The following is a 57,671-nucleotide window of genomic DNA, read 5'->3' on the forward strand; positions in this document are numbered from 1 at the left end:
GCCACTTACCTTTATTATCATAGATGGATAAATATTTTGATCCGTTGAAATGGTTGTAGTAGCCTGTTGCTCGATACGTCCGTTGATACAGACTCTTTATCGAATTTCCATTTTTAAAACCAAAATCATTCCAAATCGTTCCACTACTTTTTGTGATTGTTACGTATTGGTTTGTACCGTGCCACTCACCTCCCGGCGTACCCGACACACTTGCATCCCTTTCGTTTAAGTACCCTTGCCATTTACCATTACCATCATAAATGGACAAATATTTTGATCCGTTGAAATGGTTGTAGTAGCCTGTTGCTCGATATGTCCGTTGATACAGACTCTTTATCGAATTCCCACTTTTAAAGGCAAAATCATTCCAAATCGTTCCACTACTTTTTGTGATTGTTACGTATTGATTCGTTGAATGCCAAATTCCGCCTTGATTACTCGCCTTTTGAATAGTACTTTCCTTAACAATTCCTTTGAATCCTTCGTTTATATCATAAAGAGCAAAATACTTACTGCCATCAAAATGATAGTACCATTCCTTAACATTAAATGTTTTTTCATTAATAGTTGTTGTGGTTCCCATTTCCTCGAGATTAATATTTTTCCAGACTTTTTGATCTTTCTTTATAACAGAATAATAATCATTAACCAAATGTTTTTTCCCTGCAGGATGTTGTCCTTTTTCGACAGCTGCTGCAGTAACTATTCCAACTGTCTGATCATTCGAATCTTTCAGTAAATAATAGGTTTTTCCATCATAATGGTGGTACGATCCTTCAATTCGAAAAGTTTGATTGAGTAACTGACTAGTCATTCCTTTTTCTTGAAAATCAGAAGTAAATAGAATGGCATTAGGAGAGACAATACTACCATACGTATTTGTTGCTTCTGGGAATAACTTTCCTTCTTCACCCGCTACTTTTTCCACACTAGAGGCAGCGATGTAACCCAGTTTCGTAGTTGATGTACTAAGTAGAAAATAAGTTATCTCAGAATTACCGTTTATTTTTTGGGCAGAAAAAGTTTTTTGATAATTCTTGTTATTATCATTTACTCTCTCTCCATCAGGTTCTTTAAGTAACACATAATCCTTATCAGTAATTGAAACGAAAAATTTTTCACCTACTGATTCTGTTGCAATCGTTGACCGTTGCGGTTCCTGCTCCTCTTCGGTAAGCGAAGTCTCGTCAATTGATTCAGAATTTTCAGTCGTTGTTTCCATACTTTCTGAATTCGTAGAACTAGTTGCACTGCTTGAACTTTCAGTCATTTCTTCAACAGTAGTACTAGTTGTACTGCTTAATGAATCGGTCATTTTCGTTTTTAGTTCACTTGTAGAGATCGTTTCTGTTGATACTGTTTCATCAGAATAACGGAATCCTAACAAAGGCAGACACAAAATAATCGATAAAAATATGTTCCCCAACACTTTTTTCTTTTTCATAAGCTAAAGTTAAATAATCTAATGCGACTATTTAACAACCCTCCTATCCCTTTATAATATTATTATAAACATTTTATCATATTTATCGTGTTATTAAACAAAAAAAGGTAATCGATTTAATCGATTACCTTTCTATTCTCACTGAAAAATCGCCACCAGTCCTCGTTAAATTGGGATTATAGTAAGGGTCATTTTCAATATATTTAGTCCAGCGGGCTTCCATTTGCTTTGTTTCTTTTTCAAAACGGGCTTGCTTTTCAGGTGTATTTTCATAGCCTCGTGATTGGGATTCGAAATGATATAGCTCGACTCCGTGAAGCCAAACATTATTATGACCAGCTTCATACTCCTTCAAACAAAGATCGACATCGTTAAAGGCGACGGTCAATTCTTCATCAAAACCGCCAATCTCAACAAAATCTTCTGCTCGAATCATCAAACAAGCGGCAGTGACTGCTAAATAATCGACGTTGATCTCTAATTTACCAAAATAGCCGAAATCGCCCCTTGGGAAAGTATGATGACCATGCCCCGCTGCTCCCCCCATACCTAAGATTACACCGGCATGCTGGATCGTATTATTAGGATAGTATAATTTGGCCCCAACACAGCCGATTCGCTCAAGCTGTGCAAAAGAGACCATCTTGGTCATCCACTCTGGCGTGATAACCTCTGTATCATTATTTAAAAACAATAAATATTTTCCTTTTGCAACTTTAGCGGCTAAATTATTGATGCGAGAATAATTGAAGGGGATATCAATTGATTCTACAACGAAACGTTCTCCCAATTGATTTTGATACTGAGCATAAAGTTCTTGCATCTCAGGTTGATCACTACCATTATCAGCCATGATAATTTCGTAATTTGGATACGTCGTTTTTTCGATAATCGAATCCAAACAGCGTTTCACATCGTCATAACCATTTCGGGTGGGAATAATCACACTCACTAAATCCTCTGAAAGTACTTTATAATCTACATCATACAAGCCATTCCCCGCTGCATGGTTAACAGTCGCTTGCAGGCCGCGGCGTTTGATCGCATCTTTCACAGCTTTCAAGCCGGCATCAAAAGCATAGCTCTTCGTTGACTGATCCGCAGCGGTGGAACTCGGTAAAATACGCCAGTAGTATAAAATTTGTGGAATATGAGCGATTCGATCAGCTGTTGTTTGCTCGGTAAAACGTAAGACCAAATCATAATCTTGTGAGCCCTCATATCCGACCCGAAAACCACCGATTTCTTCCATGATCGAGCGACGATAGACTCCTAAGTGCGAAATGTAATTTGTTCCTAATAATAAATCTGGCGACCAATCCGGTTTGAACGCTGGATCGAAACGCTTCCCAGCCATATCGATCTTATCTTCATCGCTATAGATTAAATCAAGCTCGTGATTTTTATTTAACAGCTTGGCTACTTCATACAAAGCAATCGGAGCTAATTCATCGTCATTATCCAATAATGCAACAAAATCCCCTGTTGCAATTTCTAAGGCCGAATTGGTTGCCTTAGAGATATGTCCATTCTCCGTACGAAATACTACTTTGATGCGTGAATCTTGTGCAGCATATTTTTCCAATAAGGGTCTGACTGAAACATCGGTCGAATGGTCGTCCGCCATACAAAGTTCCCAGTTAGGATAAAACTGATTTTGCACGGATTCAATACATTTTTCTAACCATTTCTCTTCGACATTGTAGACAGGCATCAAAATTGAAATGAGCGGCTGATAATCAAAATTCGCGATTTCTGCTTCAATAGCCTTTACATCCCAATTTTCATTATCAGTAATCCATTGCTGATAACGCTCATCGGATTGTTTAGTTTGATCTAATTTGATACGTCGCAGTGTATTTTTTAAGCCATTGCGTTTTAAATAGCCGAATCCTTTACGAGCCTTGCCGTAAAAATTATGCAATTGCGAAGGTTGTCTTACTTCCTTCACAATATTTTCTTTTGGAATAAAGACTTGCGTCTGCTGCTCATCGTTAAAGTTAAACGCGACAATAATTGGTCCGGCGGGATCATTGACTTCGACTGTCATGCTAAAGCCCATTTGCAAACTGGCACTTGTTTTATGCGCCGCGGCCACATCCGAACGGGGATAGAATTCCGTTTTATCATTAATCACATTATCTGAAGCAAGTTCAATTTCTGGAACTTGCTTTGAAATCAAATCAAGCGCCCATCCTTTTATTTCTAGCAGCTTTGTTTTGGGCTGATAACTGCATTGATCAATGCAAACTTGTTGCTTTTTTGTCATCAAAATTAACCCCCTATGCTGAATTGATTTGGATTGATTAATGGATCATTCAATTCTTGCGAATATTTATTAGTTAAGGTAGCGTAAGCTTCTTGTTTTACAGCAAAATGATTTTCTCCTGGATAGCGCATTTCAAAATAAGGATCGAAAACCATTTTTTTGTTTTCTTTGGCTAAGCGAATCGAGAAATCAATTCCTTTGATCTGAGTTGGCAATGACAGATCAAACCCGGCTAGTGCAAGAAAGTCCTCTTTACGCAAAATGAGCATATCCTCAGTCGCCGTATAGATTTCACGCGGCAGTGCGGGACGGAAATAAGTTCCGATCGTCTTATTTGAAAGACCTTGTTGCTCGTAAACAACTCGTTCATTGGCAGGATCTAAAACGACCCCACAATTTAAAATAGCCTCATCTTTACTGATAATTTTTCCCGTAACTGCTCCGACTTCAGGCAAGCGAACAAAATTCAAGGCTTCTTTTAGCCAAGTAGGCTTCGTTGGGGTTAAATTTTCACCTAAAAAGACTAAAAATTCGCCCGTAGCTTCACGAGCTAATTCATTCTCATTCTGACCAGTAAACGTCCGAATCCGCGAATCTGCCAGATTTGAACGGTTCGTCAAAATTTCGAAATCATTCCATTCCGTCGTCAACAATTCTTGGAGCTGTTTTTCACTAGTTTGCCCACTTAAAATAATTGAAACTTTAGGTTCAGTTTCATACTTGAAATCAATTTTATAGGCGCCATAATTTTTCGTCATCGTGACGGCACCATCAAGCTTCCGCCGTTCAAGGGCCGCTTGTAAAGCATTTTGACCAGCGATATAAGCATATTCCTTACTTTGAGGATCCATCGCCACTGAGGTTTCAATTGTTCGCCAATGATAAAGAATGTTAGGGATATGATAGATTTCTTTAGCAGCTTCGGTTGCTCGTAACACAAAATCATAATCTTGGCTGCCGTTAAACTCTGTTCGTAAACCGCCAATGGTGTCTATGATCGAGCGTTTGACGACGACAAAATGAGTAATGTAGTTATGACCTAGTAGTAAGGTTTCATTCCAATTTGGTTTGAAGAAAGGATCAAAGCGTTTACCGCTCATGGATAATTTGTCCTCGTCGGTATAAATAAATTCACGATTTTGATCTTCATTCAAGGCATTCACGACTGCCAGTAATGCCGTATCGGCTAAAATGTCATCATTATCTAAAAAGCCGATGTACTCGCCCGTCGCAATTTCAATCGCTGAATTGGTTGCTTCTGAAATGTGACCATTTTTTTCTCGCAAAACAATTTTGATTCGTTCATCAGTTGCTGCTAGTTCTTGCAATAGCGGCTTGATATGCGCTTTAGGTGACGCATCGTCTGCTAAGCAAAGTTCCCAATTAGGATAGATTTGATCCGTCAGAGACTTCACACAAGCCCGCAACCATTTTTCATCAACATTATAGACTGGCACGACTAAAGAAATTTTAGGCTGGAAGGCCAGACTGTCCAACGTCGCGATCAATTGCGTCCTCGTCGGTTCTTCAACTTTGAGCATCCACTCTTCGTAGTTAGCACTTTGCTGTTTTGAGCGTTGATAATTTTTAAGCGCTCCAGAAAAGCCATTGCGTTTGATTGAGCCTAATAAATGGCGAACTTTTCTCGTGACCGGTGTGTTTTTAGTTTTCGTTATTTTAGCTAAAACAGGATAGATTTGATCTTGATCATCTACCGCAAATAACTTCAACTCATCCATCACTTGCAGATTTTTCGCAGTCAAAATAAAACCAAATTTTTCTGTTGAATCAATGCCGAAAACTTCATTGACATCTGGGCGATAGATTGGATTGACTTGCAACGGATTAACCGATTCAGCTAGCAAATAGCTCAACGGTAGCTGGTTAGCTTCTGAGAATCCCCAGCCTTTAATGATTACTTCGTTTTCTGACTCATTATTTTCGATTGATTCAACGGTCAATTTGATGCCTGCGATTTCACTTCCCGCTTCAGTATAAGGAATCTTACTTAATTGATACTCATGTTGATCCAAGTAGCTAAGTTTCAAGGATAGCAACCGATTTTTTATCTGCTCCTTCGCTACATCCTTCATGACCTTCACTTCTGATGGAAAAAATTCCTCTTCATTTAAGACATTTACGTTCACCGTAAATTCTTTACCGGCTACCAATGCACCGTCAATGATCACATACGGTTCTTCAGTAATTTCTGGAAACATCAGCAGATCTTCTTGGTACCACGAAGCGTTCGTTTCTTCAATCTCCAGTAATTTATTATCAACGACTACCGATAATTGGATTGTTGCTGGAACTTTCCCGATGACGATTCGTAATTTCTCCGCATTCTCAGGGGCCTGATGAACGGTCGTTTTATTTTCACCGCTTTGATTATTAAAGATGTAGGGTTCTATCGTGAATTTTCCGTCCAGCAAATAGGCCAACTGCATCTGTTTATTATAATTCGAATTAATTGGTTCCACTCGTTCAGGAGTTTTAACTGATTCTTTACGCAAAGCATAGAAATACTGATACACTTCTCCAAAAGGACGCTTTTTAAAATCATACCGCACCATTTGCGGTAATTCTTCATAACTAGCAGGTAATTCATTTTGACCAACTTGCGAATAAGTAAAGTCTTCTCTGCGAATCGATAGACCCAGCCGTTCAAATAATTCTTCAAAACCCTTTTGTGTGTAAAAACTGTTGTGGGTTCGGTCTAAGAGACCATATTCTTTCCAGTCCAGTTTATTATTAAACAAATCAATCAAGACCGAGTTATGAGCCAAATTAGGGAAGGTCAGTAAAATTTCACCGTTTGGTGCTAAAAACTTACTGGCTTCCTGCAAGGCTTTTTCCGAATCTGTTAAGTGCTCTAGAACATCTGCGAAAATAATAAAATCAAACTGCTTATCAGCAAAATAAGTACTCCATTTGTACTCTTCGATATTTCCTAAAAAGCCGTCCTGGGCAAAGCCCATGACGTGCTCATATAAGACCGAATCAAATTCCACGATCGAAACTTCACATTTTTTTTTATTAATCAAGTATTGGGTCATGCGGCCATTCCCTGGACCAAACTCTAAAACAGTGGAACCTTCCGTAATTTGACTAATGATCTTTCCAACACTTGTATGCTCTTCCAGTGACAAATCAAAATCATACTTCATAATTAAATCGTATCCTTCCACTTGTGATCCAAAACAACGATGCCTTCGCCGACGTATTTGCCAGAAATGAACATAGTCAAATAGCGGGTCTTATAAACCAACGGCACCGTGGCATTTTCTTCAAAAAGGGCTACGTCAAAGTAATACTCCCCGCCTAAAAGGGCCATTTTTTCATATTCTAGATAAAAGACATTCTCACCCTTTTTCCAAGGAATCGACTCTTCATCCAATAAAGTGTTTAGTCCGCAAACATAATTATTATCAACGGTTCGAATCGCCACTCCCAGAACCGGTTGTTTGATCGAATCATCCTTCACGTTATACGTTACTTTCACCACGACTTTACTGTCCTGTTCGACTATTTCCAAAGGCTGTAGGTCCCCATCTAATAACTCAGCAGATTTGACTTCTACAATATCGTAAGCAGAAAATTCCTCTGAAGTAGAATTATCCCGATCCACAGTTTTTAATGATTTTTTCTTTAAGAAGTTTTCGTAAGTCTCGGTGATTTCCATCGTTTCACCTTCTGCTTCAACGACTCCATTTTTCAACCAATAGACCCGGTCGCAAAAACGGCGAACCGCATTAACATCATGAGAAACGAATAGAATCGTTTTACCAGCGTTACGCAGCTCGGTAAATTTTTCCATACATTTTAACTGGAATTCTAAATCCCCGACTGCCAAGGCTTCATCAACGATCAAAATATCAGGATCAACATTAATAGCTACAGCAAAGGCTAAACGCACAAACATCCCGCTGGAATAAGTTTTAACTGGCTGATACAAGTGATCGCCAATATCGGCGAAATTAATGATATCATCAACCTTTTCCTGCATTTCTTCGCGGGAAAAGCCTAAAACCATCCCATTAAGGAAAATATTTTCGTAGCCGCTGTATTCAGGATTGAATCCTGAACCCAATTCTAACAACGCAGCAATGTTACCGATGATTTTGACCTCGCCGGCTGAGGGAGTTAAAACTCCTGTGATGATCTTCAAAATGGTCGATTTACCTGAACCATTTTCCCCGATAAACCCGATCATTTCACCCTTTTTTACTTCGATATTTACATCGTTCAACGCATAGAAAACTTCATGATAGGTTTTTCTAGTCAGGCTAAGCGCTTCTTTTAAACGATCCGAAGGCTTTTTATACATATCATATTTCTTTGTTAAGTGGTTAATTTCAATTACTGTTTCAGTCATTTAATTTTATCTCCTTACAGAACATCAGAAAAATGTGGTTTCAAGCGTTTAAAGACGACACTGCCGACCACTAATAGAATCAAGGTCACAACCCAAAAGTAGATTGTTAATAATGGTTTTTCCCAAAACCATTGTTCCCCAAAGAACGCATCACGATAACCTTGGACAACATAAAACATTGGATTGAATTTTAAAATAAATTGGATCGTAGGATGTGCCGCAAATTGGTTGATACTCCATAGTACCGGTGTTCCCCACATCAATGCTTGCATGATCACGCCGATAAATTGGTTGATATCTGGGAAAAACGGCTGAATTGAAGAAGTGATCCACGTCAAACCGGTCAAGAACATCATCATAGCGAATAGGTAATAAAGCAGCTGCAGCAAATGCAGGCTAGGAATTGCATGATTAAAAATTGCTACAATCAAAGCAATTACAATGAAAAAGACATGCATGAACAAAGCTGAGAATAATTTGACCGATGGCAAGATTCGGATATTGAACACGACTTTTTTGACTAAATAGCTGTATTCACGAAAAACATTGGTAGCTGAACCTAAGACTTCAGAAAAATACATCCATGGAACCAACCCGGTTAATAAGAAGACGATAAAGGGATATTTTCCATCTGTCATCGCCGCTTTAAAACCGACTCCAAACACAAACCAATAGGTCACAACCATTACCAAAGGATTAGCAAAAGCCCAAAAAATCCCTAAGGCGGAGCCAGCATAGCGTGCTTTGAAATCATTGACTGAAAATTGTTTCAATAAGGTACGATTTTGATAAATTTCTTTAAAAAAACTCAGTAAGTCTTTGAACATTTTTTTACCTCTCATCTAAAGCTTTAATTTATTATTTCTACAGTTGATTAACGTTATTATTCTACAGAAAGATATATGTAAAAGCAAGGTCACACAAAAAAAGCTTAGATGCTTATAAACATCTAAACTTATTTTTAACAATTAACGATAACGACTGCTACGGGTAGGTCGTACTTCAAACTCCTCTTCATCCACCTCTGGATCAAAAATATTCAGCGAATAATCATAAAACTCTTCTGGAACCTGATTTTGTTGCCAAGCAAGTCCTAATAAACAAAAAGTAATTGGGATCCAGTAAGGTGCCATCAAAGTATCTTCCATCGTTGACTGAAGTAAGACCGCAAAAAAAGCGATCAAAAAACTCAGTTGAAATGCAGCGGTCTCTTTTTTTATAATTAACCGCCAAACATTATATAAAATAAATGAACTCATTAAAACTAGCCCAACTAAACCGAACTGTCCTAACGTTGCATTGTAACTATTGTGATTGCCTAAAATTTGCGCCCCACGTTTAAACGTAAAAGGTGGCATGCCGACCCAAAATTGGCCCTTTACCTTAAACAACGTTTCATAGAAATGCTTCCAAATATCTTCTCGCCCGGTAAATAAATCAAAATGACTAGAATTTGCTAGAAACAGAGACAAAGGAAAAATGCCGATTAGGAAAATGCTATAACTAATCCCATAGGCCCACTTGACTTTTTCCTTTAAAAAAGCTGGCCACAAATCAAAGAAAACAAAGAAAGCGACTGCGATAAAGGCGGCCTGCGATTGCACAACCCAAGTACAGGCTAAGGCGATCAGATAGATGGGATATTTGATAATTTTTGCCCATGTCCATTCTAATGATTGAAATAATGTCGCACTTAAAAAGCTCGCGCACATGACACTGCTGCCAATCGTGTTCGTATTAATCCAAATTTCCTGCAACTTATTGCTTTTATCCCAAATACTCATTCCAGCCGCTGGAGCAGGAATTTCCGTAAAAATCCGATAGGCCGTGATCAATAAAACCACAACCATTAACCCAGCAAAAAGCCCTCGTAAGCCTTTAGTAAATTCAACTAGCTTAAAATCCAATACAATAAAAATAATCAATGCCAGCGTAATATCTGACCAAATCCCCGCTTGCCGCATAACATCAAACCGCTGAAAGAAAAATACTGACAAAATTGCGATACCAATCCATACTAAGTCTTCTACTTTCAAACGATAGCAATTCAGCAATAAAACAATCGTCGCTCCGATCGGCATATAGCGCCCCATATTGGCATAAATATTAAACATCCCTTGTGTCCCGATTCCTTTAGTCCACAGGAAAAAACACAACAATGTCATCCCAATTAAAATGACGGCACTGATCGTATTCAACGTCGCTGACGTTCCTTTTTTCACTCGTTCCATTTTCTTCCTCCGAAACTCAATCAATTAATATTGTCCATAATAATCCGGTACTTGTTGGGGGATTTCTTGGTAGTTTTCGGTTCCACCGACCGGATCTATTGTCGCCTCTGTTTGATCAGTATCAGAGGCAAAACTTAGCTGATAAATGGACCAACTGTCTTTGTCGGGACCATAGATTTGTTCAAACTGTGCATAGTTCAACGCATTGTAATCTTCTAATGGTCGTTTACTGATTACATATTTAAAGCCCAGTTTCTCACAATCAGTGAAATTGATATTTACCGTAAAATTATCTGGACGATCTAAATGAAATTTAGTTTGATCTGCCGTAACAAAAGCTCGCGTATGGGCATATCGATTGTAAATCTTTTCATTTTTATGTTTAGGATCAATTTGCTGCCATAATTTCATATCAGGATAGAAGCGAACCGAATTGATCGTTTTCACGCCCAATGCTGGAGTAAAGTTGTAAAGATCTCCTTCGGATAACCAAAATGCTTCAGGATCTTCTTTTTTGATTTTAACAATTTCTTGGGCTAATGTTTTCTTATCAATCGCACCCGTCCCCTGGACGACCGGATTAACAAACGCTCCCGAAGCCAAAACGATCAAGCTCATCGCAATCAAAAATAGTTTTTTCAACTTGAACAGCAAACTAAACAGGATCAAAGCAAATACCACTAGCGTTATAAAGATCTCAAAATTATTAAAGTACAGCCCCATCACCGATGAAACCATCGAATGTGTAGCTAAACCAATGATTAAGGCTAGAAAAATCAGTTTGATCCAACCAGGAATTTTAGTATACTCCCAAATAAAATTGATCATCCAAAGTGATAGCAAGACGGCGGCAAATCCAAGTGTCACAAGTCCCCGAGTACTAGTCACATAAGTCAGCAGAAAAATTTTTGCAATTCCGTGACTATAACCAAAGAAGGTCCACCCAAAAATAAAGCAGCAGAATAAACCTAAAATTGCCCCGATGTATTTCTCCTCTTTCCCCCGCTTAGAAAAGAAAATAAATGGAGACAACAGAATTGTTAATGGAAAGAAATTGAAATATGAGGCTACTTCGCCATTGTTTGTGCCATGAAAATTGAAATTTTTAAATGGAATCTTCCAATTCGTTAAAAAGAGGAAATAATCTGAAGGTGGTCGCCCGCCACCGCTAGCTTCCCGGTGACCAGGATAAATTGTATTCATTGTCGCTTCAATCGCTTCTTTTGAGCTATTATAAAAATGCAACAGTACAAACACAATAATTCCTAACCCGCCAACAATCACTGGCAAATCCCAAATATCTAGTACCAGCTCTTTGCGGAAATGAATCAAATTTCCAAACAACCAGAACAATATCAAATAGGCCAGCGGCACTTGGTGAGCTGGATACAAGACTAAGACAAAGCCGATCCCACTGATAACAATCAAGCCCATCATCAATAAGCGTAATAATTTATTTTCATGCTTCGCAAGATAGTAATAACTGGCAACCATGATTGCCAGAGTAAAAAACATCAAATCACCGACGTGCTGCATAAACCACCATTGAATCGATGGTGAGTAGGTAATCCATAGAGCCCCCAATAGTGATAAATATTTATTGCGTTTTGTCAAAATCATGACCAGTTCAAAACTCAGTAACAGCATCCCAATAATTTTAAAGCCCCAGTAAAAAGAAAGTCCCCGTTCTTTTCCTAAAAATAAAAAGCCCCAATTAAAAGGTTTACCAATAAGCGTTAAATCTTTTACCGGCGCGTTATAGGCAACAATCATGTTTTGCCCTTCTTTGCCATACTGCTGATTGACTACTGGATAATCACTTTCCGCCTGTGAAAAATAAAAGGGGGTTTGAACCATCCACTCATCTGAACGGACTTGACGATTCTCACCAAAAATCACATCAGAACTCTTACCATCACTGCGTTCCGAAACAATTTTATCCCAAGAACCAATCGAACTCCCATTCAAGTTTAGCGCAACAATCATAACCAAAAAAAATACGCCAATCAGATAGCGAAAACGAATGATTTGATCAATGATCCAGACAAACGGATTCACTCGTTTAAACGCTCCCTCACTCGTTCGTTTTTGTGCTCTTGTCTCCATTGTTTCCTCCTAAAAATAAAAATTTGAATGTCATTTTCCCATAGTTAAATTTGCCGGTAACCAATTGCTTGACCCCACGCAGGAACAAATGTTTCCGATAATCTGTCAGCCGTGTTTGTTGATAAAAAATATAATAGCTTTTTTCGGCTTGTAAAATTGCCTGATAGCGAGCGACCGTCATTTGTTCGGCATAGTTCAAGACAGATAACTGATGCTGCAATGTTGCTTTCAAAATTTTGACTTGTTTTTTTTCAGTAAAGACTCGCCAACTCAACCAATGGTCCAAATAATCTAGCGGAAATTCTAAATTATAACCGCCAATTTTACGCAAGAAATTCGTTCGAAGAGCTGTTGCGGAATTGATAACCATAATATCCTTTGAGTACAGTTTGTCTCCGGCGGGTAATACATTATGTAATGGCCGCAAAGTATCGCTGCGAACAGGGGATACTTGCTGCTGATGATCCATAATTAGTGGAGCAATCGCTACCACTGACTCTGGCAGTGATCTAGACTCCCTAATTAATTCAGTTAAATATTCCAGTGTAATCACGGTATCTTGATCCAAAGTCACCAGCCACTCCGTTTCTGCAGCACTTTGCTTCAACGCGGTATTATAGGCTTGCGCCAAGCCTACATTTGAAGGACTGTGCTGATAGTCAAAACGTGGCGCCAAATTCTTCGGCACAGCCGCTTGGAAACTATTGTCGAAGATCAAGATTCGTTTGATTTCTGGAAAAGCAGTTGAGGTCAGCAGTTGATTCAAGCTTGTGATTGTTGATGACTCTGAAGCAGCCAGATTGTATAAGACTATCACAAATTCAAACATACTACTCACCTCTTTTTTTATTATTTTGCTTCTAACTCAAGAAAGCTGGTCAAAGCTTCTTGCCAAGTTGGGATTTCAAAGCCTAGTGCTTTGGCTTTGCTTAGATCCATAATTGAATATTGCGGACGTATCGCTTTTTGTGGGTATTCTGCCGAAGTGACCGGCGCTACCTCCACGTCCGTATCTTTTAAGATTTCTTTTGCAAATTCATACCATGAACAGCTGTTTTCATTTGATAAATGATAGACACCAAAGGGCGCATTCTTTTCAATCACAAAAGTCATAAATTCAGCCAATGTTCTAGTCCAAGTTGGGCGGCCGAATTGATCATTGACGACGGTTAAGCGATCGTGGGTCTTAGCTAAATTTTGCATCGTGTAAACAAAATTATGTCCATAGATTCCAAAAACCCAAGAAGTTCGGATGATATAGTAATCCTCCATAATTTCTTGTACCGCTTTTTCTCCTAAAAGTTTAGTCCGACCATATTCACTTAGCGGATTGGTCATATCATCAACTTGATACATTCCATCCTTTTTTTTGCCGTCGAAAACATAATCCGTACTGATATAGACAAGTGTTGACCCTGCTGCTTTGGCGGCTTCCGACACATTGCGTGTTCCTACAACATTAATTGTTTCGTCCAATTCTTTGCCTTCATCTTCGGCCTTATCCACTGCAGTATACGCTGCACAATGATAAATGATGTCCGGTTTCATTTCAGTAATGAATTTATAAGTACTTTCTTTATCTGTAATATCTAGTTGATCAGCGTCTGTTGACACATATTCACTGTTCTTTTCGTCTAACAAATGACGCAATTCTGTTCCTAGTTGACCATGTCCACCTGTGATTAAGATCATTCGTATCTACTCCCCGTATCCTTATAGTAATGCGATTTCAATATAAAAATTCTTGTACCCATCTCAGCTCGCTAAGCAGATTCGCTCAGTAAAACAAATACATTCTGGTGCTGTGAAAAGAGTAACTGACAAAAAGGCAGGTTGCACCTGCCTCATTTATTTTGTATTATTGGCCGTTTTTCGCGTAATTGCTTTCAACTGCATCTTTTTCCGCCCGCCACCAAGCTTCATGATCGCTGTACCATTGGATGGTATCCTTGATTCCAGCCCGGAAATTGGTGAATTCTGGTGTCCAACCTAATTCTTCTCGCAACTTGGTTGAATCAATTGCATAACGTAAATCATGACCAGCGCGGTCTTTGACGTGATCATAGGCATCTTTGGGTTGACCCATTTCTTCTAAAATGATTTCCATCACAGTTTTGTTGTCTTCTTCGCCATCGGCACCAATCAAATAGGTTTCGCCGATTTTTCCTTTTGTCAAAATCAACCAAACGGCAGAAGAGTGATCGTTGGTATGAATCCAGTCACGAACATTTTTTCCGTCGCCGTAAAGTTTTGGTCGAATACCGCTCAAAACATTTGTAATTTGACGCGGAATAAATTTCTCGATGTGTTGGTAAGGACCATAATTATTTGAACAATTGGAAATCGTCGCTTGCAGTCCAAAAGAACGGATCCAAGCCTTCACTAGTAAATCAGAACCTGCCTTCGTTGATGAATACGGACTTGATGGATTATACGGTGTTTCGGCAGTGAATTTTTCCCCTACGCCTTCTCCGTGACCCGGTAAATCTTCTCTTAGCGGAAGATCACCATAAACTTCATCGGTTGAAACATGGTGATAACGAACATTGTGTTTGCGACAAGCTTCAATCAATGTATAGGTGCCAATAATATTGGTTTGGACAAAAGGAAAAGGATCCTTTAATGAGTTATCATTATGAGATTCTGCCGCATAATGGACCACCGCATCTGCTTCTTGGACCAAACGATCCACCAATTCTGCATCAGCGATATCACCCACTACCAACTCTACTCGGTCTTCTGGTAGACCAGCTAAGTTCTCTTTATTTCCAGCATAAGTCAATTTATCTAAAACTGTCACATGGACCTCTGGATGATTATTCACCACATAATGAACGAAGTTAGAGCCAATAAAGCCCGCTCCGCCGGTTACAATAATATTTTTCATCGCTACTTTGCTCCTCGTATTAAAATACTCATCTGTTTAAAAATTATTTCAAAAGAAAGATTGTTTAAATTTCACCATAGACAAATGGATTTTCCGCTTCAAATTCCTTCAAAGTTGGTTGTTTTGCATCTTTTTCGGAAGTGATAGCTTTATCGATGTCGATTGGCCAATCAATCGCTAGGTCAGGATCGGCAAATGAAATCCCGCCGTCTGCTTCTGCATCGTAGTAGTTATCGCATTTGTACAAAAAGTTGACGTTAGGTGTCAATGTCACAAAGCCATGGGCAAATCCCCGAGGAACTAGTAGCTGACGGTGATTGTGCTCAGAAAGAATATAACCTTCCCATTTACCATAAGTCGGACTGCCTTTGCGAATATCGACAATTACATCAAGTACCGCCCCTGTTACTACGCGAATTAATTTGGTTTGTGCGGATTGCCCTTTTTGGAAATGCAGTCCTCGTAAAACACCAGGTTGCGTTGAAAGTGAATGGTTGTCTTGAATAAAATCAAAATCGATACCGGCTACTTTGAAATCTTCTACTGAATAACTTTCAGTGAAAAAGCCCCGATGGTCGCCAAAGACAGCAGGCTCAATGATTTTGACATCTGTTAAATTGGTTTCTGTTACTTTGATTTTCCCCATGATTATTCCTCTTCTGCTAAACGTAATAAGTATTGTCCATATTGATTTTTCTTCAGCGGTTGCGCTAATTCAACCAATTGCTCTTTCGTGATGTAACCCATCCGATAAGAAATTTCTTCTAAACAAGCAACTTTTAAATTTTGACGTTTTTCAATCGTTGAAATAAATGTTGATGCCTCTAATAGCGATTCATGCGTGCCGGTATCTAACCAAGCAAACCCACGACTCATAACTTCAACTGATAATTTATTACGTTTCAAATATTCTTTGTTCACATCCGTAATTTCTAATTCGCCACGCTCTGATGGTTGAATATTTTTGGCAATTTCGACTACATCATTGTCGTAGAAATACAAACCAGTGACTGCATAATGTGATTTAGGCTTTGTTGGTTTTTCTTCGATCGAAACAGCCTGCATCTCGTCATCAAATTCCACCACACCGAAACGTTCAGGATCGTTTACATGATAACCAAAGACAGTGGCGCCTTCTGTTCTTTGCGCCGCTCGTTGCAACATCCGAGATAGACCGTCACCATAATAAATATTGTCACCTAACACTAAGCAGACGCTGTCATCGCCGATAAATTCTTCCCCGATAATAAATGCTTGAGCCAAACCGTCAGGACTTTCTTGAACGGCATATTCAATATGAATCCCTAATTCATGACCATCGCCAAACAAATTCTCAAAGCGCGGTGTATCTTGCGGGGTTGAGATAATCAAGATTTCATCAATTCCTGCCAACATCAATGTCGACATTGGATAGTAGATCATTGGTTTGTCATAAACTGGCATTAATTGTTTTGATGTTGCTTTGGTTAGAGGGTATAAACGGGTGCCGCTTCCCCCTGCTAAAATAATTCCTTTCATCATTACGCTCCTTATTATTGATAGATGGAGAATCTTTCTTAAAAATAGGCCATCATTTAGAAAATACACACGAACACATTATACCTGATGTTAGGTATCAGCAGAATCGTTTTATTGCTTTTTTTTATTTTCTTTTATTCTTTTCCTCACCAATTGCCAGGCATTCCAACGCCATTTAAATTGCTGAAGCTTAGATGCAGTCGTTTTAATCTCTGAAGCATTCAAGCCGTGACGCCGATAATAGACCAACTGTTCCGGAATAAAAACTACTCCTTGATAATAATCTGCTAACAAACCAATCCACATGTCGTGCATCGGAACATCAGAAGGAATCGGTAAAATCAGTGCTTTTAACTCTGCACGAAAGGCCATCCCTGCTCCGATATAGCTACTCCTCAGCAAGTTATGCCAAAACCCTTGGTGCGTCTTACGCATCGCTTGGTAAGAAGGAGCTAAGATTTCAAAATCATTGTCCACGATAATCAAATCAGAAACGACGACTTTCACCTTCGGATCCTTTTCAAAATATGGCAAAGTCCGCTCCACTTTATCCGGTACCCAAACATCGTCTTGGTCACTCAAAAAAATAAGCGGGTGCTGGCTTTGTTGGATCGCGTTAGCAAAATTAGCGATCAGCCCTTGCCCTTCATTACGAAATAACTTGATTCGTGGCTCTTGTTTTTGCAAGTCTAATAAAAATTCCCACGTACCATCGGTTGAATGGTCGTCGGAAATAACCAACTCGTCATCAGTGGAAAGTTGCGGGAATATGCTATTTATTTGTTCTTCAATAAAGTGACGTCCGTTGTACGTTGCCATACAAACCGAGATTTGCCCCTTGGACTGTTGGTCCATTCCCTTACCTCCAAAATTAGAAAAATTGCCAGCCCCACTTTTGAAAATATTTACTCATGGACTGTAAAAAAATAATAAAAAGTTTGCCGCTTTTGACGGCTCCACGCTCGTATAAGTGAACAACCGAAAACCTTGGTGCGTACAGTGCCTGATAACCTGCTTTTTCCATCTTGCGACAAAGATCATTGTCTTCAAAATACATAAAGTACCGTTCATCAAACCCTTGAATTTCATTAAATTTAACTAGATCAACAACCATAAAACTACCGGAGATCATTCGAACATAACTATCTTGATCCTCTGGCAACGCGCGACATTCAAATCGAGCAAGTCGCTTTGCAAACAGTCTTTTGACAAACTTGAAGGGAATAAAGCGTAGCATATAATCAAACACATTCAAGTGATCGCGAATCAAATATTGCATGGTCCCATCTTCATTAAGAACTTTGGGTGCCAGCAACCCACACTCGGGATGTTTTGCTAAATGAGCTGCCATCGCCTCTAACTCGTTCTCATCCAAAATGATGTCTGGATTAAAAATGATTCCATAACCAGTCTGCCCCAGCAAATTGGCGTTGTGTCCATAGCCAAAGCCTTTATTTTCATCATGGAAGGTAATATCCACAAATGGGTACTCAAGATACTTTTTTAATCGCTCTTGATAGCTGGGATCAGACGCATTATCAAAAATTTTGATTTGGATCATTGGTTGATCACCTAGTATTTTGATCAATGCCTCCAAACTTAAAAAAAGTTTCGTACTGTTATAGCTTACGATGCTGACCGTCACTTTTTTATCTTTCATCTTCATAACGACGGATAACACTCATTTCTTGAAATATTTTTTCAATACTTGCGAACGGTATTCCTTGTTTCCGAAAAAACGGAAAGTCTTGGTGATAAAACTATATTTTTCACTGATCAAACCGATTAATTCTAATAAAAAGGTCAGAGCAAACACCATGGCCACAATCAACACAATTGTTCCGACCTGACTCGTGTAATTTAGTAGCAGCGCCGAAAACGAAAATAGAACCGCAATAGCATAGATTGTCAAAACTGCTCCCCGATGAGTGAACCCTAGATTCAACAGTCGATGATGCAAGTGTTGCTTATCGGCTACTGAAATTGGTTGATTCTTAGCTTTGCGTCGAACCATCGCAAAGAACGTGTCGGTCACTGGGACCCCTAAAATAATCAACGGTGTGATCAAAGAAATAAACGTCACATTTTTTAAACCTTGTAAGGTCAAGACAGACATCATGAACCCTAAAAATAATGCACCTGTATCTCCTAAATAGATTTTGGCAGGATGAAAATTATAGGGAAAAAAGCCCATGATACTTGCGACTAAACAAAAAATCGCCAATGAGATATAGACCGTGGATGAATGCAGGAAAAAATAGCCGATTACTCCAATTGTTGTTAAACTGATAATCGAAACCCCTGCAGCTAAACCATCTAAGCCATCAATTAAATTGAGCGCATTTGTAATCCCAAAAATCCAAAAAACCGTTGCCGGCAGGCTCAGCCACTCAAGATTGATCCGACCTAGCAGTGGTGCAGTAAAGAAATTAAAGCGAATTCCCGCTACATAATAGATTACTAAGGCAGCTAGTAAGATCCCGATACTTTTTTGTCTAGGCGACAATTCAAACTTGTCGTCTAACAATCCGGTAATGACGATGATCAATCCCCCTAATAAAATCCTACTAATATAATCGAAAGGAATTGCATCACGGAATAAAATCAACGAAGAAATCGCAAAAGTAATAAAAATCGGTAAGCCGCCGGCACTAGGCATCGGTACTTGATTCATACGACGCGCATTCGGATTGTCTACCAAGCCCGTCTGGACTGAAATTATTTTAAAAATCGGTGTCAAAATCAACGCGATTAAAAATGTTAAAAAGTATTTAATGATCAACCCGAAGGAAACTAACATACTGACACCTGCCTTTTTTTCTAATACATTATTATAGCGGAATTCCCTCTCTTTACAAGATTCTTCAGAAATCTTACAAAAAACATTGAGGTTATTTTCGCTTTTGGATCAAGCGGTCTTTCAATTTATTGAACCAGCGATTGACTCGATTCGAACCGACCTTAACTTCTTGACCCGTGTGGTATTCTTCGATTGCAACATTTAGCACGCCGCCTAAAATGATAATTGTTGCAGCAAAATTTAGCCAAAACATCAACACAATAAAACTTCCGATGATTTGGTATCCGGAAACACGTTGCGCAAAGGTTCTTGCGTAAAGACTAAATCCCTGCGCTAAAGCGATCCAACCAACAGTTGCAAAGATAGTACCAGGCAACGCATATTTAAAGCGAACTCGAGCATTAGGAATAACAATATATAATCCTCCTAAAATGACGAGTAGGCCAATCAGAGTTACTGGCCAGCGCAAAGCTAGGAACGTTTCGATAATATCTGGTGAAAAATGTAATAATTGCTGTAATGCATCCAAAATTACCTGACCCGCACTGAAAAATAAAGCGACTGCAATGATAGCCATCATTAAAATCCCGACAATCCCCACTGAGACAATCCGGCTGATGACAAAATTCCCACGATCTTCCACACCATACGCTCGATTTAACGCCGTTTGCAAGGCATTAATTCCACGGCTGGAAGACCACAATGCGGCTAAAACCGAGAGTGATAACATCCCACCCGAGGTATCCTCCAATAAACCCGTGATCGCCGGTTTTAAAAAACTAAACACATTCGGCGGAATCACCTCGCTTAAATAAGGCAGGACCGTTTCAGGCGTGATATTGAAATAGGGCAACAGATTACCGACAATGATCAATATCGGAAAAAAGGACAGCAACAAATAATAGGCGACTACCACAGAGCGGTCGCCTATTTCTGTTTCTGCTAGATGTTTTTGGATCGATTGGATAAAATCCATTAGTTTTTTATTCTCTTTAATTTTATCTATTGGTCCCATAAAAACCTCGTCATTCTAGTAAGTCCCTTCTTCACCTTGTGAAGTCAAAATTTGCGGCCCTTCTTTAGTAATTGCTAATGTATGCTCATATTGAGCACTCCAGCCGCCATCGCGAGTATAAGCCGTCCAGCCATTTGGATCCATCTTCATTTGCCAAACGCCTGTATTGATCATTGGTTCAATTGTGATGACCATCCCCTCTTTTAAACGCAACCCTTTTCCGGCTACACCATAGTGAGGGATTGCTGGTTCTTCATGAATCGTAGGCCCAATGCCGTGTCCCACAAAGTCACGAACAACTGAAAAGCCTTCACCTTCCGCATACGTTTGAATCGCATGACCAATGTCGCCAATCCGATTGCCAACTTGGGCTTGCTCAATACCTAAATAAAGAGCTTTTTTTGTTACTTCCATTAAACGTTCAATCTCAGGCGATACTTCACCGACTGCATAAGACCAACAAGAGTCAGACATTGCGCCCTTGTATTCGACACACATATCGACTTTGATCAAATCGCCATTCTTCAAAGGTTTCTTTCTAGGGAACCCATGACAAATTTCATCATTGATACTGCAACAAGTTGCATATTCATATCCTTCAAAGCCAATTTGAGCGGCGATTCCGCCATGGCTTTCAATAAAGTTTCTAACAAACTTTTCAATCTCCATACTTGTAATTCCCGGTTTGATAAAATCACGTAAATGACGATGAACATCAGCCAATAATTCTCCTGATTCATTCATCATTTCAATTTCACGGGGTGATTTTAATGTAATCATGCACTCGTCTCCTTATTTTTCTGTCAAGTTATCTTTCTGGTGAAAATATCTTCGTTAATCGTCTAGCAGAATCATTTATCAATCCATCCAAGTCAAGTGAGCTAGTCGAATCACCTTTTTCATCCTGTTTATTTTAACATAACCCTATTAAGCGAACAAATGGTAGGAAGCGGTGATTTCCTTTTGATTTTTATTTTGATATAATGACCATAAATTTAGCTTAAAGCTAAGGATGTCTGTTGCGAGTTTCACTTCGTATTTCTAATACGTTAGTGGAACCGTATGCCAACGACGAGAAGAAAATTTGGCTCAAATTTTAACATCTTCGTTAGAGTTGGCTCAACTTTCTATAGCACACTTAAGAAGAAAAACTTGTTTCAAAGAGTGGGAAAATTATCTGAGTGTACGCTTTAGTTGAACAATATACGGCATTCGAATTGAACTAACTTTTTCTTGAAAGATTAGTTCATTCAAACGAATAAGGAGGAATTTTTTTGACATTAGCAAAAATCGTTTATGCCAGCATGACAGGAAATACCGAGGAAATCGCCGATATTGTGGCCGAAGCCTTTGAAAATTTAAATCTTGATGTAGAAATCGACGAGTGTACCCAAGTAGAGGCGGAAGAGTTTGAAGCTGCGGATATATGCGTCGTTGCAACTTATACTTATGGCGAAGGCGATCTGCCAGATGAGATCGTTGACTTTTATGAAGACTTGCAAGAATTGGATCTTAGCGGAAAAGTCTTTGGCGTCTGCGGATCTGGGGATACTTTTTATGACCTTTATTGTAAATCAGTGGATGATTTTGATGCCGCTTTTGCAAAAACGGGCGCTACTCGCGGTGCAGATAGCGTAAAAGTTGAAATGGCGGCAGAAGAAGAAGATATCGAAAATTTGGAAGCTTTTGCCAAAAAATTAGCAGAAGCAGTCGCTTAAGTTAGAGGTACCGATGAAGTTCGGTACCTCTTTTTTTATAACCTAGATTGAGGATGTTTTCTTTTTAGAAAAGCTGAGAAATGCTAAGATAGGATTAGTGAATTGGAGGGATAAAAATGGTTTTACCAAATTTTGAGATACTTTTAGAAAAATATGCTCATTTGATTGCGAAAGTTGGCGTAAATGTGCAAAAAGAAGATACAGTGGTAGTTTATGCTAGTGTTGAACAAGCGCAATTGGCCCGTTTAGTCACCAAAGAAGCCTATCGATTGGGAGCTGCCGAAGTGATCGTTCAGTGGAATGATGATGAAATTCAGCGGGACTTTTTAACTCATGCTGCTGATGATCGAATCAATCAAGTTCCCACCTACAAAGTTGATGAAGCGAACGCTTTTGCGGAAAAACGTGTAACTCGGATCAGTATTGTTTCCCAAGATCCAGATGCCTTATTAGGTGTAAATACACAGCGCGTCGCTACCTATCAAGCCGCTCGCGGCAAAGCTTTGCAAGCTGTGATGGAAGCAACACAATCAAACAAATTACGCTGGACTGTTGTGGCCGCTTCAAGCCCGGCTTGGGCCAAAAAAGTTTTTCCTGAGCTAACCTCCAGTGACGAACAAGTCGATCGGTTGTGGGATGAGATTTTCAAAACAACTCGGATCTATACTGAAGATCCGATCAAAGCCTGGCAAGAACATGATGCAGCGATGCGTCAACAAGCGGAACGTCTGAATCAAGAACAATTTTCAGCGCTGCATTATACTGCGCCAGGTACCGATCTAGTGATTGGCTTGCCAGAAAATCATGTATGGGAAGGTGCAGGTAGTTTTGCCGCTGATGGCAATGAATTTATGGCCAATATGCCGACAGAAGAAGTTTTTACAGCTCCAGATCGTAATCGCGTTGATGGTTATATCACCAGCACGAAACCATTGAGTTACGCGGGCACGACCTTAAATGATATGAAATTTACTTTTAAAGATGGCAAAGTTGTCGAATTTTCAGCTAAAGATGGTACTGATGTTTTAGCTTCTCTTTTAGCTATCGATGAAGGGGCAAAACACCTAGGCGAAGTCGCCTTAGTTCCTGACCCTTCACCGATTTCTCAATCAGGGATCACCTTCTTCAATACCTTATTCGATGAAAATGCTTCGAACCACTTAGCGCTTGGGGCCGCTTATCCTTTCAGTGTCGAGGGTGGAACCGAAATGACGAAAGATGAATTAGCAGCTGCCGGTCTGAATAGCAGCCAAACCCATGTCGATTTCATGGTGGGATCAGCTCAAATGACGATTGATGGAATCCGAAAAGATGGCTCAAAAGTGCCGATTTTCAGAAATGGTGATTGGGCTTAAATTAAACCTAAAAAAGGAGGGATGACAAGATTTTTGTCATCCCTCCTTCTTCTGAATAAACGGTGTTCCAAAAGTAGCTTCTTCGGAAATAAGCCACAATTTCACAAAAATTTAAGAAGCCAGTTTCGTCAATTCCTTCTTATTTCTTGAAGTTGATCCCTTTTGTCACAACCTTATGATGTTCCCGACTGGAGTCGAACCAGCGGCCTATCGCTTAGGAGGCAATCGCTCTATCCTGCTGAGCTACGGGAACAGATCTATATTATTGTAGCGATTTTAACTTATTTTAGCAAGTCGCCTCGCTTAAATATAAGTCATTTATCTAATCAAACAGCAAAAAAGGAAGTCGTTTTCTTTATTTGAAAACGACTTCCTTTTTATTACTTCAATAAAACTAGCACATCAGTAAAAAGTTATTTACGCTTTTTCCCTTTATTTTTGTTTTTCACTTTTTTCTTTTTAGGTTCACTTTTTCTCACAGGCTCTTCGGTTAATAATTCACCGCCAAATAAATAAATTGGGGCTAACGGAATTTCAAGTTTCTTCCCAATTTTTACTAAATCGGCTTTTTCCTGTGGTGTAACTAGCGAAATAACCATTCCAGCTTCCCCCATCCGACCTACGCGGCCAGAACGATGAAGATAACTTTCCTCACTTAATGGGATATTAGCGTTAATTACAAATGGCATAGCTTCAATATCCAAGCCCCGACTGGCTAAATCAGTCGTCAGCAGGCCTAACACCTGATGCTTTTTAAACTGTTCAATCGCGTTCTTACGAGAAATTTTTGATTGGTCTGAAGCAAGGCTTGCGACAGGCAACTGATGGAAGAGCAATTTTTCTTCGGCACTTCCCATATCACTTAACTGATTAAAGAAGATCATGCCCCAAAATTCCGGTAAATTCAGCAGCCGGCGCAGCTGATCAACTTTCTTTCGATCACTTGTCTCTATATAAAAATGCTGAACCTCACCTTGACTGTCATCCTCTTTAGAAACATCCACAACCAACAGCTCGGTCTCAAACTGATTCAACTCGGCTAACACAGTCTCGGCCGTTGCTGAAAAGTATAAGCGTTGTGCCTCGTTGTCACTTGCTTTCAGAATTTTTTGAACAAGCTGTAAACTCTGACCCTGGATCAGCTGATCGACTTCATCAAAAACCAAGGTTTTAATATTCGCTGCCTTAATTTTTTTAGCGGTAATCAATTCTAAGACTCGTCCTGGCGTTCCCACCAGCACTTCCGGCTTTTTCTTCAAAGCTTCTTGTTGGCGTTTCACATTGGCGCCGCCAATTAGCGACTGAACCTTCATGCCTGAACCGGCTAACCACTTACGCGCCACCTCAACCACTTGCATCGCTAGTTCTTGCGAAGAAGTTAACACCAGGAGTTGACTGGCTACTCCCTCTTCTAATTGATTGATCAGCGGCAATAAATAAGCTAGGGTTTTGCCACTGCCGGTGGGGGCGATCCCTACTAAATTTTGACCCTCACTGATTGGCGTAAATACTTTTGCCTGGATCAGTGCCGGTTTTTGAAACCCTGCATCCTGCCAGTTTTTTTGTAAAAATGGGACAAATTTTTGACTGTTCATAGTTTCCTCTATTTCTCGTCGGCATCAAAGACGATGCCCGCACTTTTTCGCATATCATAAATTACTTGGTTTACATTGCGGGATAATTCCACCCACGCTTCATACTCTATTCCATATTCTGGTTTTGTCGGATTTAAAATAACTTTAGCAAATTCTGCTGCTTCTTCCACCATCGGATTATCCAGTTGCTGAACGTTTAATTTTTCACGGCGATGATGGTTCCGATCATGAAACACTGCTTCGTCAATCGAGTTGATGGCATTCAATACTAGCGTACCATTTGCCAAATATATTTCCGACTCTTGAAAGCTATCACCAATTTTGCCTGTACGAATCGTTACATCAAAACCGTCATAACGTAAGATTCCCGTTCCCATGCCATCAACTCCGGTGGCAATCTTTTGGTCAAAATAAACACTCTCTTTCGGCATACCAAACCAAGCAAGTGCTGCGTAAATCGGATAGACTCCTAAATCAGCTAAGGCACCACCAGAAAAATGTGGTGAGAAGATATTAGGCTCTTCCCCATCCAACACTAGATCATAACGAGATGAATATTTCATAAAACTAAAATCAGCGCCAATGATCTGATCTTTTAATGGTAGAAAATCCGCCACGACTTTAAACGCTTTCTCATGGATATTGCGAGCGGCTTCAAAGAAAAAGACGCCCTTTTGATTGGCTGATTCAATGATCTCAGCCATTTCTGTGGGAGTTGAAAAGGCTGGCTTTTCGACAATCACATTTTTCCCAGCTAAAATGGCCTGTTTCGCTTGTTCAAAATGTAAACTATTCGGTGAAGCAATATAGATCGTATTTACATGCTCAAGCTTAAAAAAAGTCGCTAAATCAGTAGCATATTCGACATCACCATATTTTTCGCCAAATTTTTGGGCCGTTTCTAACTGCCGCGAATAGACTGCGGCTAATTGATACTTGCCTGTTTCATGAGCTGCTTGAACAAATTGATCGGTGATCCAATTCGTTCCAATAATACCTAAATTAATCATACTTCTTCCACCTTTCACTGATTGGGATCAATAAATGTTTGGGCTAAATCAAAAGGTACTTCCCCTTTGATTACGATGCTCTCCTGATCTACTTCACAATTATACGCTAAAATCTGAACGCCGTCTGCTTCAGCCTGTTCCACCGCCTCATACAGTGCCGGCTGCATTCCGCGGTGAATAGTTGCCGTTTTGATCAACGGAAACTGAACAATAAACAGCACATAACAATGATAAGCCATTTTTTGAGCCAGCTGCAACTCTTTTACGTGTTTCAAGCCCCGTAACGTCGGGGCATCGGGAAAGGCTCCAATTCCGTGATTTTCCAAAGTCAGGCCTTTAACTTCCACAAATCCCTTTTCCACTTGATCGGTTTCAAAATAAATATCAAATTTTGACCGATCAAAGGTATACTCACGTTTCAAAAAATTGATCTGACCTTTCAGTCCAGGCAATGTAATTTGACCTGTTAAAATTCCTTCTGCCGCTAGAGCATTTGGGATCTGTGAATCAAGATTGATCCACATTGCTCCTTTTTTAACCGCAATCAAATCGTACGCCGTCTTACGTTTAACCGATGGCTGATAATTAACTGCAACTAGCGCTTCGGGTAATAATAATTCTTTGCTGCGACCAGTATTTTTTACATGGGTGACGATTTCTTCTCCCGTATCTAATAAACGACAACGCGCAATAAAACGATTGCTTCTTTCAATAAAAGTTGCTAAGTAAATAGCCGAATATTTCATTTTCTATCAAAATCCTTCTAAAAAAGTTAAATAGTCCTTAAGCCGGATGGCAAGACTCCCAACTTTATTATATAGTATAACAAAGCAAATCTAAAAAGATCACTATTTTTAATAAATTGGTCGATTATCAAACGTCATTTTTTGATTATTATCTGCCAGATTGTGAAAGGAGTTTTTTGATGAGATTGAAATGGCCTGTCTTCCTCAGTGCGATGTCCCTCAGCGCTGCTGCAGTAAGTTCAAAGCTAGCTCGCAAGCGTAACACACAAGATTTAAATAGCATTTATGTTGGTTCTTGGGAGTTCACTCATCCAAGGGAACAGAAACTTCATACAATCACTATCTATCCGGATCTTTCGATCATTTTAGATGGAACGGCAATTATTTATCAGCTGATCGAACTAAGTGAAGAAAAATTAGCGATTCAAGATCAGTTCGGCTATCATTTATTAATCAAAACCCAAGAAGGCATCCCAAACACCTTGTATGATGAATTAGATGATGTCTCTTTTCCGATTATTCCAGTAAATAACTACTAAAAAATGAACGAGTTAGAAGAAAGGGCCGCTTCTTCTAACTCGTTCTTTAGCGAAAAAAGGGGAGTGACCAACGTCACCCTCCTTTTTTGAATTTCTTTTATTGATGAATCAACGAACGGAGCATCTGATCAACATTCTCAGCAGCTTTGCGCCCTTCACGGATTCCCCAAATAACGAGACTCGGTCCGCGTCGAGCATCCCCAGCGACATAAACCTTTTCATTATTGGTCGTGTAATCTTCATAGATCTCTGTTACCTCAAAGGCCTCTAATAGATTTTTTTCCGCACCAGTAAAGCCCATCGCCAATAACACTAAATCAGCTTTTAAGGTTTGTTCCGTACCAGCAATCGGCTGGAATTGACTATTAACTTTCGTCGTTTCAATCGCGATTACTTGTCCTCGCTCTGCACCGATAAAAGCAGTCGTTGAAGTATTATAGGCCGTCAACTCAGTATTTTTCAAGATCCCTTCTGCTTGCCCATAACCAACACGTGCGATCATGGAATATTCCGGCCAAGGATTATCTTCACGACGACTTGCCGGTAATTGCGGTGTGATTTCCAACTGTTTCACTGAAGCGGCCCCTTGACGAACGGCCGAGCCGATACAGTCGTTTCCAGTATCGCCTCCACCAATCACGACTACATGCTTCCCAGCTAATTTTTGATTGCTGGCCTTTTTCCCATGTTGCAAGACATCTTTCGTACATTCCGTTAAATAATCCACCGCAAATTGAATACCTTGTAATTCCCGGCCTTTAACTTTTAAATCTCGAGGAACACTTGCTCCACTTGCGATGATCACCCGATCATAGTTTGCTTGTAATTCCTCGGCAGTAATATCCGTTCCTACTTCAGTACTTAAAACAAATCTGATACCAACTTCTTCCATTACATCGATTCGCCGTTGAACGATTTCTTTGTCCAACTTCATATTAGGAATCCCATACATCAATAAGCCACCCGCTCGATCACTCCGTTCATAAACGGTCACTTGATGTCCTAATTGATTCAGGCGCCAAGCAGCTGAAAGACCCGCTGGACCAGAACCGATGATCGCCACTTTGAAGCCCGTCCGTTCAGTCGGCATTCCGTCTGCTTTGACCCAATCATTTTCAAAGGCATGGTCAATGATAAAACGCTCATTATCATGGATCGCTACCCCAGAACCATTCAAGCCTTCAGTACAAGCTTTTTCACAAGGAGCTGGACAAACCCGTCCGGTCATCTCTGGCAATGGATTCGTTTTAGCCAAACGATCAAATGCATTCTTAAAATCACCGCGATAAACAAAATCATTCCACTCTGGTATCAAATTGTCATTGGGACAGCCAGAGACCGCTGGCTTCCCGCCATAAAAAATACCGGTATGGCAAAAAGGAATCCCACAATTCATACAGCGGGCTGCTTGCTCTCGACGCTCCTCAACACTGAGGGGCGTTTGTAATTCTTCCCAATCTTGAATCCGCTCATCAACTGGACGGTAAGGATTGTCCTTCCGAGGATATTTTAAAAAACCAAATGGATCTGCCATCCTAGCCACGCTCCTTTCCAGCTGGTGCTGTTTGTTCGCCGATGACTGCCACAAAAGCTTTTTCAATCAGCTCTTCCCCTTCGAGACCCGTTTTGGCCAATTCTTCCGTCACACGAACCATTTCGTGATACTCTCTTGGGTATACTTTGACAAAATGTTTTTGGGCATCTTCCCAATTATTCAATAATTCAGCTGCTTTCAATGAATCGGTATACGTCAAATGCTTTTCGATCATTTCTTTCAAGACCGCATCATCACCCGTCTCACCTAATTTGAAAAGATCGACCATCTCCAAATTGCATTTATCTGCAAAAGTCTCGGTTGGATCATATACATAGGCCACTCCGCCAGACATCCCAGCCGCAAAATTCCGACCAGTCGGCCCTAAGATGACGGCCACTCCGCCAGTCATGTATTCACAACCATGATCGCCCACACCTTCAACAACAACATTCGCCCCACTATTTCGAACACAGAAGCGTTCACCGGCTTTACCGCGGAAATAGCCTTCTCCGCGATTCGCTCCGAAACATACCACATTTCCGACGATTGGCGAATTTTCTACATCATAAGCTGCGTCTTCTGGCGGAACAATGATTACTCGGCCACCACTCAAGCCTTTCGCCACGTAGTCATTCCCTTCACCAATCAACTTCAGTTCCATCCCTTGGGTGATAAATGAACCGAAGCTTTGGCCAGCGATTCCGGTATAGGTGTATTTAATTTGTCCGGGCGTCAATGCATAGTTTCCAAAACGTTCAGCGATCCAGCCACCCATCCGTGCGCCGACTGTACGATTGACATTATTGATCGGGTAACTCATAGCTACTTGCTCGCCATTTTTAATAGCACCTTCCGCAAAATGATCCAATTCCGGCCACTCACGTTTTTCCTTGAAAGGATCTTCAGTTTTGCGTTCAATTCCGACACTAGTTGACAGAATCCGTGAGAAGTCCAACGATTTTGCTTTGCCTTTTGCAATGAAACGCGGCGCTAATACTTCGGTATGACCGATCATTTCATCAATACTTCTAAAGCCTAATTCAGCCATAATTTCCCGCAAGTCTTCTGCGATGAAATACATCATATTGATTAAATGCTCTGGCTTTCCAACAAAGAATTTCCGCAAAGCTGGATTTTGGGTTGCGACTCCTACCGGACAAGTGTTCAAACTGCAGACCCGCATCATGACACAACCGATTGCAACTAAAGCTAACGAAGCAAAACTGTACTCTTCCGCGCCTAGTAAAATCGCCATCGCCACATCACGACCGGTCATCAATTTACCATCTGTTTCCAAAGTCATCCGTTGGCGCAAATTATTCATCGCTAATGTCTGATGCGCTTCAGCCACACCCATTTCCCATGGCAAGCCGGCATCACGAATCGAATTTCTTGGCGATGCTCCAGTTCCACCATCGTAGCCTGAAATCACAACCACATCGGCCCCGGCCTTGACAACTCCTGTTGCGATCGTACCCACACCAGTACTTGAAACCAATTTGACATTGATTTTTGCGTAAGGATTGATCGCCTTCAAGTCATAAATTAATTGCGCCAAATCTTCGATTGAATAGATATCATGATGGGGCGGTGGTGAAATCAAGCGTACCCCTGGTGTTGAGCCGCGAATCTCAGCGACCCAAGGAAAGACTTTATTGCCGGGTAATTGTCCGCCTTCACCTGGTTTTGCACCTTGAGCCATTTTGATTTGTAATTCTTCCGCACTCATCAAGTATTCGGCATTGACACCAAAACGGCCAGAGGCAACTTGTTTGATTTTACTATTGAAATTCTTGCCATCTGCTTGGACTTTGAACCGTTTGCGATTTTCGCCGCCTTCACCACTGTTGGATTTGGCACCGATCGCGTTCATTGCCTCGGCGATACATTGATGGGCTTCCTCACTAAGTGAGCCATAAGACATCGCACCGACTTTGAAGCGTTTGACAATTTTACTTGCTGGTTCGACTTCAGAAAGCTTGACCGCTGGACGTTCCTTTTTAAATTCCCACAGCGCCCGTAAATTAGTAGGTTCTTCCAAGGCTTCTTGATTCATTTCCTCAACATAATGCTTGAATAATTGATAATCGCCTGCTCGCACGGCCTGTTGGAAATTATAGATCGTCTTAGGATTGAACAAATGATGTTCCCCATCAGCTTTATATTGGAAACTTCCACCAGAGGCTAACAGATCATTTTGCCGTGATCCATAAGCCAATTCATGGCGTTGTAAGTATTCCGCTTCGATTTGTTTCAGTGAAAGTCCACCAATTCGACTAGCTGTTCCAGTAAAATACTTATCTGTAACCGGCTGACTGATTCCGACGACTTCAAATAATTGGGCTCCATGATAGCCAGCGATTGTTGAGATTCCCATTCGTGACATGACTTTTACGATGCCTTTTTCGACCGCCTTACGGTAACTTTCCAAGCCATTTTCAATGTTAAAACTACTAAGTGTCGCATAGGCCCCATACGGATGAATCCCACTCGCACCATAACCGATTAATGTGGCAAAATGGTGGACTTCGCAAACTTCGGCCGAATCAACCACTAGACTAGCCAGTGAGGCTTTGCCTTTTCTAACTAAATGATTGTGCAAACCGGAAACAGCTAATAAAATCGGCAGTGCCATCTTCGCTTGTTCTGATCCCCGATCGCTCAAGATCAAGATCGTTGCCCCCTGATCAATCGCTGATTCTGCTTCTTTGAACATTTGCTCCAATCCATCTTCTAAAGCATTCGGAGCGCCCACCAAATAAAGCGTTGAGATTGTGACTGCTGTTTGGACTTTTGTTTTCAGCTGAGCGATTTTTTGAAAATCAGCTGTACTTAACACGGGACTTTTAATTTTCAACTTTTGACAGTTCTGTGCATCATCAACGCGAATGTCTCCGTCGCGACCCAAAAACATCTCCGTACCAATCACCAACTGTTCGCGAATCGCATCGATTGGCGGATTGGTGACTTGGGCAAACTGCTGTTTGAAATACGTGAATAACGATTGCGGTTTTTCACTCAATACCGCTAACGGCGCATCATACCCCATTGAAATGACCGGCTCTTCACCTTTTTCGGCCATTTGGACTAAGGCACCGCGAATAATCTCATCCGTGTACCCATTCAATTTCCACATTGTTTGTAATTCTTTTTCGGAGAGAATTGTCTTTTTTGTTTCTGTCTCAGTAAGCTGAGACACTTCAAGGCGATTCTCCGTTAGCCACGTTTGATAGTCATGCGCTTTGGCATATTTCTCTTTGACTTCTTGATTGCGATAGAATTTTCCGTTAATGGTATCTACTAAGATCATATTCGCCGGACCTAGCACACCTTTTTCAATCACAGTTGATGGCGCAAAATCAACCACTCCAGATTCAGAGGCCACCTGCACGAAACCGTCCTTAGTGATCGAATAGCGTGAAGGCCGCAAACCGTTACGATCCAAGGTCGCACCGACCATTTCACCGTCTGTAAAACACAATGCCGCAGGTCCGTCCCATGGAGCCATGAAACTAGCATTGTATTCTTGGAAAGCTGTCATTTCTTTTCCTAAACCGGCTTCTTCCGACCATGCTTCTGGCACCATCATCATTAATGCGTGAGGAATATCACGACCGTTACGATACAAATATTCCATACAATTTTCTAGTTTGGCCGAATCAGAGTCTTCTTCGTTATAAACTTCGATTCCATGACTCTTCATCCAATTTTCCGAACCCCGCAAAGTATTGATTTCACCATTATGGGCTAAGAAGCGAAACGGCTGTGCGCGATCCCAGCTTGGAAAAGTATTGGTAGAAAAACGTGAATGGACTACCGCGATACTCGCTTCGAAGTCTTCATCTTGTAAATCATCATAAAAAAGACCAACTTGGTAAGCATGCAGCATTCCCTTATACACAATCGTTTTGCCGGATAAACTACAAATTGCCAGCTCACTTGCCTGGTAGGTCTTCTCCAATTTACGACGCAGGCGGTATAAGCGATCTTCAAAATCACGGTCAGTGGAAACTTCTAAAGGCCGCTTTATGAATAATTGCACAAAACTAGGCATCACTTTTTGCGCGCCTGGTCCACAATTCTCATATTGAAACGGTACATCTCGCTGCCAAAGAACTGAGTAGCCTGCTGATTCAATTTCTTTCACTAGTGCTTGTTGCAGACCCATTTTATGTTTTTCATCGGTTGGTAAAAAGAACATTCCGACTGCATACTGACCACGTTTAGGTAACGTTACCCCTGCCGCTTTAGCTTCCCTTTGAAAAAAAGTATTGGGAATCGTTGCTAATATTCCAGCCCCATCGCCTGTTTCTGGTTCTGCACCAGTCCCTCCGCGATGGTTCATCCGCTCTAACATCGTCAGCGCATGCTTTACTAATTGGTGTGAAGCTTTTCCCTCGATTTGAGCAATAAAGCCCATACCACATGCATCCTTTTCAAATGATGGATCATACATGGTCGGGGCCTCGATAGTTTGTTGCTTTGCCATTGACATCAATCCTTTAAATAGTTTGACAATTCTCATTTATTTTTAATATACTACCTTTTTTCTTTAAGATAGGCAAGTGTTCTTAGAATTTTTTTTTAATTACTATCGTTATCACAAAATCCATTTGTTGCAAGAAAAATCCAATCAAATGGAAAAAATAAGATTTATTTGGTAAACTTAATCTGATATGCTTCGTTATGAAAGGATGAACACCAATGACACCAAATCGCGAAGATTATTTAAAATTAATATTAGAATTAGGTGGCGATAAAGAAAAAGTTAGTAATAAAAAAATCGTTGCTGGTTTATCTATTTCCGGAGCTTCTGTCAGCGAAATGATCAATAAATTGGTAAAAGAAGGACTGGTCGAGCACTCGCCCTATCAAGGGGTTCAACTGACTCCCACTGGTTTAGAAAAAGCTAGCACCTTAGTTCGCAAACATCGTTTATGGGAAGTCTTTTTAGTCGACCATCTTGGTTATTCCTGGAACGAAGTCCACGATGAGGCTGAAGTTTTAGAACATGTAACCTCTTCACAGCTAGAACAAAATCTGGATAATTACTTAAATCACCCAACCTTCTGTCCCCACGGTGGCATGATCCCACAACAAAATCGCATCGTTCATGAAAAAGAGCGCCAAACATTGGCCTCCTATCCTGTCGATTCAAAAATTCGGATTGCTCGTGTCTTAGATGAAAAAGAGTTGTTGGATTATTTGATGGAAATCGGCATTAACATTCGTGAAGAATACACAATTACGAATGTCGCTGCTTATGAAGGACCTATTACTTTACAAAATGACCAAAAAGAGGTTTCAATTAGCTACAAAGCCGCGTCAACGATTTTTGTTGATTTATTATAATATTACAACACTAACTATCCAAGATCCGTGTGAACTTCATGTCAGATTGGCTTTCTTTTAAGGGCTGGCATGCAAATCGCAACAGCACGGTAGTAGGCAGTGAAGTTATTTTTCCTTTCGAAAGATAATTTATCAAAATGAACTAGGAGTGAATCATATGGAACAGGCAGCTTTATTCACCATCTTTGGTGGTACGGGCGATTTAGCACAACGCAAGCTTTATCCTTCGTTGTTTCGTCTTTATAGAAAAGGCAATTTAGCAAAACATTTTGCAGTAATCGGAACCGCGCGACGTCCTTGGAGCGATGAGCATTATCGTGAAGTCATTTGTGAGACGATCAAGGATTTAGAACCCAACGAATCCGAGAAAAAGGAATTTGCAAGCCATTTTTACTATTTGTCTCATGATGTTAATGACTCTGACCATTATGACCAATTGAAAGCTTTATCTGATCAATTGGACGAAAAATATGAGCTACAAGGCAATCGTTTATATTACTTGGCGATGGCACCACAATTTTTTGGAACGATCGTCAACCATTTGAAATCGCAAGACATTATAACTACTACTGGCTATAACCGTTTAGTGATCGAAAAACCATTTGGCTTTGATTATGACTCGGCGGATAAACTGAATAATCAAATTCGCAATGTTTTCCCAGAACAAGATATTTTCCGGATCGATCATTATTTAGGTAAAGAAATGATCCAAAATATTTCCGTAATCCGTTTTGCTAATAATATCTTTGAATCCCTTTGGAACAACCGTTACATTGAAAATGTTCAAATCACCTTCTCTGAAGCACTCGGGGTAGAAGATCGCGGTGGGTATTATGAAAATAGTGGAGCCTTGAAAGATATGGTCCAAAATCATATTTTACAAGTCGTTGCTTTATTAGCAATGGAAGTACCGACTTCCTTTTCTAATCAATCGATCCGTGAAGAAAAAGTCAAAGTCCTACAGGCGATTCGCCGTTATGAGTCTGAGGAAGTTTTACAAAATTTCGTTCGTGGACAATATGACACCGGTACGTTAGATGGAAAAGACTTCATCGCTTATCGTGATGAACCCAAAGTTGCAAAAGATTCTTTAATGGAAACATTTGTTGCTGGTAAATTCTTGATTGATAACTTCCGTTGGTCAGGCGTTCCTTTCTATGTTCGCACTGGAAAACGCATGACTGAAAAAGGCACGCGGATCAATATCGTCTTTAAGCAAGTTCCAATCAATGTTTTCAATTTTGAACAAGAAGCCGCGGGTAAAGACTTGCCGCAAAATATCCTGACGATCTATATCCAACCAACCGAAGGATTCTCTTTAACTTTAAATGGGAAGAAAATTGGTCAAGGCTTCAAAACAGAGCCTGTCAAATTAGATTTCCGGCAAAGCGCTGAAGTAACTGAAAATAGCCCCGAAGCTTACGAAAAACTGCTATTGGATGCTTTAAATGGCGACAGTACCAATTTCTCACATTGGGATGAGGTCGCCAACTCTTGGGAGATCATCGATCGGATTCGTCATACTTGGGATCAAACAACGCCCGGATTTCCTAATTATGCGGCCGGCACGATGGGACCACAAGGAGCCTTCGATCTCTTAGCTAAAAATGGTCACGAGTGGGCTTGGCAACCGGACCAATGGTATCGTGAACGCGGAAAATTGAAATAAATAAAAACGGATGCGGAACTCTCCCGCATCCGTTTTTGTCTTACATCCTTTATACTAGGAAAATCCCCCTAAAAAAATCCGTGCCGACAAACTCGACACGGATTTCTTCTATTATATTACTCTAATCCTTCAATGACTGCTTCTGGATAATGTTCTTCTACAATCTGGGCACATGACGCACATAAGTGTGGTAATTTTTCATCTTCACCAACAGTCGTCCGGACTTGACGACAACGATCACAAACTTCTCCTTCGGCTTTTTCAACTAAGATCGCCACATCATCAAAAGCTAATGCCTTCTCTGGAGCAGCTTCTTTAGAAACGCTGAATGAGTCTGGTGATACGATCAATAATTGTGCAAGATCTGCATCTAATGCGGTTAGCATTACCGCTACTTGTTCATTAGGATAAATGGTTACTTTCGCTTCTAATGATTTACCGATCACTTTTTCATTCCGTGCTTCTTCTAAAGCTTTCAAGACTTTATCTCGTAGGTCCATAAAGGATTTCCAAGTGTCTAATAACTCAGCTTGGTTAGGGAATTCTTCGTAGCCTGGTAATTCGGCTAATTGAACGTATTCCTCTTCTTCCTTCAAATACGTCCAGATTTCTTCTGTCGTATGCGGGATGATTGGTGTCAATAATTTAGTTAATGCAACAGCTGCTTGATAGAAGACCGTTTGCATGCAGCGACGTTCATAACTATCTTCGGCTTGGATATAGACGACATCTTTAGCAAAATCAAGATAGAAAGAAGACAAATCAACCGTTAGGAAGTTCACCACTGTTTTGTAGATTTGGGTGAAATCGTATTTTTCATATCCCTCTTCACGAATTGTTTTGATCACTTCATTCAAACGAACCAACATATATTTATCCACCGAACGTAATTCAGCATAAGCCACTGTATGTTGGCTTGGTTCAAAATCAGTCGTATTGGCTAACAAGAAACGCATTGTGTTCCGAATTTTACGATAAACTTCGGAAACTTGATTCAAAATATCCATTGATACGCGAACATCGGCTTCATAGTCCACACTGCTGACCCACAGACGTAAGATATCCGCGCCCATTTGATTGATGACTTTTCCTGGCACGATCGTGTTACCTAAAGATTTACTCATCTTACGGCCTTCACCATCTAGAGTAAAGCCTTGCGAAAGAACGGATTTATAAGGAGCCACCCCGTTGATCGCGACACTTGTCGTAATACTTGAGTTGAACCATCCACGATATTGATCGGAACCTTCCAAATACATATCTGCTGGGAACGTTAGATTTTCCCGTTGACGTAGGACTGCTTCATGAGAAGAACCTGAGTCGAACCACACATCCATAATATCTGTTTCTTTCGTAAATTGGCCATTTGGTGAACTTGGATGAGTAAAGCCTTCAGGTAACAAGTCTTTCGCTTCACGTTCAAACCAAATATTGGAACCATGTTCAGCAAATAATTGTGCCACATGTTCAGTCGTTTCAGGTGTGATGATTGCTTCTCCATCTTCCCCATAGAAGATCGGTAGCGGCACGCCCCACGCACGTTGACGAGAGATCACCCAGTCACCGCGATCCCGGATCATATTATACAAACGGGTTTTGCCCCAAGGGATGATCCAATCAACTTTTTCGATTTCGTCTAAGATATCTTGACGGAATTTATCGATTGAAGCAAACCATTGCGGTGTTGCTCGATAGATGATTGGTTTTTTCGTTCGCCAGTCATGCGGGTAACTATGGGTGAAGAAATCCAATTTCAATAATGCCCCATTTTTCTCTAACAATTCAGTTACCATTGGATTGACTTTATCGTAAAAGACCCCTTCAAAACCAGGCGCATCGGCAGTCATAACCCCACGATCATCGACTGGTGAAATAATATCATTCCGGTATTTCTTCCAGGCAAAGTAGTCATCTTCCCCGTGTCCAGGCGCCGTATGCACTAAACCAGTTCCGGCATCTAAAGTGACATGATCGCCTAGGATAACTAATGATTCACGGTCATAAAACGGATGTTGCGCCGTCATATATTCCAAATCTTTTCCTGGAACTTCTTTAATGATCTGAGGATCTTGCCAGTCTAATTCTTTAGCGACAGTTTCTAATAAATCCTTCGCGATCACATATTTTTTGCCAGCTTCTTCGACTACGGCGTAAGTATAAGCCGGGTTTGCTGAGATCCCTTGGTTTGCAGGCAACGTCCACGGTGTCGTTGTCCAGATAATAAATGATGTATCGTTATCTAAAATCCCTTTGCCGTCTTTAACTTTGAAAGCCACATAAATTGAAGCCGATTTGACATCTTTATATTCCACTTCGGCCTCAGCTAATGAAGACTCGCTTGATGGTGACCAATAAATTGGTTTTAAGCCTTTGTAGATGTAGCCATTTTCAGCCATCTTTCCGAAGACCCGAATTTCAGCTGCTTCGTAATCCGGTGTTAACGTGATATACGGATTGTCCCATTCGCCAGCAACCCCTAGACGTTTAAAGTCTTCTCGCTGTTTATCAACTTGCGACAAGGCATACTCTTCACATTTTTTACGGTATTCCGACATCGACATTTCTTTCCGTTTAATCCCTTTATTCGCCAAAACTTGTTCGATTGGCAAACCATGCGTATCCCAACCAGGAACATAGGGAGCACGGAAACCAGACATTGATTTTGAACGCACGATAATGTCTTTACTAATTTTATTCAAGGCATGGCCGATATGGATATTCCCATTAGCATAAGGCGGTCCATCGTGTAAAACGAAGCTTGGTTTGCCTTCATTCAATTTTTGGCGCTTCTCGTAAACTTTATTTTCTTCCCATTCTTTTTGCCATTGACCTTCACGATTCGGTAAATTACCGCGCATTGGGAAGCCGGTTTTCCCTAGTTGCAGGGTTTCTTTGGTCTTCATTATTGATCGTCTCCTTTGTTTTTATCAATTATTACTAAGGGTGGAACTATTAAAAATGGTCTGCTTTTTAACAAACCTTTCAAGACGTAGCTTCCTCGACTTTTGGAAGCCACAAAAAAACAAGCTCATCCGCAAAGGGACGAGCTTGTCGTGGTACCACCCAAAATTTGAAACTTGTTGTTTCCTCTAGTCATCGGTAACGAGATGAGTCGTCGCTTGCTACTGTCAATTCACAATCGAAAGCTCTAGAGGATCTTTCCAATTAGAGGGTCTGCCGAACTTCCACTGTCATCGGCTCGCTAAAAGAATCTAATCAGCTTTTCTGTTCTAGATGGCTTAGTCTTCGTCTGTTTTGATTAATTCAGGAATATCAATCGTTAATCCAAGATCATCTTGTGACACGTTCTCAACGATTGGTTCATCTGAGTCTACTGCAATCTCAGTATCGTTGTCAAGTTCATTGGATAAAACTTCTTTTAAAACTTCATGACCGTCACCAACATAGGCTGACATTGGTTTTAAAATTTCATCCCAATCACCACTGCGGGCTTGATCGATTTGGGTTTCTAACAACAAGAGTAATTGTTGATGGAAGACCCGCGTTTTTTTCTTCAAATCATTGGTTTCGGCAGCTAATTGACGCGCTTGCGCCGTTGCATCGGTTAAGATTTCTTTAGCTTTATCTTCAGCCGTCGTCGTTAATAAATTGGCTTTTTGCATTGCGTTTGATACCAATTCATCCGCACGATTTTGAGCAGAAGTAACAATTACTTCTGATTCTTTGCTGGCAGAAGATTTCACTTTGTCAGCAGTATCTTGAGCCACTACGATTGATTGGTTCAAGGCTTCCTTCAATTCATTGAAGTATTCCAATTTTTCTTCTGAATGTTTCAAGGCTTTTTCTAATTCACGATTTTTCGCGATGCTATCTTCATAATCACGAACGATCATATCTAAGAAGTCATCGACCTCATCTTGATTATAACCACGCATTTTGGTGGAAAAACTTTTATTTTGGATATCTAATGGAGTTAATGCCATTTTGTGTTCACCTCATCAATTTATTTTCGTAAAACGCCTAAACGTAAACGGAATTTCTCTTTCTTGGTTTTCCCCTCTAATCCTTGGATTTGGATACGACCAAATCCCCGAACAGAAACCACATCTAGCAAATCAAGTAAATAGTCTGGTCGTTCATTGACCGACCAATTGACTTTCACTTTTCCAGCTTCGACTAATTGTTTTGAACGTTGCCGCGAAATATTATAAACCGTTGAAATGATCGCGTCCAAACGCAGCGAGGTTGCTGTCGTGCTTTCCTCAGCCCAACTGTCCTTTGGAACAATGATCTCCGTATAAGGACGCTCTTCTAAATGGACCGTCACGCGACCGATTTTGTTGACTTGACCAACGATGTAATTAGCCGATTCTTTCGCTAAAAAGATCTGCCAACGAGTTCCATCCGAAATAATATCACCGAAATAATCACGCTTAATTCCCGCACTCATCAGTGTGCCTAAAATCTTACCATGAGAAAGCTCAGTAAATTTTTGCGGATATTTGATTTCAATCATCACTAGTTCAAAGTCATCAATTTGCGGTTCATAATACTCTGGGTAAATCATGCAACGACAACGTTCCGCATCTTCATAACCGCCGTAAAATGAAAACTTCAATTCACTGTTCTCGCGAATCAAAGTCTCCAGAATATATGCTTGGCGAGGATCTAAAAAATTCGTCAAATAAGGAGCGTACTGGCTTTCAACTTGTTCTAACCAATCGCCAACACTGTCAACAAATGGATGCTCTTCCGGTCTAAAATGTTGATAGACATTCGCATTCATCTTGCCACCTCCTTAATAAATAATTGAAATCAGAATCTTTTGTAAAACCTCCATCGCAATATTCAACGCTAAGATCGCGGCCATAATTGAAAAATCGATTCCGCCAAATTGCAAAGGCAAACGTCGAAACAAATCAAGAAATGGCTCACAAATCCGACCTAAAAACTGGCCGAATTTTGATTGATAGGCTCCTGGAAACCATGACATCAACGCGTAAACGACTAACAGTATCGTATAAAGATAAACTAGTCGATTTAAAACATTAAAAAGTGTAATCAGCAAATTCAAATAAGCGACCCCTTTACATTTCTAATCCATAAATATCGTCATCAACCATCGAACTCAAGCTCGAACTGCTAATTTCAACATTTGTTGGCGTACATAAAAACATTTCATTTCCGACACGTTTGATATCTCCATCGATCATAAAGACTGCTCCAGTCAAGAAATCAACCACGCGCCGGGCCTTCATTTCATCTAGAGATTGAAAGTTGATTAAAACCACTTCACCCTGACCCACACGCTTAGCGATAGTCATCGCTTCATTATAAGCCCGAGGCTCCACGACTGAAATACGATCTTTTTTACGTTCTTCCATTTTAGGTGCTAAGCGCTGTGCCCGACTAGTATTGTTAGGCATTGAAACAACTTTTTCACTTCTTCTCGGTGCACTTTCGGCTTTTTGCATAACCGCTTCGGCACGTCGATTCGGTTTAGGTTCAGCAGCTGGCTGAACTTTTTCAGTTACCCTAACTTTTTCTTTTGGCCGCTCTTGTTTTTGATAGCTTGGACGTGAGGCTACACGTTCCTTTTTAGCTGCACTTTGCGGGCGGCTAACTTGCTTTTGGGGCGCAGGTGCCGGCGCTCCATACATCTCTTCATCATCAGCTAAACCAAAAAAATCAGTGATCTTTGCTAGACTAATTCCCATTAACTTTACCTATACCTTTCCTAAATAATGCCGTGCCAATTCGAACAAAAGTAGCACCTTCTTCAATTGCCGTTTTGAAGTCTTGGCTCATTCCCATACTTAACTCTGTACAGGGTGCGTACTGCAAGTTTTGTTCTTTCACACCTTCTTGAAGCTGCTTCAAGCTAGAAAAAATCGTCCGGATCTCCGCTTGACTGGACTCGTAAGGAGCCATTGTCATTAAGCCAATCACTTTAATCTTATCTAAGGCTGCTAATTCCTTAATGAATAAATCAAGTTCTGCCGGCGCTATACCGTGCTTTGATTCTTCACCAGAAATATTTACTTCAATAAAACAAGCAATTTGCTGTTTGGCTCGTTTTTGAATCTCTTGAGCCAAGCGCAAACTATCTAGCGCATGAAAGTAATCAATTTCATTTATAATCAATTTTACCTTGCGACGCTGTAAATTGCCAATAAGATGCCATTTGATTTGTTGATGCTGGGCCAGATCCTGCTTCTTTTCTAGTAGTTTATCCACTCGATTTTCAGCTAGATCAGTTACCCCTAATTCAACAAGCTCATTTGCTGTTTTGGAATCGACACTCTTGGTTACTGCAACCATTGTAACATCCTCTGGGTTACGTGAAACAAGAGCACACGACTCCTGAATCTCTTGCTCGATTCTATGCAAGTTTTCAGCGATCATGTGCTCTCCCCCTTTTATTTTCTACGGCGAAAGAATGGTGGTGTGTCTAGTTCTTCGTCTTTTTCAGGTTTTACTTCTTCACGATTAAATGTCTCGAATTCTTTCTTTTCGATATTTTCAAATTGCGTTTCTTCTACTTTAGGGCGGATATTCTCTTCTTTCCGAATATCCCATTCACCAAAAGCAGATTGGCTTTCGCTGTTTCTTGCTGGTTCGATATCTAAGTTTTGCTTTTGTGGAACTGATTGGATTTGACTAGCACGCTGACTGTTACGTGTAGCCTTACGCTCCTTTTTTGTTGGATCAATTCCTGTCGCAATCACTGTCACGCGAATTTCATCGCCTAATTCTTCGTTGATTGATGTACCTAAGATAATGTTTACATCACCAGTTGCAGCATTAGAAACAATGTCAGAAGCATCTTGCGCTTCAAACAAGGTCATGTCTAAGCCGCCTGTGATATTTAATAAGACTTGTTCAGCTCCATCGATTGATGTTTCTAATAATGGAGAAGAAATCGCCTTTTTCGTTGCTTCAACAACACGATCTTCACCGCTAGCAACACCAATCCCCATCAAAGCAGTTCCTTGGTTTGCCATAACAGTCTTCACGTCAGCGAAGTCTAAGTTTACGTAGCCCGGAGCTGTGATCAAATCAGAAATCCCTTGAACCCCTTGTCGCAAAACATTGTCCGCTTCACGGAACGCTTCAAGCATTGGAGTCTTCTTGTCAACAACTTCTAATAAACGGTTATTTGAGATGATCAATAAAGTATCAACATTTTCTTTTAATAATGAAATACCTTCAGCGGCAAAACGTCCGCGTTTTGGTCCTTCAAAGCTGAAGGGCCGAGTAACGACGCCGACTGTTAAAGCGCCTAGATCTTTGGCGATTTTTGCGACAATTGGAGCAGCCCCAGTACCTGTACCGCCGCCCATGCCGGCTGTGATGAAGACCATATCTGCACCTTCTAGTGCGTCACGGATTGCTTGTTCACTTTCTTCTGCTGATTTTTGACCAACTTCAGGTTGTGAACCAGCACCTAAGCCCCGCGTATATTTAGGTCCTAATTGGATAACTGTTTCTGCTTTTGAATTTTTAAGAGCTTGGACATCAGTGTTTGATGCGATGAATTCAACGCCTTTAACGTTTTCTTCGATCATACGGTTAATAGCGTTTCCACCACCGCCGCCGACACCGATAACTTTAATAACTGCACCTTCGTTAATATTGTTATCTATTGAGAATTCCATGTTCATTTTCCTCCTACTTAGTCAAAAATATTAGAGAAGAAATCTTTAATCTTCCCAGTTACTTTTTCTTCATTTTTTGGTTTGCTTTCTTCTTCGTAATCATTTGCTGCTTCATAGTCATCATAAACTGGCGTTGTAGAAACTACACTAGTTTGTGGTGAAGATGATAGGGAAACTTTTTCACCAGTTACAGCTGATTTAGCTAAATGATAAACATCGTTTAGTTCAGCTGAGTAGTTCACAATACTGATCACATTTGTAAAGACCGGATTTCTTAGACCCATTTGGTTTGGCACATGTAATTTCACGGTTGTTCCAAAAATGTCTTCCGCAAGATCAACTACTCCCGGTAAACTAGCCGCACCGCCTGTTAACACGATCCCACCAGGCAGATCTAAAGCTTCGATCTCATCTAAAGCATCTTTAGCTTTACGGAAGATTTGTTCTAAACGTGCTTCAATGATTTCAGACAAGTAACGTTCATCGACTTTGACCGGATCGGTTTTACCAATCACATCAACGGGGAATTCTTCATCCGCAGATGTTCGGCTTGGGTAAGCATCGCCGTAATTGATCTTCAACGCTTCCGCATTATTAAAGGAAGTGTTCAAAACAATCGAAATGTCTTTTGTGACAAATTCGCCGCCTTCTTGGTCTACATGAGTAAACTTCAGTTGTTTGTCATGCATAACAGCTGTCGTTGTTTGACCGCCACCCATATCGATAACAATCGTACCAAAATCTTTTTCGCCATCTGACAAAGTAGACTCGGTTAAAGCTAAAGAAGTAATCACCGTTTCAGCAACCGTCAACCCAGCTTTTTCGACACATTTTGTAATGTTATGAATGATCGTCTTAGGTCCAGTAAAGACTAATCCGAACATTTCAAGACGAACACCGATCATTCCCCGCGGGTCTTTGATACCTTCAAAGCCATCTACTGTAAATTCTTGTGGTAACAAGGCAACAATTTGTCTTTCAGGAGGAACCGAACGAACCATTGCTGCGGAAGCAACATTCCGAACATCTTCATCCGCAATCTCTTTTGACTCATTGTTAACAGCGATCATACCTTGACAAGGCTCAACTTCTAACAAGTTGGCAGGTAATCCGACGCTAACACTTTTAATCTGAATCCCAGCTTTTTCCTCGGCCTGTTTTACTGCTCGTTGAATCGCGTGGACTGTTTTATCTATGTCTACGATAATCCCACGGTTGATTCCTTCTGATTTTGCGTTTCCAACACCAATGATATTCATTTGGCTATCGATGTATTCGGCAACAACAACTTTTATCGATGTTGTCCCGATATCAAGGCCTACATACATTCCTGCTTTTGCCATGAATGGGATTCCCTCCTATTTTCAAATAAATGCTTTATTCAGATATACTATTTTAACTTACTGTTAAGCATGAAATATAATTTTTTGCAAGTAATTCACTGCCTTCAATTTTAACACATTTTTAGTGGAATGAAAAAGAAGATTCAGCATTTTCTTGTAATAAATTTAATCATTTCCAACAGCCATTTCAGATTGATCTGTCGAGTTTTGAACCGGCTGTTCTGCAGTGGAATCTTCCGGATACGGATAGCTGTAAATTCCCGCCTCCATATCCACCACACCTTGGAACTCTTTATCGTTCATTTCTTTGACAATTTGTGGGTAGTATTTCATTTTACTGCCAAGATCATCGATGCTTACTAAGACCTTATTTCCATCATTCATGAAAATTTCCAACAATTCTTTGTTCTCGCTAGTTGGCGCATATTTAATTTGGGAAATCCCCTGTTTAACTTCTTCCGACAGTTTGTCATATTCTTTTACGACTTTTAAAATTCTCTTGGGTCCGGTGAAGCTTTCTAAAATCGGCAAATTGCCATCACTTTTCTCCACTTCGATTGGAATGATCTCCCCAGTCGAAATTACCGGTGAGTACTTGCCGTTGCTTTCTATGTAGGCAACTTCCGGATATTCTTTGACTTGCACTTCAAAATGGTTGAAGCCATCAATATGAACTTCGACTGCTTCGATTTGTAGCTCTTGCTTCTTCAAATTTTTGACATGCTCCGCTCGCTCAAAATACTGTCCCCAGAGATTATCGCCAACAGTGAAATCGATTTCCTTCTTTATTGCCTCCGTTGAGATCCGTTCATTACCAGTGACACTCACTCCGCCTAATTTACCTAATGGTGAAATGTAATATAACAATAATAATGCAGGAATCGAAAATAAGGCAATCAATATGGACGATCTTCGTACGAGACGACGGTTACGCTCATGCTTAATGTTTGGTAGCCGCTCCAAGAAAGAACCGTTTTTCGGTCCTTTTGAAGTTTCAGCCGGTTCTTCAAAACCTGCTTCTTCCTCTAGCTCTTCCTCAACAACAGCTTCTTCAACTTCTTCTTCATCAGCAGGTTCATTAGTATCGGCTGTTTCAGCTGATACCTCAGGAGAATCTGGCTGGGGTTGTGTTGCAGCATTTTCAAGCGCCTTTTGCTTCAAGTATTCCATGTTGGCTAATTGCCAAGGAGTCAGATTTTCTTGTTTCGCTTGACGATTTTCTTCTTGTTCCTTTTTTTCTTCTGGAAACTCTTCACGACTAATGACCCTCACCTCCAAAAATTATTTGACGATTTCGTTCACTAATGACCATAAGCGTTCAGCGGCATCGGGAATTCCTTCTTGACGTGAGGCTTGCGCCATTTTGTTTCTTTTCTCAGGATCGTTCATGATATCATCCACCGATTCAACTAAAGCATCCCCAGTTAAATCAGCATCCGCAATCATCTCCACAGCGCCGGCAGCGACTAAACTTTGAGCATTTTTTGTCTGATGATCATTGGTCACGTAAGGGCTAGGAATCAAAATCGCTGGCAAGCCTAATGCGGTAAATTCCGCAATCGATGTCGCACCAGCACGGCCAATCAATAGATCCACATTGGCCATCACATCCGTCATGTTGTTGATATAAGGCTGTAAGGAAAGATTATGACTAATCTTTTTGACATCAAATTTTTCAGATATTTCGTTATAATAACGATCCCCTGAAGCATATAAAACTTGATATTCTTTTTGTGAAAACTTCGGTAAGGCCTGAATCACTGCTTGATTAATCTTCAGTGCACCTTGGCTCCCGCCAAAGATCAATACCGTGGGTACCTCTGAAACTAAACCGTATTGTTCCAAAACGTCTGATTTGCCACTCGTAACTACTTCCTGAGCTCTAGGATTTCCGACCAGAACTGTTTTGTTAGCTGGAAAATACTGAGCAGCGTCAGGAAAACAAATACCCACCCGATCAGCAAAACGACTTAGGAATTTGTTGGTGATCCCTGGTACACTATTCTGCTCATGAATAATCGTCGGAATCTTCATCCGAGCTGCTGCATAAACTACCGAACCAGAAACATAGCCCCCAGTACCAATGACAACGTCCGGCTTAAATTCTCGTAAAATTTCTTTCGAGCGTTTGATACTCTCAAGGAATAATTGGACGGTCTTGACATTGTCAAAGGACAGCTTCCGTTTGAAGCCTTGGATCTTGATCGTTTTAAAGGAGATGCCCGTCTCAGGCACAATTTTATTTTCTAATCCGCGATGCGTTCCAACATATAAAAATTCGGAATCCGGCTGGATTTTTTGTACGTAGCGGATAAATGCTAGGGCTGGATAAATATGTCCGCCGGTGCCGCCGCCTGTAACCAGTATTCTCATTTCTTTTCCCTACTTTTCTAATTGCTTCACAGCAAGCATAAATTTGTCTCCGCGAATCTCAAAATTCGGGTATTGATCCCAACTAGCATTGGCCGGAGATAATAAAATATTGTCGCCAGCTTCACTTTGTTCATAGGCCAATGGTACCGCCGTTTCAACGTTTGTAGTCATGATAATCTTCTGAATGCCGGCACGTTCGGCCGCCTCAGCTAATTTTTCTTTCGTTTCACCAAATAAAATAATTGCTTTAAGGCCTTCAAAGGCCGGGATCAATTCATCGAAATCATTGCCGCGATCTAATCCCCCAGCTAATAAAATCAAATGCTCATTATCAAAGCCACTTAAAGCCATTTCAGTCGCCAAGCTATTGGTAGCTTTCGAATCATTGTAAAATTTCCGACCATTGATCGTATCCACATACTGAGTTCGGTGAGGAACACCATGGAAATTACTCAACGCTGTTTTGATTCCCTTGTTAGAGACACCCTTTAATTTTGCTACAACAATCGCAGCTAAGGCATTTTCAATATTATGAGCACCTGGCACACCTAATTCATTCGCGTCCATGATTTTTTCGTCTTTATAATAAAGACCTCCATCCAACAAATAAGCACCGTTGTCTAACTGTTCTTTTGTTGAAAAAGGAACAACTTGAGCGTGTGTTTGGGGACTTAGCGCTTGTAATTCCTCAGAATTCCAATTTAAAACTAAATAATCATCAGCCGTCATATTTTCTTGAATTGCCCATTTTGCTGCCACATAGTTTTCACGGGTCTTATGGTAATCTAGGTGGGCTTCATAGATATTCGTAATTACGGCAATCTGTGGTTTAAACTTCTCAATTCCCATCAATTGGAAACTCGACAGTTCCATCACGATATCGTCATCCGGATGAGCTTTGGCAGCGACCTCGCTAGCCGGGAAACCGATATTTCCAGCTAAGTGAGCTTTGCCAGCTGTTCGTTCTTGATTCAACAACAGACCGATCATGGTCGTTGTTGTCGTCTTGCCATTTGTTCCAGTGATACCGACGATAGGACATTCCGCAACCTCGTAGGCCAACTCAACTTCGGTCAAGATTGGAATATGTAGTTTTTTTGCTTTTTTAACTAAAGGGTTGTCATAGGGAATTCCTGGATTTTTTACCATTAAAGAAAAGTCTTCATCCAGTAATTCAATGGGATGGCTACCGGTGATCACTCGAATCCCTTGTTCCAGCAAGCCTTGCGCTTCTGGATTTTCTTCAAAGGGTTTTCCGTCGTTAACCGTAACAAGTGCGCCCAAGTCATTTAATAACTTGGCCGCACTAAATCCACTCTTTGCTAATCCTAAGACTAATACTTTTTCATTTTCATACGTTTTGATTTGTTTCATTTTCTAGTCATCTCCTACAGTACGATCAATAAAACAACGATAGATGCCAGCAGTCCAACAGCCCAAAAGACCGTGTCCACTTTCCATTCCGACCAGCCAGACATTTCAAAATGATGGTGTAATGGCGACATTTTAAAAACACGCTTTCCTGTTAGTTTAAAGGAAGTGACTTGAATAATCACGCTAGCTGTTTCAAAAATATAAACTAAACCGACTAACAGCAGTGTCCATTCTTGATGTAGAAGAATCGACACGGCAGCTAACAAGCCGCCTAAAGCCAATGAGCCGACATCACCCATGAAAATTTTTGCTGGTTTCCTATTGTATGGAAAGAAACCGACTAAGCCACCCATCACTGCCAGACAAACAATCAGCACTTCATACTGCTGTTGATTCCAGGCGATAATACCGTACGTTGCAAAAGAGATCGTTCCAAGACCAGATACAAGTCCATCAATCCCATCTGTTAAGTTCACTGCGTTAGAAAAACCAACCAGCCAAACAATCACAAACAAGCCATAAAGAATATTCAGCGGCAGATCAATGCCAAAGAAATTCAATGTATTGGGATAGCCCTCCAGCCGATAAACTAGATAGAAAATGACAGCTACCACAACTTGTCCGATGAACTTCTGACGAGACGTCAAACCTTCATTTTGTTTTTTTGCCAATTTGATGAAATCATCTAAAAAACCGATGATGCCATACAGCAGCAAAACAAACACTAAAATCATCAGCGAGGTTGTCAATTTTTGCGTCCAAAGACTGAACCAAAGTGACGTAATGACCGCTGCGGCCAAAAAGCCTAGCCCCCCCATCGTTGGGGTCCCCGCTTTGGAGTTGTGCCATTTCGGACCCTCATCCCGAATTTCTTGTCCTTGTTTTTTCATTCTAAAGTAGCCAATTATAAAAGGCATGCTTGCGACAGTAATTGCAAAACTACTGGCAAAAGCGATAAATAGTTGTGCCGGTTGCATTTTTTTCTCTCCAGTCTAACCTAACGTAATTTTTAATTTTTTCTTCGATACTTCCGCATAAGGAGCGATATTTTGTTTCGTACAGTAGCCTTCTCCCTTAAAGCTGACATCAATATCAAGCAAGTTCGCTAATTTCAAGATATCCGCCTTTGACCATCCCCGTACATCTGGCATTTCTTTCTTTCCGTCCGTTAACAAGATCAGATGCTCATTAGCCATGACTTTTTCGCCAGGCTTAGCAGATTGTTTCACGACCTTATCACCATCCCCAATTACTACCGCAGTTACGCCTCGCTTATTCGCATCGGCAGCCGCTTTAGCAGTTGAAAGATTGCGGTAATCCTCAACCGTTACTTTCGTAGAGCTTTCTTGCTCTGAAGAATCAGGTTGATTGTTTTGAAATTCCATCGCCCGACTCAATAATGGATTGGCGATTTCACCCAAAATCCCCGCTTCATTTTCCTGCGGTTGTTTCATCGTTAAATACAAAATATACTCAGGATCTTCTGAAGGGATCATTAACGCGATCGAATAGATATAGTTAGTATCTCCAGTTAAATAGCGGCCATTTTCAGCAATTTGGGCTGTCCCCGTTTTAGCTGAAATATGATAGCCTGGTACTTTATATTGATCATATGCTGAGCCATAATTTTCGCTTTCAACCGTATCTCGCATATATTCACGAACTTTTTGGGCCGTCTCAGCCGTAATCGGTTCACCAACAACTTCTGGTTTTGTGATGATTTCCTTATTCGTATTAGGATCAGAAACTTTCTCGATGTAATGGGGCTGTAACATTTTCCCATCATTAGCGACCGCCGTAAAGCCTCGCATCATTTGAAAATTTGTTACACCAATTGCTTGACCATAAGAACTCATCGCTTGGTCAACGATATTGCTGGTTGGCAAGGTTCCTTTTGATTCACCCGGCAATCCAGAGTACGTGCTTTGACCAAACCCGAAACGTTTGACATATTCCGGCCAACGATCTCCCAGTTTTTCTTCCAGTTTGACCATTCCCACATTACTTGACCAAGAGAGTGCCTGCCGCATCGTCAAGATTCCTTTTTTACCTAAGTCCCAGTCATTGATCGTAGCATCGGCTACTTGAATCTTACCTGACAGGTAGCTTTCATTTTCGTTAAAGACTCCTTCATTCACAGCAGCCGAAGTCGTAAAGACCTTCATCGTTGATCCTGGTTCATAGGTGTCTTCAATCAAAAAGTTCCGCCAAGAATTATCGCCGCCAAGCCCTTCTTTTGTTTCAGGGTTAAAAGTCGGCCGCTGTGACATCGCTAAAATATCACCAGTTTTAGCCTGCATCAGCATCGCAGTCATTTCCGTTGGTTTTGCTTCTGAGTTGACCTTGTCCAGTAAAGTCTCTAAATAACTCTGCAAACCAGCATCTAAAGTGGTGTAGATATCTTCACCGTCAACGGCTTTCTTTTCTTCTGCGATACTGCCTGGAATCGGTCGTTGATTTTCATCTTTCTGATAGACAACTTTTCCGTTCTTACCTTTTAAAACATCGTCATAGGCTGCTTCGACACCCATCACTCCAGCAAGTTCTTCCTTTTTATCTGGTTGTGCATAGCCGATAAAATGCGAAGCGAAGTTTCCATTAGGATACATTCGATCCGTGTGCTCGGAAAAATACAGCCCCTTGACTTTCGCTTTTTTCATGGCGTCTTCTATATTTTGTTTGGTTTCTTCAGAGATATTTTTCCCTTTATTACCAAACTCAACTTGATAATACTTACTAGTGCCATCACTATTGATCCCACTATTCAAAGTTTTCAAAGCAGATTTTTTTGAGATGCCTAAGTATTTATTTAAGATTGCCGCTAACTCATCAAAATTTTTCTCTTGAGCATACAGCTTTTCCTTCCCAGAAACATAGCTCTCAGAAAGAATCGCATAGACTGCATAAGACGTCGCGTCCTCAGCGATCACTTCACCATTGCGATCGTAGATGGTTCCACGTTTCGCTTTAATCACCTGCCCACCACGATAAAGCTCTTCAGTCTTAGTTTCCAACGAGGTGCCTGCGACATGTCCGCCTGCCACGACATAAATCATCCGAATGGCAAACAAAAAGAACAATCCAATACTCGTAGCAAACAAAATAACGCCTACTTTTTTGCGATTGTTCATCGGAGTTAAATTCTTTTTTCGAATTTTTCTTTTTAGCCTTTTAAAGCGCATTTACTTCACTTTCCTTAAATTCTCGTCATTGATCGAAAGACCAGCTTTCTCAGCAATTTCTTTCAAACGATCAGAACGAGACAATTCGCTCTTTTCTTGCTGCAGCTGTGTTGCTGTTTTTTCTTTTGTTTCAATATCAGTCTGAATACTCGTTATTTCATTTTGGGTCTTACTGATCTCGTTACGATAGTTGACCATCACGATTGATAATCCAATCAACATCGTCAAGAAGGCCAATACAGCGAATTTTTCTAGGCGTGTAATTTTCTTTAAGCGATCTCCAGGAGAAACGAAGACTTCGAAAGAATCTGGCGTTTGATGAATTTCATCTTGCAGAGGTTCAAAATAGAGCGGTTGATTGTTTTTCAATTCTGCCATGCCTACGATCCTTTCTTCACTTTCTCAGCGATCCTTAATTTTGCACTTCTTGCACGATTATTTTCATCTAATTCCTCTTCTGAAGGAATAATCGGTTTACGATTTACTAATTTTAAAACGGGTTGAAATTCTTCTGGCACCACAGGCAAACCCGGAGGCAGATCCTTTGGTGTACTGAATTCTTTAAACATCGTTTTCACGATACGATCTTCTAATGAATGGAAGGTAATCACACTGACTCGGCCTTCAACCGCTAACAGAGCGATTGCTTGTTCCAGTGAACTTTCGATTGCTCCTAACTCATCATTCACCGCAATTCGAATAGCTTGAAACACACGTTTAGCGGGGTGTCCGCCTTTACGTCGTGCTGGAGCCGGAATCGCTTCTTTAATCAGATCAACTAATTCACCAGTTGTTTCAATCGGTTTATCAGCACGTTTTCGTTCGATCAGACGTGCGATTTGTTTAGAAAACTTCTCCTCGCCGTAGCGGAAAAAAATCTTAACTAACTCATGGTAAGAATATTCATTGACCACTTGATAAGCACTTAAAGGGGCCTCTTGATCCATCCGCATATCTAATGGTGCATTTTGATGATAGCTAAACCCTCGTTCTGCCTCATCCAGTTGCGGAGAAGATACACCCAAATCATAGAGAATCCCATCGACTTCGGTCACACCTAAAGCCTGTAATTCTTTGGTAAGTTCTCTAAAATTGGCCTTAACAAACGTTACTTGGCCTTTTGCCACGTATTTTGCTAAACGAATCTTCGCATTATCGATTGCTTTTTGATCTTGATCAAAAGCATAAAGGTGTCCATCTGAGTTTAATTGACCGAGCAAATACTCACTGTGACCAGCTCCGCCCAGTGTACAATCAACATAGATACCGTTTGGTTTGATTGCTAGACCATCAACTGTCTCACGAAGCAAAACGGTTGTATGTTGAAAGTCTGTCATTGATAATCCTCTTCTCTAAAATCCAAAATCGACCATTGTTTCAGCAATGTCATCAAAACTAGCTTCTGTTTCATTTGTAAATTCATTCCAACGCCCTTGATCCCAAATTTCGATTCGATTGGCTACCCCAATCACGACACATTCTTTTTCAAGCGACGCGTGGCTGCGTAAAGACTGTGGGATATTGATTCGTCCCTGTTTATCTATTTCGCACTCAGTGGCTGCGGAGTAAAAAAAACGGACGAATGCTCGTGCATCTTTCTTAGAAAGCGGCATCTCATTCAACTTCGTTTCTAGCTGTTCCCATTCGGCTAAAGGATATCCAAATAAGCAGCCGTCCATTCCGCGGGTGACAACAAATTTCTCGCCTAACTGTTCACGTAATTTTGATGGCACGATCAAACGACCCTTGGCATCAATATTATGTTGAAATTCGCCCATGAACATCTAGACTCCACCCCTTTTCACCACCACATGAGATAAGTCTACCACAATCCCCCACAATCTACCACACTTTGTAAAAAACAAAAATAACAGTTTGCTGACCAATTTTAACCATATTGAATTATCAACAAAGACGGAAACAATTTGGAGTTTTTAAAAAGTTTTTTCGAATTATAACGCATTAATAATGCTTGCGATAATCAAAACAAAGTAGATCAAAATCGTCAGTAAAAACGTCAGGCGCCAAAACATTTTGAAGAAGCGGCCGTACATGATCTCGCGATAACGATACGCTTGAAAAACAACCACACCAATACCCAGCAAAAGAATCGTTAATAGAAAATAGGGCAGAATCGAAAATGAACTGATACTTTTAGATATTTCGTGCATCCCCACAACTAAAAACGGGACCGTAATATCCGGTGTTTTCAAATTGAAGCGTTGTTTTAACTTAAATGTTGTTACTAGGTAATCAGACCCTAAAAAGACGATAATCGGGAAAATATACCATAACAATAAGATTGGTGAAAATGATGCCAACAAATACAGTCCTTCCTCTTCAAACTACTACTCACAACTATACTGCATAATCGTTACATTCGTGTTTCATTTCATTTAAAATATAAAGGTTTTAGCAAGTTTTAACAATTGAATTCGCGAGATTGTAGCAAAAAGATTTCTTAGTATTTTTTAAAAGTTTTTTCGGATGAATTGCGGAGTGTTGAGAAATGGAGTATGATGAATTTGACTTTTTAACGAGGGTGGTGACACCATGAATAACAAAAAATCCACGAGTACATTTTCGAAGGTTACAAAGGTTGTTATTTGGGCTATGTTAATTTTAACAATTGGTTCATTAGTTTTGAGTAGTCTGATCAGTATTATGTAAGCAAATAGCCGGAGCAGCTGCTCCGGCTATTTTTTGGCTAATTGCAATAATTCTTTGGCGTGTTCCACCGTTAGATCGGTAATTTCAGTTCCTGCTAACATGCGAGCGATTTCTTCTGTCCGCGCCTTTTCCGTTAACTCTTCCACTTTAGTGACCGTTCGACCAGCTACCACTTCTTTGCGGATAAATAGTTGATGATCCGCTCGAGCCGCAACCTGTGGCAAATGGGTAATACACAGTGCTTGCGAATTTCGACCGATCTGATAAATCTTATCTGCGATCGCTTGAGCGACCCGACCACTCACACCCGTATCCACTTCATCAAAGACAATACTAGTCAACTCTTGCGTTTTCGAAAAGATTGTTTTCAACGCCAACATGACACGGGAAATTTCACCACCGGAAGCGACTTTAACTAACGGTTTCAACGGTTCTCCCGGATTGGTTGTGATATAAAATTCTACCTCGTCAATCCCATCTACGGCAAAATTTATCTCTTTAAACCTTACTTCAAAACGAGCATTTTCCATATAGAGATCTTTCAACTCATGTTGAATCGCTGTTTCTAATTTTTGCGCCATTTTTCTTCGAGCGCTCTGCAATTTTTCTGCCAATTGTTGCAGCTTCTCTGCTTTTACTTCCAACTCTTTTTCCAGCTTTTCCAATTTGTCACCCGAAAAATCAGAGTCTAGTAGCTCTTGGCTGATTTGATCATAGTAATTCAAAATGCTTGCAATCGAATCACCATATTTCCGCTTCAGCTGATGGATCAATTCCAAACGCTCATTGACTAAATCCAAGCGCTCTTCATCCAGCTCCAACTGATCCAGCTGACGACCGATCTCACTGACTGCATCTTGCAATAGATAATAAGCACTATGAACATTATCTGAGATATTTTCATAGTCCTGATCCAATGAAGCGATTGTTTGCAGTTCTTGACTTGCCGAACCGATTGCATCAAGTGCATTCGTCTCTTCGTTCGTCATCGCTTGATAACTATACGACAGGCTATCGACGATTTTTTGGTAGTTGGTCAGTTTTTCACGTTCTTCCGCCAACTTTTCTTCTTCCCCTATCTCCAGTTCGGCATTGCCAATCTCTTCTTGCTGAAAAGTCAGCATATCGATTCGCTGGGCAAAAGATTGTTCATTTTGTTTGAATTTTTTGACTTGATTCGCTAAAGCGACATAGGCTTGGTGAGCTTTTTGATACTTGGCTTTAACCGTTTGAAAAGCTGCATCACCGAAGCTATCTAACAGTCGCAAATGAGATTCCGGATGCATCAATTCTTGATGATCATTTTGGCCTTGAATATCAACTAAAAATTGTCCGATTCGCCGTAAGTTAGCTAACGTCACAATCCTGCCATTGACTCTTGAGATACTTTTTCCCGAGCTGTTTAAGTCGCGTTGTACGATTAGTCCTGCTTCATCAACTTCGATGCCTAATTCCTCCATCAGCACTCGGAAATCTGCCTGTTTCGGCAAATCAAACAGCCCTTCGACTAAACATTTGTCACTACCTTGGCGAATATACTCAATGGAGGAACGGGCGCCTGCCAGCAAACTGACCGCATCAATAATAATCGACTTTCCCGCACCAGTCTCACCCGTTAAGGCAGTCATCCCATCAGTAAAACTTAAATGCAACGAAGAAATGATTGCAAAATTTTTAATGGTCAATTCTTGCAACATTTTAGATTCTCCTTTAGCTATGTTAGTTATTTTGACTTTTAGCAGCAATTCCTTGCTGAATTTGTTTGGCTTCTTCTTCGGTTCGCGCAATCATCAGGACACTGTCATCATCGTTTACGGTCGCAAACAAATTCTTAGCAAACTGCTTTTCTAGCAAATTCGCACAAGCCGATGCATTCCCAGGCAACGTCTTGACACTGATGAACTTTTCCATCTGGTCAACCGATACCACGGCTTCTTTTAACAGATCGGCTAACTTTTCGTTTACATCTTCTTGTTCTTTTTGTGGCACACTATAACGATAGCCACCATTTTGAGCGGGCACTTTAATAAGCTTCATCTCTTTGATATCCCGTGAGATCGTCGCTTGGGTCACTGTGACACCTTGTTGCGCCAGAATCGCTACAAAATCTTCTTGTTTTTTTACATCATGCTCACTTAATAATTGCGTGATAATCCGATGTCGTTCTTGTTTTCGCATGCCTTTTCTCCCTGTAATATTATTTATCTAGTTGCTGATGCGCCTCAGCTACAACGTCGGCTAAATTGATTTTGGGATTTAGACTCCCGGTTTCAGGCACTTTTTTCAAATGGGCTAAAAATTCAATATTCCCTTCTCCACCAGTGATAGGCGAAAAAGTCAACTCTTGAACATCAAAGCCGTGGCTCGTCGCAAAAGTAGTAATCTCTTCCAATACCATCAGATGCGTTTTCGGATCTTTAATAATGCCTTTTTTTCCGACGAACTCTTTGCCTGCTTCAAACTGTGGCTTGATCAATGCCACCACATCGCCGTCCGCTGTCAGAATCTCATGAAGTGGCGGGAGGATCAATTTTAACGAGATGAAGGAGACATCGATGGTCGCAAAATCAGGCTGCCCTTGTGTAAAATCTTCTAATTTAGAATAGCGGAAATTGGTTCGCTCCATGACGACGACCCGCTCATCCTGGCGCAATTTCCATGCCAACTGGTTGTAGCCAACATCTAAGGCATAACTCATTGTTGCCCCATTTTGAAGTGCTACATCGGTAAAACCACCAGTCGATGAGCCGATATCTAGTAAGATTTTTTGATTGATATCAACGTCGAACTCCTGCAAAGCCTTCTCCAGTTTCAAACCGCCTCGCGAAACATACGCCAAACTTTGGCCTTTGACTTGTAAAAGCGTTTCAATCGGGATTTTCTCCCCAGGTTTGTCCAGTCGTTCATTTTTTTGATCGTAAACTAGCCCGGCCATCACACCGCG

General features: G+C 40.6%; 48 protein-coding genes and 1 tRNA gene (1 of these 49 running past the window's edge). 6 read left to right on the top strand and 43 right to left on the bottom strand.

Features of this window, described 5'->3' with window-relative positions:
• The 17 genes from EP1_RS07890 to map form a co-directional block, all read right to left on the bottom strand.
• Positions 1-1,426, bottom strand: a 1,426-nt coding sequence (locus EP1_RS07890) for a hypothetical protein (RefSeq protein ID WP_157065585.1), incomplete at its 3' end; no start/stop codon positions are given.
• A gap of 142 nt (positions 1,427-1,568) precedes the next feature.
• Complete coding sequence (locus tag EP1_RS07895) at positions 1,569-3,713, bottom strand: glycosyltransferase family 2 protein (protein ID WP_067626160.1); 2,145 nt, start codon at positions 3,711-3,713, stop codon at positions 1,569-1,571.
• Positions 3,714-3,718: 5 nt separating this feature from the next.
• Positions 3,719-6,880, bottom strand: coding sequence for a glycosyltransferase (locus EP1_RS07900; protein WP_067626162.1), 3,162 nt, complete (start codon positions 6,878-6,880; stop codon positions 3,719-3,721).
• A 2-nt stretch (positions 6,881-6,882) separates the two neighbouring features.
• Positions 6,883-8,088: an ABC transporter ATP-binding protein gene (locus tag EP1_RS07905; RefSeq protein WP_067626164.1), complete on the bottom strand. Its 1,206-nt coding sequence runs from the start codon at positions 8,086-8,088 to the stop codon at positions 6,883-6,885.
• A gap of 14 nt (positions 8,089-8,102) precedes the next feature.
• Entirely contained in the window at positions 8,103-8,915 is an 813-nt protein-coding gene (locus tag EP1_RS07910; protein ID WP_067626166.1) for an ABC transporter permease, read from the bottom strand.
• 141 nt (positions 8,916-9,056) lie between these two features.
• Entirely contained in the window at positions 9,057-10,319 is a 1,263-nt protein-coding gene (locus EP1_RS07915; RefSeq protein WP_067626168.1) for an EpaQ family protein, read from the bottom strand.
• Between the two features lie 24 nt (positions 10,320-10,343).
• Positions 10,344-12,425: a DUF7657 domain-containing protein gene (locus EP1_RS07920; protein WP_067626170.1), complete on the bottom strand. Its 2,082-nt coding sequence runs from the start codon at positions 12,423-12,425 to the stop codon at positions 10,344-10,346.
• The gene (locus EP1_RS07925) at positions 12,394-13,254 is read right to left on the bottom strand and encodes a glycosyltransferase (RefSeq protein WP_067626172.1); all 861 of its coding nucleotides are present in this window, start codon (positions 13,252-13,254) and stop codon (positions 12,394-12,396) included. The genes EP1_RS07920 and EP1_RS07925 overlap by 32 nt, the downstream gene beginning before the upstream one ends.
• A gap of 20 nt (positions 13,255-13,274) precedes the next feature.
• On the bottom strand, positions 13,275-14,117 hold the full coding sequence (rfbD, locus tag EP1_RS07930) for a dTDP-4-dehydrorhamnose reductase (protein WP_067626175.1): 843 nt from the start codon (positions 14,115-14,117) through the stop codon (positions 13,275-13,277).
• Positions 14,118-14,283: 166 nt separating this feature from the next.
• Positions 14,284-15,312, bottom strand: a complete 1,029-nt coding sequence (gene rfbB, locus EP1_RS07935; protein ID WP_067626178.1) for a dTDP-glucose 4,6-dehydratase — start codon at positions 15,310-15,312, stop codon at positions 14,284-14,286.
• A gap of 64 nt (positions 15,313-15,376) precedes the next feature.
• A complete protein-coding gene (gene rfbC / locus EP1_RS07940; RefSeq protein ID WP_174519746.1) occupies positions 15,377-15,949 on the bottom strand; it encodes a dTDP-4-dehydrorhamnose 3,5-epimerase in 573 nt (190 codons plus the stop codon).
• Positions 15,950-15,960: 11 nt separating this feature from the next.
• Positions 15,961-16,830, bottom strand: coding sequence for a glucose-1-phosphate thymidylyltransferase RfbA (rfbA, locus tag EP1_RS07945; protein ID WP_067626182.1), 870 nt, complete (start codon positions 16,828-16,830; stop codon positions 15,961-15,963).
• Positions 16,831-16,941: 111 nt separating this feature from the next.
• Complete coding sequence (locus tag EP1_RS07950; RefSeq protein ID WP_067626184.1) at positions 16,942-17,685, bottom strand: glycosyltransferase family 2 protein; 744 nt, start codon at positions 17,683-17,685, stop codon at positions 16,942-16,944.
• Positions 17,686-17,701: 16 nt separating this feature from the next.
• Entirely contained in the window at positions 17,702-18,496 is a 795-nt protein-coding gene (locus tag EP1_RS07955) for a glycosyltransferase family protein (protein ID WP_067626189.1), read from the bottom strand.
• A gap of 15 nt (positions 18,497-18,511) precedes the next feature.
• Complete coding sequence (locus EP1_RS07960) at positions 18,512-19,630, bottom strand: MraY family glycosyltransferase (RefSeq protein WP_067626191.1); 1,119 nt, start codon at positions 19,628-19,630, stop codon at positions 18,512-18,514.
• Positions 19,631-19,721: 91 nt separating this feature from the next.
• On the bottom strand, positions 19,722-20,645 hold the full coding sequence (locus tag EP1_RS07965; RefSeq protein ID WP_067626193.1) for a YihY/virulence factor BrkB family protein: 924 nt from the start codon (positions 20,643-20,645) through the stop codon (positions 19,722-19,724).
• Between the two features lie 15 nt (positions 20,646-20,660).
• Positions 20,661-21,425 carry a type I methionyl aminopeptidase gene (map, locus tag EP1_RS07970; RefSeq protein ID WP_067626196.1) on the bottom strand — a complete coding sequence of 255 codons (765 nt, stop codon included), beginning with the start codon at positions 21,423-21,425 and terminating at the stop codon, positions 20,661-20,663.
• 494 nt (positions 21,426-21,919) lie between these two features.
• Between map and EP1_RS07975 the strand changes: the two genes are divergently transcribed.
• On the top strand, positions 21,920-22,363 hold the full coding sequence (locus EP1_RS07975) for a flavodoxin (protein WP_067626199.1): 444 nt from the start codon (positions 21,920-21,922) through the stop codon (positions 22,361-22,363).
• A 116-nt stretch (positions 22,364-22,479) separates the two neighbouring features.
• On the top strand, positions 22,480-23,718 hold the full coding sequence (locus tag EP1_RS07980) for an aminopeptidase (protein ID WP_067626201.1): 1,239 nt from the start codon (positions 22,480-22,482) through the stop codon (positions 23,716-23,718).
• A gap of 179 nt (positions 23,719-23,897) precedes the next feature.
• Here the strand turns inward: EP1_RS07980 and EP1_RS07985 are convergent.
• The 4 genes from EP1_RS07985 to sfsA all read right to left on the bottom strand — a co-directional run bounded on the left by EP1_RS07985 (position 23,898) and on the right by sfsA (position 27,069).
• A tRNA-Arg gene (locus EP1_RS07985) sits at positions 23,898-23,971 on the bottom strand.
• A 160-nt stretch (positions 23,972-24,131) separates the two neighbouring features.
• Positions 24,132-25,313, bottom strand: a complete 1,182-nt coding sequence (locus EP1_RS07990; RefSeq protein ID WP_067626203.1) for a DEAD/DEAH box helicase — start codon at positions 25,311-25,313, stop codon at positions 24,132-24,134.
• 8 nt (positions 25,314-25,321) lie between these two features.
• Positions 25,322-26,323, bottom strand: coding sequence for a Gfo/Idh/MocA family protein (locus tag EP1_RS07995; protein ID WP_067626205.1), 1,002 nt, complete (start codon positions 26,321-26,323; stop codon positions 25,322-25,324).
• Between the two features lie 14 nt (positions 26,324-26,337).
• Entirely contained in the window at positions 26,338-27,069 is a 732-nt protein-coding gene (gene sfsA / locus EP1_RS08000) for a DNA/RNA nuclease SfsA (protein ID WP_067626207.1), read from the bottom strand.
• Between the two features lie 179 nt (positions 27,070-27,248).
• Here sfsA and EP1_RS08005 point away from each other — a divergent pair, with 179 nt between their 5' ends.
• Entirely contained in the window at positions 27,249-27,608 is a 360-nt protein-coding gene (locus EP1_RS08005; RefSeq protein ID WP_067626210.1) for a DUF4828 domain-containing protein, read from the top strand.
• A 97-nt stretch (positions 27,609-27,705) separates the two neighbouring features.
• On the opposite strand, the gene EP1_RS08010 is transcribed toward EP1_RS08005, so the two are convergent.
• Entirely contained in the window at positions 27,706-29,142 is a 1,437-nt protein-coding gene (locus tag EP1_RS08010; protein ID WP_067626212.1) for a glutamate synthase subunit beta, read from the bottom strand.
• A 1-nt stretch (position 29,143) separates the two neighbouring features.
• A complete protein-coding gene (gltB, locus tag EP1_RS08015) occupies positions 29,144-33,634 on the bottom strand; it encodes a glutamate synthase large subunit (protein ID WP_067626214.1) in 4,491 nt (1,496 codons plus the stop codon).
• A 215-nt stretch (positions 33,635-33,849) separates the two neighbouring features.
• Between gltB and efaR the strand changes: the two genes are divergently transcribed.
• Both efaR and zwf read left to right on the top strand, forming a co-directional pair.
• On the top strand, positions 33,850-34,497 hold the full coding sequence (gene efaR / locus EP1_RS08020) for a transcriptional regulator EfaR (RefSeq protein WP_067626216.1): 648 nt from the start codon (positions 33,850-33,852) through the stop codon (positions 34,495-34,497).
• A 157-nt stretch (positions 34,498-34,654) separates the two neighbouring features.
• A complete protein-coding gene (gene zwf / locus EP1_RS08025) occupies positions 34,655-36,166 on the top strand; it encodes a glucose-6-phosphate dehydrogenase (protein ID WP_067626218.1) in 1,512 nt (503 codons plus the stop codon).
• A gap of 116 nt (positions 36,167-36,282) precedes the next feature.
• Here zwf and ileS read toward each other — a convergent pair whose 3' ends face one another.
• The 17 genes from ileS to EP1_RS08110 all read right to left on the bottom strand — a co-directional run bounded on the left by ileS (position 36,283) and on the right by EP1_RS08110 (position 54,381).
• Positions 36,283-39,069, bottom strand: a complete 2,787-nt coding sequence (gene ileS, locus EP1_RS08030) for an isoleucine--tRNA ligase (RefSeq protein WP_067626220.1) — start codon at positions 39,067-39,069, stop codon at positions 36,283-36,285.
• Between the two features lie 336 nt (positions 39,070-39,405).
• The gene (locus EP1_RS08035) at positions 39,406-40,110 is read right to left on the bottom strand and encodes a DivIVA domain-containing protein (RefSeq protein ID WP_067626223.1); all 705 of its coding nucleotides are present in this window, start codon (positions 40,108-40,110) and stop codon (positions 39,406-39,408) included.
• Positions 40,111-40,130: 20 nt separating this feature from the next.
• Complete coding sequence (locus tag EP1_RS08040) at positions 40,131-40,913, bottom strand: YlmH family RNA-binding protein (RefSeq protein WP_067626226.1); 783 nt, start codon at positions 40,911-40,913, stop codon at positions 40,131-40,133.
• A 12-nt stretch (positions 40,914-40,925) separates the two neighbouring features.
• Positions 40,926-41,201, bottom strand: a complete 276-nt coding sequence (locus EP1_RS08045; RefSeq protein WP_083507518.1) for a YggT family protein — start codon at positions 41,199-41,201, stop codon at positions 40,926-40,928.
• A 13-nt stretch (positions 41,202-41,214) separates the two neighbouring features.
• Entirely contained in the window at positions 41,215-41,844 is a 630-nt protein-coding gene (locus EP1_RS08050; protein ID WP_067626228.1) for a cell division protein SepF, read from the bottom strand.
• Positions 41,834-42,532 (bottom strand): YggS family pyridoxal phosphate-dependent enzyme, encoded by a 699-nt coding sequence (locus EP1_RS08055; protein ID WP_067626230.1) that lies wholly within the window; start codon positions 42,530-42,532, stop codon positions 41,834-41,836. Before EP1_RS08055 ends, EP1_RS08050 begins: the two co-directional genes overlap by 11 nt.
• Before the next feature lie 14 nt (positions 42,533-42,546).
• Positions 42,547-43,785, bottom strand: coding sequence for a cell division protein FtsZ (gene ftsZ, locus EP1_RS08060; RefSeq protein ID WP_067626233.1), 1,239 nt, complete (start codon positions 43,783-43,785; stop codon positions 42,547-42,549).
• 17 nt (positions 43,786-43,802) lie between these two features.
• Positions 43,803-45,128 (bottom strand): cell division protein FtsA, encoded by a 1,326-nt coding sequence (gene ftsA, locus EP1_RS08065; RefSeq protein ID WP_067626235.1) that lies wholly within the window; start codon positions 45,126-45,128, stop codon positions 43,803-43,805.
• A gap of 165 nt (positions 45,129-45,293) precedes the next feature.
• Positions 45,294-46,406 (bottom strand): cell division protein FtsQ/DivIB, encoded by a 1,113-nt coding sequence (locus EP1_RS08070; protein WP_174519745.1) that lies wholly within the window; start codon positions 46,404-46,406, stop codon positions 45,294-45,296.
• 3 nt (positions 46,407-46,409) lie between these two features.
• On the bottom strand, positions 46,410-47,501 hold the full coding sequence (murG, locus tag EP1_RS08075; RefSeq protein ID WP_067626237.1) for an undecaprenyldiphospho-muramoylpentapeptide beta-N-acetylglucosaminyltransferase: 1,092 nt from the start codon (positions 47,499-47,501) through the stop codon (positions 46,410-46,412).
• Positions 47,502-47,510: 9 nt separating this feature from the next.
• Positions 47,511-48,875, bottom strand: coding sequence for a UDP-N-acetylmuramoyl-L-alanine--D-glutamate ligase (murD, locus tag EP1_RS08080; RefSeq protein WP_067626239.1), 1,365 nt, complete (start codon positions 48,873-48,875; stop codon positions 47,511-47,513).
• 14 nt (positions 48,876-48,889) lie between these two features.
• Positions 48,890-49,852, bottom strand: a complete 963-nt coding sequence (gene mraY, locus EP1_RS08085; protein WP_067626241.1) for a phospho-N-acetylmuramoyl-pentapeptide-transferase — start codon at positions 49,850-49,852, stop codon at positions 48,890-48,892.
• A 15-nt stretch (positions 49,853-49,867) separates the two neighbouring features.
• Complete coding sequence (locus EP1_RS08090; RefSeq protein WP_067626243.1) at positions 49,868-52,057, bottom strand: penicillin-binding transpeptidase domain-containing protein; 2,190 nt, start codon at positions 52,055-52,057, stop codon at positions 49,868-49,870.
• Positions 52,058-52,435, bottom strand: a complete 378-nt coding sequence (ftsL, locus tag EP1_RS08095) for a cell division protein FtsL (RefSeq protein WP_067626245.1) — start codon at positions 52,433-52,435, stop codon at positions 52,058-52,060.
• 2 nt (positions 52,436-52,437) lie between these two features.
• Positions 52,438-53,394: a 16S rRNA (cytosine(1402)-N(4))-methyltransferase RsmH gene (rsmH, locus tag EP1_RS08100; protein ID WP_067626247.1), complete on the bottom strand. Its 957-nt coding sequence runs from the start codon at positions 53,392-53,394 to the stop codon at positions 52,438-52,440.
• A gap of 15 nt (positions 53,395-53,409) precedes the next feature.
• A complete protein-coding gene (mraZ, locus tag EP1_RS08105; protein WP_067626249.1) occupies positions 53,410-53,841 on the bottom strand; it encodes a division/cell wall cluster transcriptional repressor MraZ in 432 nt (143 codons plus the stop codon).
• A gap of 168 nt (positions 53,842-54,009) precedes the next feature.
• A complete protein-coding gene (locus EP1_RS08110; protein WP_067626252.1) occupies positions 54,010-54,381 on the bottom strand; it encodes a DUF3397 domain-containing protein in 372 nt (123 codons plus the stop codon).
• 229 nt (positions 54,382-54,610) lie between these two features.
• Between EP1_RS08110 and EP1_RS13295 the strand changes: the two genes are divergently transcribed.
• Positions 54,611-54,727 (top strand): DUF4044 domain-containing protein, encoded by a 117-nt coding sequence (locus tag EP1_RS13295; RefSeq protein ID WP_083507519.1) that lies wholly within the window; start codon positions 54,611-54,613, stop codon positions 54,725-54,727.
• A 26-nt stretch (positions 54,728-54,753) separates the two neighbouring features.
• Here EP1_RS13295 and recN read toward each other — a convergent pair whose 3' ends face one another.
• The 3 genes in view from recN to EP1_RS08125 are tightly spaced (at most 22 nt apart) and all read right to left on the bottom strand, a layout consistent with a single transcriptional unit that may run on beyond the window.
• On the bottom strand, positions 54,754-56,424 hold the full coding sequence (gene recN, locus EP1_RS08115) for a DNA repair protein RecN (RefSeq protein ID WP_067626254.1): 1,671 nt from the start codon (positions 56,422-56,424) through the stop codon (positions 54,754-54,756).
• Positions 56,425-56,446: 22 nt separating this feature from the next.
• Complete coding sequence (locus tag EP1_RS08120; protein WP_067626257.1) at positions 56,447-56,905, bottom strand: arginine repressor; 459 nt, start codon at positions 56,903-56,905, stop codon at positions 56,447-56,449.
• Positions 56,906-56,924: 19 nt separating this feature from the next.
• Positions 56,925-57,671, bottom strand: the 3' portion of a protein-coding gene (locus EP1_RS08125; RefSeq protein WP_067626259.1) for a TlyA family RNA methyltransferase. It continues 69 nt past the right edge of the window; 747 of the gene's 816 nt are visible here — the last part of the coding sequence; its start codon lies beyond the right edge, outside the window; its stop codon occupies positions 56,925-56,927.

The organism is Enterococcus pseudoavium NBRC 100491, from assembly GCF_001544295.1.
GTDB lineage: Bacteria > Bacillota > Bacilli > Lactobacillales > Enterococcaceae > Enterococcus_A > Enterococcus_A pseudoavium.

Coding starts and splice junctions, on each gene's coding strand:
- EP1_RS07895 (WP_067626160.1), bottom strand. CDS start 3,713: ATGACAAAAAAGCAACAAGTTTGCATTGATCAATGCAGTTATCAGCCC.
- EP1_RS07900 (WP_067626162.1), bottom strand. CDS start 6,880: ATGAAGTATGATTTTGATTTGTCACTGGAAGAGCATACAAGTGTTGGA.
- EP1_RS07905 (WP_067626164.1), bottom strand. CDS start 8,088: ATGACTGAAACAGTAATTGAAATTAACCACTTAACAAAGAAATATGAT.
- EP1_RS07910 (WP_067626166.1), bottom strand. CDS start 8,915: ATGTTCAAAGACTTACTGAGTTTTTTTAAAGAAATTTATCAAAATCGT.
- EP1_RS07915 (WP_067626168.1), bottom strand. CDS start 10,319: ATGGAACGAGTGAAAAAAGGAACGTCAGCGACGTTGAATACGATCAGT.
- EP1_RS07920 (WP_067626170.1), bottom strand. CDS start 12,425: ATGGAGACAAGAGCACAAAAACGAACGAGTGAGGGAGCGTTTAAACGA.
- EP1_RS07925 (WP_067626172.1), bottom strand. CDS start 13,254: ATGTTTGAATTTGTGATAGTCTTATACAATCTGGCTGCTTCAGAGTCA.
- rfbD (WP_067626175.1), bottom strand. CDS start 14,117: ATGATCTTAATCACAGGTGGACATGGTCAACTAGGAACAGAATTGCGT.
- rfbB (WP_067626178.1), bottom strand. CDS start 15,312: ATGAAAAATATTATTGTAACCGGCGGAGCGGGCTTTATTGGCTCTAAC.
- rfbA (WP_067626182.1), bottom strand. CDS start 16,830: ATGAAAGGAATTATTTTAGCAGGGGGAAGCGGCACCCGTTTATACCCT.
- EP1_RS07950 (WP_067626184.1), bottom strand. CDS start 17,685: ATGGACCAACAGTCCAAGGGGCAAATCTCGGTTTGTATGGCAACGTAC.
- EP1_RS07955 (WP_067626189.1), bottom strand. CDS start 18,496: ATGAAGATGAAAGATAAAAAAGTGACGGTCAGCATCGTAAGCTATAAC.
- EP1_RS07960 (WP_067626191.1), bottom strand. CDS start 19,630: ATGTTAGTTTCCTTCGGGTTGATCATTAAATACTTTTTAACATTTTTA.
- EP1_RS07965 (WP_067626193.1), bottom strand. CDS start 20,645: ATGGGACCAATAGATAAAATTAAAGAGAATAAAAAACTAATGGATTTT.
- map (WP_067626196.1), bottom strand. CDS start 21,425: ATGATTACATTAAAATCACCCCGTGAAATTGAAATGATGAATGAATCA.
- EP1_RS07980 (WP_067626201.1), top strand. CDS start 22,480: ATGGTTTTACCAAATTTTGAGATACTTTTAGAAAAATATGCTCATTTG.
- EP1_RS07990 (WP_067626203.1), bottom strand. CDS start 25,313: ATGAACAGTCAAAAATTTGTCCCATTTTTACAAAAAAACTGGCAGGAT.
- EP1_RS07995 (WP_067626205.1), bottom strand. CDS start 26,323: ATGATTAATTTAGGTATTATTGGAACGAATTGGATCACCGATCAATTT.
- sfsA (WP_067626207.1), bottom strand. CDS start 27,069: ATGAAATATTCGGCTATTTACTTAGCAACTTTTATTGAAAGAAGCAAT.
- EP1_RS08005 (WP_067626210.1), top strand. CDS start 27,249: ATGAGATTGAAATGGCCTGTCTTCCTCAGTGCGATGTCCCTCAGCGCT.
- EP1_RS08010 (WP_067626212.1), bottom strand. CDS start 29,142: ATGGCAGATCCATTTGGTTTTTTAAAATATCCTCGGAAGGACAATCCT.
- gltB (WP_067626214.1), bottom strand. CDS start 33,634: ATGGCAAAGCAACAAACTATCGAGGCCCCGACCATGTATGATCCATCA.
- efaR (WP_067626216.1), top strand. CDS start 33,850: ATGACACCAAATCGCGAAGATTATTTAAAATTAATATTAGAATTAGGT.
- zwf (WP_067626218.1), top strand. CDS start 34,655: ATGGAACAGGCAGCTTTATTCACCATCTTTGGTGGTACGGGCGATTTA.
- ileS (WP_067626220.1), bottom strand. CDS start 39,069: ATGAAGACCAAAGAAACCCTGCAACTAGGGAAAACCGGCTTCCCAATG.
- EP1_RS08035 (WP_067626223.1), bottom strand. CDS start 40,110: ATGGCATTAACTCCATTAGATATCCAAAATAAAAGTTTTTCCACCAAA.
- EP1_RS08040 (WP_067626226.1), bottom strand. CDS start 40,913: ATGAATGCGAATGTCTATCAACATTTTAGACCGGAAGAGCATCCATTT.
- EP1_RS08050 (WP_067626228.1), bottom strand. CDS start 41,844: ATGGGAATTAGTCTAGCAAAGATCACTGATTTTTTTGGTTTAGCTGAT.
- EP1_RS08055 (WP_067626230.1), bottom strand. CDS start 42,532: ATGATCGCTGAAAACTTGCATAGAATCGAGCAAGAGATTCAGGAGTCG.
- ftsZ (WP_067626233.1), bottom strand. CDS start 43,785: ATGGAATTCTCAATAGATAACAATATTAACGAAGGTGCAGTTATTAAA.
- ftsA (WP_067626235.1), bottom strand. CDS start 45,128: ATGGCAAAAGCAGGAATGTATGTAGGCCTTGATATCGGGACAACATCG.
- murG (WP_067626237.1), bottom strand. CDS start 47,501: ATGAGAATACTGGTTACAGGCGGCGGCACCGGCGGACATATTTATCCA.
- murD (WP_067626239.1), bottom strand. CDS start 48,875: ATGAAACAAATCAAAACGTATGAAAATGAAAAAGTATTAGTCTTAGGA.
- mraY (WP_067626241.1), bottom strand. CDS start 49,852: ATGCAACCGGCACAACTATTTATCGCTTTTGCCAGTAGTTTTGCAATT.
- EP1_RS08090 (WP_067626243.1), bottom strand. CDS start 52,057: ATGCGCTTTAAAAGGCTAAAAAGAAAAATTCGAAAAAAGAATTTAACT.
- ftsL (WP_067626245.1), bottom strand. CDS start 52,435: ATGGCAGAATTGAAAAACAATCAACCGCTCTATTTTGAACCTCTGCAA.
- rsmH (WP_067626247.1), bottom strand. CDS start 53,394: ATGACAGACTTTCAACATACAACCGTTTTGCTTCGTGAGACAGTTGAT.
- mraZ (WP_067626249.1), bottom strand. CDS start 53,841: ATGTTCATGGGCGAATTTCAACATAATATTGATGCCAAGGGTCGTTTG.
- EP1_RS13295 (WP_083507519.1), top strand. CDS start 54,611: ATGAATAACAAAAAATCCACGAGTACATTTTCGAAGGTTACAAAGGTT.
- recN (WP_067626254.1), bottom strand. CDS start 56,424: ATGTTGCAAGAATTGACCATTAAAAATTTTGCAATCATTTCTTCGTTG.
- EP1_RS08120 (WP_067626257.1), bottom strand. CDS start 56,905: ATGCGAAAACAAGAACGACATCGGATTATCACGCAATTATTAAGTGAG.